Source organism: Flavobacterium sp. WG21 (genome assembly GCF_000335775.1).
Taxonomy (GTDB): Bacteria; Bacteroidota; Bacteroidia; order Flavobacteriales; family Flavobacteriaceae; genus Flavobacterium; species Flavobacterium tructae.
Genome location: NZ_AMYW01000005.1, coordinates 1 through 57,319 on the forward strand (window position 1 = coordinate 1; position 57,319 = coordinate 57,319).

Genomic DNA, 57,319 nt, shown 5'->3' on the forward strand with positions numbered 1-57,319 from the left:
TTTTTGTTTTATTCTGAAAGGCAATATTATTTGGCTAAAAGCTCTATTATTTTGGCTCTTAATTCCGGACCTCTTAAATCCTGAGCAACTACTTTTCCTGATGCATCAAGAATAAAAGTTGCTGGAATAGATTCAACACCATATTGTTTTGCAATTGGCTCGTCCCAAAATTTTAAGTTTGAAACTTGTGTCCAGGTTAGTCCGTCTTTTGCGATGGCTTCTTTCCAGGCAGCAGCTTCTTTGTCTAATGAAACTCCAATAATATTTAAACCTTTAGCGTGTAATTCTTTGTAAATAGCTACCACATTCGGGTTTTCTTTTCTGCATGGACCACACCATGATGCCCAGAAATCAACGATAGTTACTTTGCCTAAGCTTTCTTTAAGCGAAACTACTTTTCCTTGTGGATTTGGAGCCGAAAAATCTGCTCTTCATTTAGGGCTTCCAACAGGAGCTGCTGATGCACCAACTGCAGGATTTTTCAATTGTCCTAGTTTAGTTTTGATTTCTTTTCCAGGAGTAGAGTTTTTTAAAGACTCGTCTAAAGAGTTGTATAAGCCTTCCGCTTTTTTGATGTCAGTGCTTGGGTCATTAACCATGCTTTGAATGATTAAAGCAGAGATAAATGCTTTTGGGTGAGTCTCAGCGTAAGCTAAATATTTCTTTTTAGAGTTTTCCTGAACTTCTGTTTGAAGTGTCATGTATTGTTTCATCAAGCTATTGATCGTTGCAGTATCTTGAGCTTGTTGAGCTTGTTGCATTTTTTGAGTGTTTTTCTTTTGAAAATCAACTAAACCTTTTTGAGTTTTTGTCATATCCTCATTGAATTTTACATACTCGTCATTGTTGTAAGTACCTGAAATTTTAGATTTGTGGATACTGTCTTTGTCAACTGCAACAGTAATTTCTCCTGTTTCTAAGATGAATGGAATTGGACCATTAGCTCCCTGAACAATTAAAGTATGAAAAGCTGGTTCTGTTACTTTTCCTTTAATTTCGAATTTTCCGTTTTCAACTTTTACTGTGTCAAGAGATACAGCCATTTTTGTTGTTGGATCCTGGCCTTGAAGAATGATTGTTTTTCCGTTTTCGATACCGGTTGCAGTTCCTGTAATTAGGTATTCTCCGTCTTTAACTTTGCTGCAAGAAATAATCGCTGCAGAAGCAGTTAGTAAAAAAAGTATTTTTTTCATTATAAAAAATTAATTAGTTAATTGATTTGTGCAACAAAAGTATTTAAAATTATAAAACATAAAGAATTTTGGAACCTAAAATTTTGTTATTGTTTTTTTAGGTTTAATTGTCATGTAATCAGAAGGTTTGTGAGGTTTATTTGATTTAAAACTCTTAATTATATCGTTATAATGAAAATAAATAACGTTTTTTTAAATTTTTGCGCATAAAAAAAGCACTCCGTTGAGAGAGTGCTTTTGTAGATATTTTGGTATAAATCTATTCTTGATTCGTTTTCTTTCTCCATGTGAAAGAATTAAGAATATGTCTTTTTGCAAATCTTCCAGGAGAATCAGCATTTACCATTTTAACGTAAGTTGCTTTAGGAACACTAATGTATTCGTAAACACTTCCGTTAGAGAAATCGATAATTAAACGACCTTCAACAAATTTATAATCAGTAATTGAACAAGTCGAAATCGTTTCAGTGTATTCTGGTAAATTAAGTTTAATCGTTTCAGGATTAATACTTACCAAGAAGTGATAAGCCTCAATAATAGCTTTACTTTTTTCTTCTGCAGCTTTTAAACCAGCATCATCACCTTGAAATTTATCAGGATGAGATTCTTTCATCGCATTACGATAGATTGTTTTTAAATCTTTTAATTCAGCAGTTTTGTCTACATTTAGTAACTTGCGGTATTCAACTATTTTTTTCATAAATAAAAGGTAACTTCTTGTCTATTAGTTTGAAATGATTGTTTTTTACTTCAAAACGACAAATTTTTTGCAAAGGTACACTTTTTTTTAACTTTTTACTTTTGAGCGGAAAAATATTTGTTTTTGTTTGATGTTTATGATCTCAGGGTCTAAGTTTTGGGTGTACTTAACTGCAAAAACGCAAGTTTTTTTAGAATTAAGATGTACTCCAAAAGCAAAGTTCGCAAAGCTTCATAAATAAAAACTTTGCGAACTTTGCGTAAATTTTTGCGGTCTTTGCGTTAAAAGTGACTTGAAACTTGAAACCTAAAACTTGAAACCTAAAACTTGAAACCTGAAACTAATCTGTAATTACTTGTTCTCCGGTTTATTATTAGCCTTATCGAAGTTTTTAGATTTTTTTGGATACTTATCATAGCTGATATCGCTTGGGTTTTCGATAATAGATTTAATCGTGATCCAATCTCCTATATTAAAATTAGTATGTGCGATTTTATAGTCTAAAAGGTACTCACCACAAAAATAGTTGTTGTTTTCATCTTTTTCTATGATGCCCGTATAAATTCCTTTTTGCAGCATTTTCCCTTGTGGATCTTTAGACATAATTTTTTTGTTTTAAAATTGAAGCTGCAAAGTTAATCATTATTATGTTTGTTTTAGGGAGTTCTTGACAATCTCAGTATATTTGCACATGCAAAAAAACTTCAAACCACATCCTAATTCCTTTAAAAATACCTTTTGTGTTTTTCATGAAGTGCTTTCAGATAAAATTGAAGGCTTAAAGAAACAGTTTGAGAGCAAAGCCGGAAGCGCTTATTATTATACGGAAGCCGGAATGTATCGGGTGTCAAATCATTGGGGAAGACTGGCCAACAGCAAATGGCGTTTGGTAGCAATGGTACCCGAAACTGCTTCGAAAACTAAAATAGGTTTTGCGGCCTGGAACGAATTTTATCCGGATAACGCTGAAGAAAAACTGTACTATATCGAAGCTGACTTCGATCAGAATCTGGTAACCTATCAGCATAAGAAGAACCCAAATTTTGATGGAAAGCCTGTTTTAAGAACCAGTTTTGAAACCACGAAACGAATCAAACAAGTTCGCAATCTGCAACAACTCACTTCATGGGCAAAGCATTTTGATTATGAAGATATTGATGAGTTGAGAAAGCAAATTATCAATGAGTTGATTTATACCGAGAAAACTTTAGACGAAATAAAAAGAGAAATATAATGGGACGCAACAACGAAAGGAACATCAAAAAGCATAATGACAAATTGCATAAAGCCCAAAACAAAGTAAAACAGGCTGAGATTGCACGTAAAGAAAAGCTTAAAGAAATTATTAAAAAGTTCAACGAGAATAAAGGAGAATAAAATGTTTCAGGTTTTTGGTTCCAATAAAAAAACTTGAAACCTGAAACTTGAAACTTGAAACAAAAAAATAATACAATACAGATGAGTAAATACGAAGATTTAAAAGCAAGTGTACAGGAAATTATTGATTTAATTGCGGCAAAGAATAATAGAGAAGCGAATAATAAATTGCTTGAAGTAAGTGATACCTTAGACGATATGCTGGATCATGCTGAAGAAGATGAAGATTTAAGAGAAATTAGCAGGTATCAGGTTTTATTGAATCAGTTGCATGTAAAAATTAATGGAGAAGAGCAGGTTGATGGAGAGTAAGAAGTGCTTTTGTGATACTGGATTATTGTTCGAAAATTGCTGTGGTCAGTACCTTGAAAACAATCAAAAAGCACCAACGGCATTAGCTCTAATGCGTTCCAGATATTCGGCTTATGCCTGTCACAAGGCAGATTATCTATTAGAAACCACTTATATTTCGGAAAGAAAATATTATTCGAAGACCGAAATTTTAAAATGGGCAACAGCTAATAAATGGCAGAGACTCGAAATTTTGAGTTTTACTGAAAATACCGTCGAATTCAAAGCCTATTTTTTAGATTCAAACAACAAACCACAAGTGCATTATGAGTTTTCGACTTTTAAATTCGAAAATAAGGAGTGGTTTTATGTTGACGGAAAGTTTGAATAATTGTCAGGCCTAACACTGTTAGTTGTTAGTTTTGGTTGGATATTTTAACTAAAAATTAATAAACGTTTCGTTTTTCATAATTCTAAAATAGCGTAATTTTAAAATTATGAAAAACGAATTTAAAAAAGGTTTTTATTTTAAGTCGTACGAAGCTCCGTTTCAGTCTCCGTTTGAAAAGCTTTTTGGTATTTTTAAAGAGCTGATCACCCATACTTCGGGTGATTTTGACGAAGCAATCAGCTGGTTAAGGGAGTTAGACATAGAATACAAACTAACAGACGAGAACTACACTATCGATGATTTTATCGAAGATTTAAAAAAGAAAGGTTACATAAAAGACGAAGTTAAACCTGACGGAAGCGGTGGTTTTGGTATTACTGCCAAGACAGAACGCGCTATCAGACAACAGGCCCTGGATCAAATTTTTGGTAATTTAAAACGTTCCGGAAGTGGTAACCATAAAACCAAACATGCCGGAAATGGTGACGAACATACGGGGGAATTTCGTGAGTTTAATTTTGGAGATGGTTTAGAACGAATTTCATTGACAGAAAGTCTGCGAAATGCCCAGATTAATAATGGTGTTGAAAGTTTCATGCTAACCGAAAATGATTTGGTGGTAGAAGAAACTCAATACAAAGCGCAAATGAGCACCGTTTTGATGATTGACATCAGTCACAGTATGATTCTCTATGGCGAAGACCGAATCACACCTGCAAAAAAAGTAGCCATGGCTTTGGCCGAATTAATCACAACTCGTTATCCCAAAGACACACTCGATATTTTGGTTTTCGGAAATGATGCCTGGATCATCCCTATTAAAGACTTACCCTATCTGCAAGTAGGCCCTTATCATACCAATACCGTTGCAGGACTTCAATTGGCCATGGATATTTTAAGAAGAAAACGAAATACCAACAAGCAGATTTTTATGATTACCGATGGAAAACCCAGCTGCGTACGTGAGCGTGACGGTTCCTATTATATGAATAGTAACGGACTCGACGAGTACATCGTTGATAAATGTTATACACAGGCACAGCAAGCCAGAAAATTACACATTCCGATCACGACATTCATGATTGCAAACGATCCGTATTTACAGCGTTTTGTCAACCATTTTACCGAAGCGAATCAGGGAAAAGCATTTTACACCGGATTAAAAGGACTGGGAGAGATGATTTTTGAAGATTATGAAACGAATAGGAAGAAGAGGGTGAGGTAGTGTTTAAGCTTGGTTTCAGTCTCTGTCTTGGTCTAGGTCTCAGTCTCAGTGACGGTGTCCTGCTGAGCGAAGTCGAAGCATAAGTGCAGTGACAGTCTCAGTCTCAGTCTCAGTCTCAGTCTCGGTCTCGGTGGTCTCGTTGAACGAAGTCGAAGGAAGAGGTCATTAAAAGTTTAAAAAAAGCAAATTAGAAATTTTTCAATCAGTAAAAATGGAAATAAAGAATATAAAAACATTAGGACAGTTAAAAGCTGTTGGTTACAAAAGTATCAGTATTAAAGACGAATTACGCAATAATCTTCGTGAGAAAATAAAGTCAGGAAAGCCTGTTTTTGAAGGTGTTCATGGTTTCGAAAATACGGTAATTCCGGAATTGGAGCGTGCCATTCTTTCTCGTCATAATATTAACTTATTAGGACTTCGCGGTCAGGCAAAAACACGTTTGGCACGTAAGATGGTTGAATTGTTAGACGAGTACATTCCGTTTGTTGCGGGCTCGGAAATTAATGACGATCCGTTACATCCTATTTCACGTTTTGCCAAAGATTTGATTGCGGAGAAAGGTGAAGATACGCCAATTTCATGGCTGCATCGCAGTGAGCGTTTTTTTGAAAAATTAGCCACACCCGATGTTACTGTTGCCGATTTAATTGGTGATGTCGATCCTATAAAAGCAGCAAATTTAAAGCTTTCTTATGCCGATGATCGTGTCATTCATTTCGGAATGATTCCGAGAGCCAACCGCTGTATTTTTGTAATTAATGAATTGCCGGATTTACAAGCCAGAATTCAAGTCGCTTTATTCAATATTTTGCAGGAAGGGGATATTCAGATTAGAGGATTTAAATTGAGAATGCCTTTGGATATGCAATTTATTTTTACAGCCAATCCGGAAGATTATACCAATAGAGGAAGTATCGTAACGCCTTTAAAAGATAGAATCGGTTCGCAAATTCTCACACATTATCCTGAAAGTGTTGCCATTGCAAGAGCTATCACAGAGCAGGAAGCCAAACTGGATGAAACACAGCACAAATTAGTTTATGTGCCGGCTCTGGCCAGAGATATTTTAGAACAGATTAGTTTTGAAGCGCGTGAAAGCGAATATATCGATAATAAAAGTGGTGTAAGTGCGAGAATGAGTATCACCGCTTTCGAGAATTTAATGAGTACAGCAGAACGTCGTGCCTTAAAAGCCGGAGTAGATAAAACCACTTTGCGTTTGTCTGATTTTGTGGGTATTATTCCTGCTATCACCGGAAAAGTAGAACTGGTTTACGAAGGAGAGCAGGAGGGAGCTGCTGTCGTAGCACAAAACTTAATTGGTTTAGCAATCAGAACTTTATTTCCAACATTATTACCGCGAATAGAGAAACTTGAAAAACCGGGAGAAAAAACACCTTATTCAGATGTGATCGAATGGTTTTTTGCCGAAAGCGGTTTCGAATTGTTAGACGATGCTTCTGATTTAGAGTATCAGAAGATTTTAGACGAAGTAACTCCGCTAGATGTTTTGTTGAAAAAATATTTGCCTCAACTGGATAAAAAAGATCAGTATTTTATGAAAGAATTTATTCTGTGGGGATTGGTCGAATACAAAAAACTGAGCAAAGACCGTTTTGCTCAAGGACATCAGTTTAAAGATATGTACGGAAGTTATATCAGCAAATTGTAGTTTATAATCTATTTTTTTCTAACTAAACCCGACAGGTTTTTAAAACCAGTCGGGTTTATTATTTTGTAAAAAGCCCATTACCAGTTTTATTTCATCTACCTTGCTCCGTTGGCTGTATTTGCAGTTTCCCAAAATAAAGATGGAAGATAGTTTCGAAGATTTGATTGCGAGTTATATAGAAAATAAGGTTGGGATATCGGAGCATTTTTTAAGTCCTGAACTGGCCAATCATTTAAGGCAAAATCTAATAGATTTAAATCGTAAAAGTTTGTTGCTGGCTGCAGGAATCGGAAACTCAGAAAAGCTGTCTTACGATGGAGCTGTACGCAGTGACTCTATTTATTGGCTGGATAAAAAACACAACAATGTTTTTGAAAATGAGTTTTTTGATAAGATAGATGCTTTTATAGTCTATTTGAATGAAAGTTGTTATGCCGGAATTACAAGTTATGAATTTCACTATTCTTTATATGAAAGCGGCGATTTTTATCTGAAGCATTTAGATCAGTTTAAAAACAATTCCAGTCGAAAATATTCCATGATCAGTTATCTTAACAGCAATTGGAAAGAAAGCGATGGCGGAGAATTAATGATCCATCAGGAAAATAACAATCAAAAAATTGCACCTACGCAGGGAAAAACTATTTTTTTCAAAAGTAATGAATTGGTGCATGAAGTTCTGGTTACCCAAAACACCAGAATGAGTATTACAGGCTGGCTTAAAAGCGACTAAAATTGTTTATCACTATACCCGACAGGTTTTAAAAATCTGTCGGGTTTGAAATTTTTTTAAAAGATATTGATATATCAATTATATTTGTATCAAATAAAAAAAATATGCAACTCGAAAATCCAACCGGAACAGCTCTGTACTCATTAGAGAAAGCAATAAAAGAATATCGAAGACTAGCACAAAAAAACATTACCAAGGTCGTAAAAGATATTACTGTAGATCAATGTCTGGTCTTAATTATACTAAACAACAATCCGGACATTTCTCAAAATAAATTGGCTAATCTTGTATTTAAAGACAGTGCTTCCATTACGAGAATGATTGAATTAATGGTGAAAAAAGAATATATAACCCGCACAATTCACCCTGTGGATCGAAGAAAATTTAATCTGGAAATCACTAAAAAGGGAAAAAAAACACTTGACGATATACAACCCGTTATTGAGATTAACAGGCAAACGGCATTGGAGGGCTTGTCTCTGGAAGAAATAGCGTTACTGGATAAAACGCTCCATAAAATAATCATTAACTGTAAAAATAATTAGCATGAAATCAGGATTAACACTAATCGTATTGTTGGTATTTACGTTTGGATATTCACAAAAAGAACTTAGTATACAATTAGAAAAATACATGGATGCACAATTTGCAGTTAATGATTTTAGCGGCACAGTATTGGTTTCTAAAAATGATTCGATACTTCTAAAAAAAGCTTATGGCTTTGCGAATTATGAATGGAAAGTAAAAAATGTAGTCGATTCAAAATTTAGCCTGGCTTCAGTTTCAAAGCAATTTACGGCTGTTGCGATTTTGCAGTTAGCGGAGCATAAAAAGTTATCATTGGAGGATCAATTGAGTAAGTACTTTGTTGGTTTCCCTAAAGGTGATGCCATCACTTTAAAAATGATGTTAAGTCATAATTCAGGTTTTCAAATGGATTTTGACGAACTGTATTTGGTAAGAACAGATCTCAATAAAGATTCTGTTTGTGCGTATCTGGCCAAAAAGCCTTTGCTGTTTGAGCCGGGAACCAGCACAGCCTATAGTAACATTGGATATTATTTATTAGCGCGCATTGTTGAGAAAGTATCGGGACAATCTTATGAAGAGTATTTAAGGCAAAATCTATTCGATAAAGCTAAAATGTACAATTCCGGAGTTTCTGCTAGTGATGCCGTAGTGGATAAAATGACTCAGTTGTATTATTTCAATGATAATAAATTAACTAAAAATCCATACATCAATTGGAATTTTAATCGTGGTCACGATGGTATATATTCAACTGTTGAAGATTTAAATTTGTGGAATAAAGCACTTTTCGATGGTCAGACCTTACTATCAGAGGAATCTAAGAAAAAGATGTTTACATCGTATAATGAACAGAAGTTTGGTTTTGGCGTAATAATCAATCCTGTTTACAATCAGGGCCATCAATTAATTGCGCATGATGGTGGTTTCTTTGGGGCAATGACATCCTTTAACAAATTTACTGCCGATAAAGTTTTTATTACCGTCTTATCCAACAACCAGTCAAAATCGTATTATATTGCTTATGGCCTTGCAGGAATATGTTTTGGGAAAGAGGCAGAGCTTCCGTACAAACACATTCAGGTGGCTGGAGATGCAAAGGCTTACGATCAATATGTAGGGGAGTATGAAAATGTTAAAATTGTAAAGAAAGAGAACAAATTGTATTATGCGGGTTCTGCTATCGAATTGTTGCCGGAATCTCAAACAAAGTTCTTTCGCTCAGATAATAATAATACGACAGTAGAATTTATTAAAAATAGTAAAGGAAAAATTATACAGTTAGAAATTAAAAAGGCTGGAATAAAAGAAACAAAAAATAGAACAAAAGGAGTTTAAGCGTTATTTTTGCATTCAAAATATAATCCTATGTTGTTTCTTATCCTCAGTATTTTGTGCAGTGTAATTGTTGGTGTGATCTTTAAAATAACCCGAAAATACAATACACATCCCACTCAGATTATTGCGTTCAATTATATTGTTGCTTTAGCACTTTGTTATTTTACTTTTAGCCCAAATTTAAAGGAAGTTGATGCAAACGCTCCCTGGAATATTTACATTGCTATTGGGATATTATTGCCGGTAGTCTTTTTGTTTCTGGTAGCTTCCATAAAAAATGTGGGGATTGTGAAAACAGATGCAGCCCAGCGATTATCGTTATTCATCCCAATTCTGGCGGCCTGGTTCATCTTTAAAGAAGAATTTAATACCTATAAAATTATCGGGTTAATAATTGGCCTTCTGGCGCTTTTACTTATCTTAAAAAAGCAACCGGATACCACAGAGAATAAATGGATTTATCCCGCAGTGGTTCTGGTAGGTTTTGGCATTATTGATATTCTCTTCAAACAAATCGCTCTTTATACTACTTTGCCTTATCCAACCTCTTTGTTTGTGGTGTTCTGTATCGCCTTAGCAGTAGCGTTTTTAATTTCGATTTATGAAATTGGCATAAAAAAGGGGAAATTGGACTCCAAAAATATTCTTTTTGGTGCCCTGGTGGGGATCTTCAATTTCGGAAATATCCTGTTCTATTTAAAGGCACATAAAGCATTTGCTGAAAACCCATCGACAGTTTTTGCAGGAATGAACATGGGAGTTATTGTTTTAGGAAGTTTTGTTGGTTTGCTTTTTTTCAAAGAAAAATTATCTAAAATTAACTTTATTGGTATCTTTTTAGCTTTAATAGCGATCATTTTTATTGTTGTTTCTCAGTTTAAATAAAATTTTACAGAATGTATTGTGTTGATTAACAGGTGTTATTTGTTAATTTTTTCATTTTTCAAAAATAAACTCTACTAATTCTATAGAATTTATAAAATATATTTTATAGATTTGCAATAACAATGAAGAACTATAGTCAAAATATCATCTCATCTTTATGTGGCTTCACGATGTGTCGCATGCAGGACTATGTGATGAAATGGCGTTGATAGAGAAATTTACTTGTTATTTTTTTTTTTAGCCTTTCATGCACCAATGAAAGGCTTTTTTTAGAACTGGAAAAAAAGAAACAAAATGAGAACCAATAGAAATACCAGTGTTATGATGCGACGCTGTTTTAGGAAAATCCCATGTTAGAGCAAGTATCCATAAACCTTAGAAAAGACTTTTGCAAAAGATAAAAATAATAACCCCAATTAAACGATATAATATGAGTGCAGAATTAATAAAACAGAACCCCTTTCAATCCATGATTGATCGTTTTAACATTGCCGCCGACATTCTTAGATTAGACGAATCGATCAGGCAAAAACTCCAGCGTCCGGAAAAGCAAATTGTCGTTAATTTTTCGATTACCCTGGATAACGGTTCTGAAAAGAACTTTGAAGGTTACCGAATTATACACAATACTGCTTTAGGGCCGTCAAAAGGCGGAATCCGATATGATAAGGGAGTGAACCTTGACGAAGTAAAAGCGCTGGCTGCCTGGATGACCTGGAAATCAGCTGTGACCGGGATTCCGTTTGGAGGAGCAAAAGGCGGAATTATTTGTGATCCCACGACACTTTCTAAGAATGAATTAGAGAAAATTACAAGAGCTTATACCAAAGCTTTAATCGATATTTTCGGACCTGAAAAAGATGTTCCGGCTCCCGACATGGGAACGGGTCCCGATGAGATGGGATGGTTAATGGATGAATTTTCTATACTTCATGGCAAAACAATTCATGCGGTAGTAACCGGAAAACATTTGCATTCCGGCGGTTCATTAGGCAGGGTAGAAGCAACAGGAAGAGGGGTTAGTATCATCACTTTATTGGCCCTTGAAAAATTAAAACTTAGACCTGCAAAATCTACAGTAGCCATTCAGGGTTTTGGAAATGTTGGATTGCATTCGGCTTTATTTTTATTTGAAAAAGGACTTAAAGTAGTAGCGGTTAGTGATGTTTCTGAAGCGTTTTACAATCCTGAAGGACTTAATATTCCGGAATTGATTTTGTACTACAATTTGAACAATAAAAGTATTAAAGGATATCCGAATTCCGTTGCTATTAAACATGAGGATTTATTGCTGTTAGAAGTGGATGTACTGATTCCTGCTGCCACAGAAGATGTGATTACACAAAAGAACGCTAATGATATTCGTGCTAAAATTATTGTGGAAGGTGCCAACGGACCGATTTCTTCCGATGCGGATAAAATACTACACGATAACAATGTTTTAGTGGTTCCGGATATTCTGGCCAATGCGGGTGGAGTTACAGTTTCGTATTTTGAATGGCTTCAGAATTCGCTTCTGGAGTCCTGGAGAATTCATCAGATTAATACACGCTTAGAAGACATCTTAGAAAAAGGATTTGAGACGGTTTTCAGAATTGCGGCTAAATATAATGTAACACCGCGTATTGCAGCTTATATTATCGCGTTGAAAAAGGTAGCCGATACTCAATCTGTAAAAGAAGTGGCGCTGGATACTCCGAAATTTAAACAGAATTAAAAATTAGGTTTTTAAATAGTAAAGATTTTTTTCATCAATTAATAAGAAGATTTTCAGCCGAAAAGAACTTGTTGATTGATGAAAATGTCTTTGTTTTTATAAGGATATAGAAGTACTACTGCTTTGTGTTTTTTTATGAATTAAATAAGTATTTTTTAAAATGGAACATATTAATTTTCTAGCTTTCGCGATGCCTGCTTTTTTTCTCTTTCTCTTTTTAGAATACAAGCTTGCACAACGACGAAAGAGGCCGGAAATTTTTAATTATGAAAGTTCAGTTTCAAATATTAGCATTGGTATCGCAGAGCGTTTGATTAACTTGTTTGTGGCGGCCAGTTTTTACCAGTTGTATTATTTGATTTATAATAATTATCGATTTTTTGATATTTCGAATAATGTTTTTGTGTGGATTGCCTTAATTCTAGCCACCGATTTTGTCTGGTATTGGTACCACCGATTGGGGCATGAAGTCAATTTTTTCTGGGCAGCACACATCGTACATCATCATAGCGAAGAATTTAATTTTACCGCAGCCGCCAGAATTACAACTTTTCAGGCCGTTATTAGAACAGGATTTTGGTGTGTACTGCCGCTTATTGGTTTTCACCCCTCTATGGTTATTACCATGCTGATTGTGCACGGAGCTTATTCTTTTTTTACGCATACACAGCTTGTTGGCAGAATAAAATGGCTGGAGTATGTTTTTGTTACGCCTTCTGTACATGGCGTACATCACGCATCTGATGAAAAATATCTTGATAAAAATTATGGAGATATGTTTACCTTTTGGGATCGTCTTTTCGGAACTTTTCAGGAAGAAGAAGAAAAACCAAAATACGGTTTAACACATCCGCTCAAAAGTTATAGTTTCTTGTGGCAGCATTTTCATTACTATTTTGAGATTTATGAGCTGTGGAAGCGCTCGACAGGATTTAAAGCAAAATGGAAAGCGGTATTTGGCAGTCCTGCCCATATGGATCAGGATATTCGGCCAACCTTAGAGAAACGTTTTCTACAGGACAAAGCGAATCCGCATCAAAGGCTTCGATTTAAGAATTATCTCTATATCCAGCTTGGAGTTTCCACGATACTTTTAACGGTTTTTACGTATTGTTTTGAAGGACTAAATGTCTCGGACAAAATTTTTGTACTGTTACTTATTCTGGTAACATTAGTAAATTGTGGGGCATTATTAGAACAAAGAAGATGGATTTATTATCTGGAATACCTGAGAATTTTTATGGTAACCACTTATTTTTTATACGAAGAAAATTTGCTTTCCTTTTTCTTCATTCCGCTTGCTATTATGATTTTTGCCGAGCAATTATTCTCACTTAGCAAACATTATCAGGAAGTTGTACTGCAATTGGAAGTTTCTGAATAGTATAAAGAATCGCCACGAATGCACGAATTTGTATTTCAAATAATTCGAGCATTCGTGGCGAAAAAACTCAAGTATTTATCATTTTACTGATAATTTTTTAGCTTTTAAACTTAACGAAGAATAATCGCCCAATTCTTTTTTATTTAATTTGACTTTGAGTTAATGTGTTTGACTATCAGTTGTGTATGTTGTTTTTTGTATTGGATTTGTCTCAGTTTCATTTGTATTGGAATTTGAAAAAAGGACTAATTCTGATTTAGAGAATTTTCTTCAAGAGGGTTTGAAAATTTCATTTCTAAATCAGATTGGCTATATTTGAGAGTAAATTCTCAAAATAAAAAATGGAAAAAAAATTAAAGCAATTCTTTGTAAAGTCTTTTTTAGTACTGCTGTTCATTCATTTAGGGTATTTTTTATATGGTTTTTTACCTTTAAAGGTATTGCCAATATCAATTCCTATTTTGAATTTTACAGGTTTAAATTTTATGATGATGTTTCCATTTCCCATTTTTTCATCAGCGGTTTGTTTTTATTTTTCTTTCTGATATTTCTGATTAGAAATCATTCCCGATATCCTTATTCTTTGACCAATCTGCTTAAAACCGGTTTGGTATTACTGCTGATTTGTTTTCTGAGTTTTTCCTTTTTTATCAGTTATAGTTTTGGATTGAATGCCAAATTAAGGAGCGAACTTCCGGAAGTTGATTTCAATAGAGATAAAACTTTACTGAATGTTTTAAATCCGTTTTTATACAATTATACTTCTTACAGTTCTGAAAAATTGTTTAATCCGGTTAATATCTTATATCCAAAACCCTATCCTGTCACGGAGGTAGTGGATAGCGTTTTAATATCAAATGGTTATTACAACACCGAGAGTACGTATTACAGTATAGATACTTTGAAAGTGCTCACAACCGATTTAGATAAAGTCTCGACCGTAACTGGTAAGGTTTTGGACGAAATTGGTTTAGATCAAAAGGAACTTTCGAAGAGAATTATAACCAAAAAAGTGATTAAAGACAGTACAGAAATCCTATTCAGAGGTGTCGAGGTACAGCCTCAATACGACGATAGCATTTGTATTTTTCTCGAAAATAAATCATTGTTTAAGGCTGTAGAAGGAATTGCAACAGAAAAACAACAGTACGATGCCGCAGTACAGCGATATAAACTGCTGTACAAATACAGAAAAGACTCGTTGCAGTTGAATTTTCAGAAGCTGGATACTCTTTTAAAGAAATATAAAATCGAGAGTAATATTGTTCCTAAAGAACTGGCCGCAGATGCATTTTATTTTAGAGAACATCGCGATGAAGTACTCAATACAATTCGAAACAGCTTTGACCGAAAAGCACTAATGGAGAAATTTACCACTTTTGATAAGCTTTTTTACGAACCCAACTATTTACATCCGTCAATTATTGGGATGTATTTTGGCGTGATTGTAACCGTTTGGCTGATTCTTTTTTTAGTGTATGTTTGGTTTAATCGCAGAAATAGAAGTTAGGGAAAGTTTATCCTTTCCATTGTTTTTACACCCTGTTGTAATCTGCTCTCCAGTGCACGATGGCTTTTTTTATAGCATCTCCGGTGAGGTTATTTTTAAGAGCATCTTCCAAAAGCGGCAGGATTTCGTTGTCAGGAGCAAATCTCAAAGCAAAAATCTGATCGTCGGTTAGTTTGTACTCGAATTCTTCAAGCCTTTTTCCTGTAAGGCTCAAATAGCGATAACGAAGTTCCAGCCTCACGATTCGGTTCTGAAGCGTCAGGGCGTAATGTTGGCGCAGCATATAGGCAAGAAAAAACAGCAATAGAAAACAAACACTTATAAAGGACCAAATAAGTGTATTTTCGGTCGTACAGGCGAAGTAAATACTGGAGCCTAAGAATAGTGCTAAAACCGGATAATAAACAAAATGATGCGGGGTATAAAACCGAACATGATTGTAGTAAGTTTGAATTTTCATAATGATATCGTTTTGGTTTCTGATTAAGTAACAAGGCTACTCCGGAAGAGAATAGCTTATTCAAAGAAAAAATAACGCAATCAATGTTTTTTACAACTTAAATGTATTAAAAAAAATTAATCTGTGTGAGGTGTCGATGCATTATTATGATGTGGATCAACAGAAATTTTCCACTCCTGAAGTTTAGATTCATAACTTTTACCTGCATTTGCCGGACTTGTCGAGGGTAGTGTGATCAAGTGATAGTTTTTCTTCAGCTGGACATATTTTTTAAAGAATGCTGCTGCTTTTTGTCCGTTAAAAAGAATGGTTGTGATATTGGGATGTTGTTCTAAAAAGGTTTCAAAATCGTTAGGGATTTCATTTTTAATAGCACTGTCCAAACTCCCTATTCTGTCACAATGCTGTAACACATCCCACACCGCAATGTTGTTTTTTTGGAGCAAAGCTTTTCGGGTTTCATAATCAGTAGAGAGATCCTCTTTCAAAATAACAAACATAAACTTCCAGAAATTATTCTGACTGTGACCGTAATATTGATTCATTTCCAATGATTTGGCTCCGGGCATGGTGCCCAAAATCAGAATAACAGCATCTTTGTTGGATATGGGCGGGAAAGAAAAACTTTTCATGAAGTACCGTTTTTGTAAAGCAGTAAGGTAAAGATTTTAAAAGTTACTTTTAAAGAGTTTCATTAAAATTTTGAGAAGAAAATAACGTTTGCTTTATTTGCAGTTCAACTTCAATAACCAGCTTTCAGAATGCAACAAAAAACTTTGCAACTTTGCTTCTCTGCACCTCTAAAAAAGTTATCTTCCAAACTTGTAATATTCTAAATCCGGATTTTTTTTATTATTAAGAGAGTCCAAAATTGAGTTCATGCCTATGACACTAAAAGTAATTCCGTTTCCACCAAAACCCAGGACATAATGTTCGTTTTTATTGGGATTAGGTTTTCCAAAATAGGGAAGGCCATCTTTTGTTTCTCCAAAAGTTCCGGCCCAGGAATAATCAATTTTGAAATCAATATCCGGAAATTTTCGTTGGAACTTCTTCAATAAGAATTGCTCTTTTTTGGGTAATAATTTGTCGCGTTTTACAGGATCTTTAAAGGCTACATCTCCACCCCCGATAATGATGCGATTGTCTGAAGTAGCTCTAAAATAGAGATAAGGAGAGGAGGTATTCCAAAAAATTGCATTTCTGAAAGCCACAGGAAGTGTAGGGAGACTTTCAGAAGCAATGACATAGGTGCTTTTCAAATCTACAACCTTTTCTTTTAGCGTTTCGGTACTTTCGTAACCGCTGCAATGTATAATGTGATCTGCGGTAATACTACATTTATTTTCAGTAACGGCAATTAGTTTATCTTTTTGATTTTGAATAGAGGTAATGTTGGTTCGATCCAGAATTTCCATTCCTTTTTTTTGACAATAAATTAGTAAATCATTGGCTAACTTAAAAGGATCCATAACTGCTGCAGTTTTTGATTCGATTGCCGCCAGAGCATTGAGCCCCAATTTTTCAAGATCCCATTTTTCCAGCCAGTTCACGTCAAAGCCATTTTCCTTTCGGATTTTAAATTCGTCTTTCAGGAATTGGAGATCTTTTTTTAAAGAACAGAAATAAATACTTTTTTTGAATTCGAACTGACAATCGCTTTTTATAGTATCGATGATGTTGCGGAGATCAAAAATTGCTTTTTTACCGTTCCTGTAACTGTCAAGGGCACAGTTTAATCCTCTCATTTTGATCAGTTCGTGTAATGAAATGTCAATTTCATATTGTAATAAAGCGGTACTCGCAGCGGTGCTTCCGTTGCAAATATCACGACGGTCGACCAATATTATTTTTTTGCCTTCAGTAATTAACTTGTAAGCGATCAAAGCACCTGTTATTCCGCCGCCAATTATCAAAATGGTTGTGTTTTTATCGGAATCAATTGAAGGATAGCTTTTTTTCATGGCATTCCTTAGAAGCCAGAAAGTTTCGGTCGATCGTAGTTTCATTTTTTAGCACTATTTGATGTACGGGTTTTTGTTCTGGTTTTGCCTTTGCGCTGGTGTTGTTCGTGCGCTTCTGCAATGGAATGCGAGATTCTGATGCTTTCATCTTTTTTGGAGAGTTCGCTAAGATGTTGATAATATTTTTGAACAATAATCATTTCCTCTTCGGTCATACTTTCAATATCTACCAGACTGTTGCTTGAATATTCGTTGGAAGCGACTAGCTCGTTTAGTTTCAGCTGAATGGCCAGCGAATCTTTATTTTGTGCTTTCTGAATTAAAAAAACCATCAAAAAAGTAATAATGGTCGTTCCGGTATTAATGACCAATTGCCAGGTCTCGGAATAATCAAAAAAAGGTCCTGAAATTGCCCAGACTACTACAATTAAAAAAGCACCTATAAAGGCAGGAGTACTTCCTGAAGCTTTAGAAACATAGGTAGCAAATTTTTCAAAGGCACTGCTTTTATTTTGTTTTTTCGTTTTCATTGGAGTTTTATCTATGATTTTTCTTTTCCGGAAGGTGTCTTTTTAGCGTCTTCTTCTTTTTGTTTCTCCTGTTTTTGTTTCTCTTCTTTGGCTTTTTCCTCTTTTTCTTTATTGATTTTTTCCTGTTGTTCTTCTTTTTTCTCTTTAGCTTCCTCTTTCTGTTTTTCCTTTTCTTTCTCTTTTTTTCTAAAGTACCCTCTCAACAGAAAGTTATTTTTGGCAGCTTCCATATTATCACTAAAACCTTTGGTACCGCTTTCCAGATTTGAAAGGGTATTCGAAACACTATTGGCCATTTTATCATCGCGGACTAATCTTGCCAGGGCTCCGTTTCCGTTGTTCATACTATGACTAAAAGTGGCAAGTTCATCAGAAATAATGCCTACATTATCAACACTTTTTTTGACACTTTTCATGATGTCCTGCATTTCTATTCCGTCAATCGAAGCAATTGCACCGTTGTTTTCGATTATTTTTTGTGATTTTATGCCGGGAGAAATAGTGAGAACCTTGTCACCCATCAATCCGTCAGAACCAATGCTGGCACGAGCGTCTGTTTTGATGAATTTTCTAACATCGTCTTTAATCACCATTACAACCACAACAGAAGAGTCATTAATCAGCCTGATTTCTTCGACCGTACCAATGTTAATTCCCGAAAATCGTACATTGTTGCCCACTTCCAAACCGCTCACAGTTTTAAATCGGGAGCTGATGTGAAAGGTGGAACCAAAGAGGTTTTTTTGTTTCCCTATAAAATAAATGGCCATTATAAAAAGTAACAATCCAATTGCTACAAACATTCCTAATTTCCAGGTATATCCAGATTGTTTATCCATGATTTCTACTATTTATTTTGCGTTATTCAAAGAATGAGCGCACCCATTCGTCTTCGTTTTTTTCCAGTTCTTCATATGTCCCTTCGGCATGTATTACTCCATCTTTTAAAACCATAATTCGGTCGGCTGTGAGTTTTGCGCAAGCCATATCGTGAGTAATAATGATTGAAGTGGTTTTACGTTTGTGTTTGATATCAAGAATTAATTCGCTGATCTCACGCGAGGTTATGGTGTCTAACCCCGTTGTGGGTTCATCGTATAAGATAATTTCCGGTTTTAAGATTAATGTTCTGGCCAGACCAATTCTTTTTTGCATTCCGCCTGATAGTTCAGACGGCATTTTATCGATCGCATCCGCTAAACCAACATTATCTAAAGCTTCCATGACTTCAGTTTCAACTTCTTCAGGCGTTAAGTTCTGTTTGTGTTTTTGTAAAGTGAAAGCCAGATTTTCGCGTACCGACATGGAGTCATACAGTGCACCACTTTGAAATAAAAACCCAATTCGAACCCTAATCTGATTTAACTCAGGTTTCTTCAGGTTCAATACATTTTCGTTAAACACTTTTATTTCACCCTGATCGGGAGTTATTAAACCCACAATACATTTTATGGTGACCGATTTTCCCGAACCGGAACGTCCAAGAATTACTAAATCTTCCCCTTTATTCACCGTTAGATTTACACCTTGCAGAACAGTATTGTCCGCGCCAAAAGTCTTGTGCAAATCCCTGATCTCGATGATTGGAGTTTTGCTTCCTGCTTTAGTTTTAAGTGCTGTATTTTCTTTTTCCTTAATCATCTTTAAAAGAATAAATCGGTTATTTGAACGGCAATCATATCGAGAATAAAAATGGTAAGTGAAGCAGTTACAACTGCTGAATTTGCTGCTTTTCCCACACTTTCAGTTCCATTAGAGGCATTAAATCCTTTAAAACATCCAATCATTCCGATAAAGAATCCGAAGAAGAACGTTTTAATGGTTGCAGGAATCAGATCCAGATATTCCAGCGATTGTAAAATTTGAGTCAGATAGCGATAGAAATTAACATCACCGTGGATATTAATTCCAACAAAACCACCAATAATGCCCACCGCATCTGCAAAAATGACTAAAATGGGAACCATTAAGGTACAGGCTAAAATTCTGGTTACGACCAAATAGTTGTAAGGATTAATTGCCGAAACTTCCATCGCATCAATTTGTTCGGTTACTTTCATCGATCCTAATTCGGCACCAATTCCCGAGGAGATTTTTCCGGCACAAATTAAAGCCGTAATTACGGGAGCAATTTCTCTTATTAAGGAAAGAGCTACCATTCCGGGCAACCAGGATTCCGCTCCAAAATTGACCAGTGTAGGACGAGATTGAAGGGTGAGTACCAATCCCATAATAAAACCGGTTATGGCTACTAAAGGCAATGATTTATATCCAATTACATAACATTGTTTTATAAACTCTTTGGCCTCATAAGGAGGAACAAAAACTTCCTTAAAAAACTGCTTAGCAAACAAAGTTGCATTTCCTATTTCGGTGAAAGTATTTTTTAGAGAGAGAATCAAAATAATATGTTTTTAGTATTAAATCAAAAATGAAACAACGTAAATCTTAAAAGACAGTTGTGGTCTTTATTATCAAAGATTAAAGTTACTTGACAACTGCAGAAGAAATCTTACATAACTTTTTTTGAAGTTTATATAATTAGCATTGTATGAGCAAAATAAAAGCAGAAAAGTTACGTTAGGGGGTAAAACAAAAAAAAATCCCTTTGTGTGAAAAGGGATTTTTGACGTTTTGTATTTCAGGTTTACAATTAGGATTGCGTCTGAAAACTATAATATTTTCGCGTTATAAGTGCTATGGGAAGACCGATGCAGAACATCAGGATCAACATGGAAAGGAATAACGGGAAATCTAAGTGTTTTTCGGGAAGCACAGGAAAGGTAATAGGCAGTACAATTAAATTCATAATGATCCAGACGAATAGTCCATAGAGGAATCCGGAAACAACTGCGCTTTTTTTGAGAAAAGGCAGATAAGGATAAATGATAAAATAAAACGAAGCGAAACTTAGTGCAATTAAGTAATGGAATCCAATACCGAAGAGCGCCATTAGCGAGCCTCCAGTGTAGGCTTCTTTTTTAAAAACGCCGCTTGCAATGGATTGCAGCAATTTTATGGCAGTGGTTTTTTGGAGTATAAAAGCATAAACTGTTATGGCTGCCGTCAGGTCTAATGTCCCGGCAACGAGCCAGGCGGTCAAAATGGTTTTGGTTTTGGATCTCATATTTAGTTTTTTACAACAGTATAAATGTTTTTCAATTGATTTAAATGTCTTTTGGCATGCACGTTACAAAAAAATAATAATTCGTAGATTGTTAAATTTCCAATACCCGGTATTTCAAAATCCATACAGGTGCGTGTTAAATCATAATTTTCGGCAATATGCTGCATTTCTTTTTCAATTCTTTGAAGACTTGAAATCAGCTCGGTTTTATCATACTCGCGGTCTTCCGGATATATAAAATCAGGGGAGTCGTATTTGGTATTGAAATCGAGAAATATCCCTTGAAGCGCAGGTATTTTTTCATCATAGTTTGCCGCTAGTTTTTGGGTATTAGCCTCGCAAACCTGACGCAGTCCTGATGTCGCTTTTATGATATGACGGGCAACCTGTCCGGCTGTCCAGCTACCTTCAAACGGTATTTGATTGACTTCGCTTTGCGTAAAAAGAGAAACAGTGTCGGAAAATTGTCCGAAAGTAGTCCCGATATCTTGTTTTAATTCTGTTTTCATAAATGTTTTTTGTTTTTTACTCTATTATAGAAGTGATCCACCAGACATTCCCAAACGGATCGGTAACGCCGCAAGTCCTGCCATACTCTTTATCGCTGACTCCCATTATGCTCGTAGCACCATTTTCTAATGCTTTTTTATAGGTTTCATCGACATTGGGGACATAAACAAATAGGTTAGCGGTTTGTCTTGACCAGTCTTCAACTACGTCTGTAACCATGATAGTACTTCCGGTGATGATAATTTCTGCATGCATAACCGTTCCGTCTTCGCGTAGTACATGATCGGAAGAAGTTGTTGCATTAAAGACTTTTTGAGTAAATGCTATAAATTTTGACGCGCCATTTAAAATTAAATAAGGCATTATGGTTTGATGTCCGGCCGGTAAATTCATTTGGTTAGATTTGAAGGTTGATAGTATTTCAAATTTACAAATTTTATCAATAAAACTTTATAAATCAGATCTTTGTTGTTTTTTAGGACTCACAGAAGAACTTCACAATGATAGCCATAGGAATCCAGAAGTTCTATTATTCTTTGATTTGAAATTGACGGTGCATGAACGCGTAAAATTCTATCACAGTCCTCTAAATCAAAATTAATATGACTGTTTGGAAAATGTTCAAGAAGTTTCCCCACAATCAGTAGAGACTGCTCGACTTCCTGAACATTTGTTTTATAAACTTCTATCATCATTTCATGAGGTTATAAAGCGATGTTTTTATAACGCTCTATTTTATGATAATAAACGTAAGAGATCGCCAGAATTACTAAAAAGATTAAAGGAAAGAAGGCCTGGAAATTGATACCGTCTACTGCAGCGTGACTGATGGAAGCAAAAATAAAGTCGAAACCAAATCCGGCATACGCCCATTCTTTTATGTTTTTTGGAATGGAAGGAATCACCAAAGCTAAAACACCAAGAATTTTAAAAACGACTAAGGCATTTCCGAAATACTCAGGATAGCCCAAGTGTCTGATTCCTTCTTTTGCTAATTCTGTCTGAGAGGTTAAGGCCGGCATAACACCTTCGAATAAAAAGATAATAGTAGTAGTGATCCAAAAGATAATTTTTGCTTTTTTCATGGGATAGTTTTTAAAAGGTTGTTAATTAATTCATTACAAACTTACAATTCTTATCTTTTGAACGGACTACACATTTACGACTATTTTAGGGGCATTTGGGACAGAGTGGAAGATTTATGATTTTAGATTTTAGAGTCAAGAATATAGAATATAGAATATAGAATATAGAATATAGAATATAGAATATAGAATATAGAATAAAGAGAATAGATTTTGAAACTTGACTCTTGGCTCTTGGCTCTTTCTTCTTTACTCTTGAAACTTGAAACTTGAAACTTGAAACCTGGAGTTTGGAATTTAAGATTTGGAATTTGCTCCCAAAACATAGTTTTTAATGACAAATAAGTCTTCGAAACCTAATCTCGTGTAAATATCTTTTCCCATTGCGGAGGCTTGTAGTAAGGCGTAATCCCCATTTAAATCGATGGATAGATTTAAAGCATATTTCATGATTTCCTCAGCAAAACCTTTTCGGCGCATTTCCGGAATCACTCCAACGCCATGAATTCCAATTGTATTTTGAGTCTGGAACAGCATAAATGTTCCGATGGGCTGATTGTCTAAAGAAACTAAATAAAACTGAACATCGTGATGATTATGAATCAGGATTTCTTTGCTAATCACATAACCAAAAGCATGAGGATACAGATCGGCCCATATTTTAGCGTCCTGTTCAGTGGTTACTCTTTTAAAACTCAGATTATTTTGAAGCGTAAATTTCTGATCTAATTTTAAAGCCATCGCAACCTGTTCACTTTTTAATGAGAAACCATAGGCATCCAGTATTTCGTACGATTTTGTTCCGTAGATATCCCAATAAGCGAAGGCTAATTCTGAATTGGCCTGCATGGTTTTAGTAATTTCACCGATGTCATTTTTAGAGAGATCTTTTCGAAACCACAATTTATTAGGCCAGCCTGAATTTTCGACTTTGCTATATTCAAAAAGAGGAGTTGTATGGTAGGATAGGAAAGAGGAACTAACCGTTTTCCACATTCCGGTAAGATTATTTAAGTTGTCTTCGATTAAGTTTATATTTTTCATTTGAATAGTGATTATAAGAATATAAGACAAAGATACCCCGGGCTTTTAGGAGAAACCTTTACATATGTTGATTTACAAATCTTTTTCGAGATTTTTTCGGATACGGCTTAGCTGGGTAGGGGTAATTCCTAAATGGGAGGCGATGTGAAGCAGCGGAATACGGTCTGCAATATCTGGATGTTTGGATAGAAGTTGTAGGTATCTCTCGGTAGCATTTTGCATGACTAAAGCAATTTCGCGTTGTTCTTTTTCGATTACCCAGTTTTTTTCCAAATAGGCAATGTAATAATTTTTGAGGTCGTTGTTCTGATCAATGAGCGCTCTGTATTTTTTGTAGTTAAGTTGAATCAAGGTAGAATCCTCGAGAGCTTCTATGGTGAAGTGAGAAGCGGTTTGCTGCAGTAAAGAAGCCTTTGAACCGGCAAAATCGCCTTCAAGAAAAATGTTTTTATTATAGAGATTACCTGCCGCATCGGTGATATAAGCTCGTAAAGCACCTTTGATTATAAAATATATTTCCTTTGCAATTTGTCCGTTCTGAAGTAAAATATCTCCTTTTTTAATAGATTGAATTTCAGCAATACCTTCAATTAACTGCCAGGACGTTTCTGAAATAGGAGCGTAGCTTTCGAATTTTATCTTTAAATCGTTGAGGTACTTATTTTGATTGATTGACATTTTGATTGAAGTTTTACTATCAAAAATAAAGAAAAATTACGGATTATAAGGTACGCTGATGACGTGGATTCGCTACTGCGAAGACACGGATTTTCGCTGATTTTTTTATTCTCCTTTTTGTCACTTTGAGGAATGAGGAACAGCCATTATGAAAAAAAACGCTAAAAAACGTAAAAGTTAATTAGCGGTTTAATTTGGGGATTTTCTACCGTTTTGATGTAAATTTCTTTATTTCAGAGTTTAATCGGCGTAGTGATAAATACTTTTTTTAATCGTGTCCTTTATTTTTTCAAGTGTTACTTCAGTCACACCGCCTTCATAATTCATACTAATAAGGACTTTATCTTTGATGATTTCGTAATCAATTGAAATCAATCCGTTTTTATTTACGGGTACAGATTTACTTTCGTTTGGAATTGCACTTAAATAGTATTCGGATTCTTCAACCTCTTTATTTTTGATAATATTTTGATAGACCTGGGCAAGATCTGTGCCTTTTAAGATACATTCTCTTCCGGAACCCATTTCTACTTCAACATCCTTACAATCTTCTTTTTTCTCTGCCTCTTTTTTTACAGCAGGGCTTGTTTTTACTGGTTCTTTTACCGCTTTTACTTCTTTTTCTGAATTGTTTTCTTTGCAGTTTGTAAATAGTAATGCTAAAATTGCAATGCATGCGATTCTTTTCATGGGATTTAATGTATTGATTAAGAGGATTGTTTTATTTCGTACTAATATTCGATGAGATATTCATTGCTTGGAGCCATTTTTTGAAGGCTTGACAATATCAAAAGTAAGAAATATTGTGATTATAGGATACGCGGATGACGCGGATTCGCTTCGCGAAGAAACGGATTGACACTTTTTTTTATTCTCGCCATTTTTTATGCGTAATCTTGTCATCCTGACGAAGGAAGGATCATACAAGTAACTCCATACAGAATGTCGTTAATCTTTGTCGAAGCCCACGTGTGATTTGCTTCGCCTATTCGTTATCGCTCGAGTCTCTCTTCGGTTGAAATTACAAAAATGAGAATAAAAAAAACGTGTCAATCCGCGGATCCGCCTCATCCGCGTGCCATAAAAAAACGCCATGAAACTATAAGTCTCACAGCGTTCTCCTCTCAAAAAAATAAATAATTAACGGGTATTATTTCCAACCACCACCTAAAGCACGATACAACTCGGTATTGGCAGATAGCTGCTCTCTTTTTATGTTGGCGAGTTCTAGTTCACTTTGTAACAAATTAGATTGCGCAGTAAGTACTTCAAGATATTCCGCCATACCATTTTTGAATAACAAATTGGCATTTTTTATGGCTTGCTGCAGCGTTTTTACACGTTGTTGCAAAAAGGATTCCTGTTGCTGCAATTTCTCTACTTTTACCAAAGCATCTGATACTTCACTAACCGCTACTAAAACAGATTGTCTGAAATTCAGAACCGCTTTTTCCCTTTCGGCAACGGCGATATGGTATTGTGTTTTTACTTTTTTATTGTTCAGTAAAGGCTGTGTCAATCCTCCTGCAAGAGTTCCGAACAAAGAAGCCGGAATGTTGAACCAATTGCTGGCTTCGAAGGAGTTTACACCACCCTGAGCAGTTATTCTGAGTGCCGGATACAAATTGGCTTTTGTGATTCCTACGCTGGCATTTGCAGCTTTAAGAGCAAGTTCGGCGCTTTTTACATCCGGTCTGCGGCTTACTAACGAAGACGGAATCCCAATGGCGGTATTGTTTTTAACTTCTAAAGCACTCAAACGAATACTTCTTTGTTTGGAATCCGGAAAAGATCCTGTTAAAACACTCAAAGCATTTTCCTGAATCGCAATGTTTTGTTCCAATAAAGGAATCAATTGCGCGGCGTTTAATTTTTGTGCTTCCGATTGTTGAATCGCCAATGAAGTGACCTGACCGGCATCGTATTTTAATTTGATAATAGTGGTGGTACTATCATTTAATTTTAGATTTTGTCGGGCAATATCCAACTGTGCGTCCAACATTAAAAGATTGTAATATCCCTTAGAAACATTAGCAACAATGGTAGTTTGCAAAGCTTTTTTAACTTCTTCAGACTGCAGATAACCAGCAAAAGCTTCTTTTTTCTGGTTCTTTATTTTCCCCCAGATATCGGCTTCCCATGAAAGTGTCGCTCCGGCTGTGAAGTCATTAATATGATTCTGACCCAATGCCTGACCTAAATTCTTTCCGGTAAAACTATTATCTGACGGATTGCTGGTGCTTGCCGCTACCGATAAATTGACCTCAGGGACATTTCCCCATTTGGACTGTGTGAATCTGTAATGTGCAATCTCGATGTTTTTAGTAGCAATTTGCAGGTCGTTGTTTCGGGCAACCGCGCTGTCTATTAACTGAATAACATCTTTTTCGGTAAAGAAATTTTTCCACTCCGTATCGCCAATACTGGTCGTATCTTTTGAAACCGATGCACTCCTGAAATTTTCAGGAAATGCATCTTTTGGAGTTTCAATATCCTTCGAAACCTTACAGGATATTACTGTGGTGATCAAAATAGCGATCATCACAATTTTGGTTATATGATTTTTCATTTTAGGTGTTGTCATTAAATTTCTGTACAAGTATCTTTTCTGCTTTCAAGATCCCTTGAAATTTTATAAGAGATGTATCCGATGCCAATGATAATGGCTACGAGTACGGTTGTGATATAGTTTTCCATTTTTATTTTTCTTCGTTATGAATTACGGCTACCGGTTTTCCGGAAACCTTTTCTTGCAAATATTGGAAGATGATGAATAATACCGGGATGATAAACAATCCTAGAATTACCCCTGAAATCATACCTCCTGCGGCACCAATACTAATCGAATGGTTACCTTGTGCTGATGGTCCTTTGGCACTCATCATTGGAATTAATCCGACAACAAAAGCAAGTGATGTCATGATAATTGGTCGTAAACGCAGTTTTGCCGCATCGATTGAGGCCATCACCAATGCCTGACCGGATTTTCTTTTCTGAACCGCAAACTCCACAATCAGAATGGCATTTTTAGCGAGCAGTCCAATTAACATTACCAGAGCAACCTGTACATAAATGTTGTTTTGAATTCCGGTGAAACCAATAGCCACAAATACTCCAAAAATACCTGCAGGGATAGAAAAGATTACCGCCAAAGGCAAAATGTAACTTTCATACTGTGCAGCAAGTAAGAAATAGATGAATATCAAACACAGTAAGAATATCGTTGCGGATTGCCCTCCTGAAGAAATCTCTTCACGGGTTTGTCCCGAAAATTCAAAACTATAACCTGCAGGTAAATGTTGTGCAGCAACTTCTTCTATGGCTTTAATGGCATCCCCCGAACTAAATCCAGGTTTCGGAATGGCATTTATCGAAATCGAATTAAACAAATTATATCTGGAGGCCGTTTCAGAACCATAAATACGGCTTAGTTTCACCAAAGTATTTATTGGAACCATTTCTCCGGTTTTGTTTTTTACAAAAACACGGTCAATAGAAGATGGATCAGCTCTGTCGGCAATATCGGCCTGAACAACTACTCTGTAATATTTACCAAATCGGTTAAAGTCAGAAGCTTGTGCGCTACCAAAATAAGTCTGCATCGTTTGTAAAATGTCTTTTACATTTACACCCAGCTGATTGGCTTTTTCGTCATTAATATCCAGTTGCAACTGCGGATAATCGGCTTTGAAACTTGTAAATGCCATTGCAATCTCCGGACGTTTCATCAATTCTCCGATAAAGCTTTGAGAAACACCGCTAAACTTATCCAGTTTACCTCCGGTTTTATCCTGTAGCACTAAATCTAAAGCTTCAACGTTACTAAATCCGGGAACAGTTGGGAAACTAAAGACGAAGAAACTTCCGCCGCTAATAGTTCCTAATTTCCCTTGTACATCGGCCATTATTTCGTCGATTCCTTTTATTTTTCCACGCTCTTCATCCGGTTTAAGCAAGACAAAAATAACGGCTGCTGATGGACTTGTAGAATTCGTTAATAAATTGAATCCTGAGATCGCTGTTACAAATCGTGATGATTCGTCGGCTCTTAGTAAATTTTCTGCCTGAGTCATTACTTTTTGTGTTCCGTCAAGAGAGGTTCCTGAAGGAGTATTTACCGCAATCGCAATAAATCCCTGATCTTCTGTTGGAATAAATCCTGTTGGAGTCGTTTTTACTAACAGAATGGTTGCTGCTGTAATTAAGGCCAGACCTCCTAAGCTTAACCATTTGCGGCGAATTAAAAATTTAATTCCGCCCACGTAGCGATTCGTCAAAGATTCGAAGCTGCTGTTGAATGCTGTAAAGAATTTTTCTTTAAATCCTTTTTTAACATAAACGTCATTTTCGTTTCCTTGTGCACCGTGATTGTCTTTCAGGAACAATGCAGCAAGCGCCGGGCTTAAAGTCAACGCATTTACAGCCGAAATTACAATTGCAATCGCCATCGTAAAAGCAAACTGACGATAGAAAACTCCCGTAGAGCCTTCCATAAAACCAACCGGCAGGAATACAGCAGCCATTACCAGCGTAATCGAGATAATAGCACCCGTTATTTCGTGCATTGCTTCATGTGTGGCTACTTTTGGAGACAAATGTTTGTGCTCCATTTTGGCATGCACAGCTTCGACGACTACAATCGCATCATCTACCACAATACCAATCGCCAGAATTAAAGCGAAAAGTGTTAGAAGATTGATCGAAAATCCGAATAACTGCATGAAGAAGAACGTTCCTAAAATTGCTACAGGTACAGCAATAGCCGGGATTAATGTTGATCTAAAATCTTGCAGGAATATAAATACTACAATGAATACTAATATAAATGCTTCGATTAAAGTATGTTCTACCTGTTCTATCGATTGATCCAGTGATACTTTGGTACTATAGAAAATATTTTGTTTGATCCCTTTTGGAAAATCTTTCGATGCTTTTTCCATCAGTTTGTTAATCGCGATCTGAATATCATTGGAGTTAGAACCTGCCAATTGAATAATACCGATTACAACTCCTTTTTTACCATTTAAACGCGTTAAACTGTTGTACGAATAAGCACCAAGTTCAACTCGGGCAACGTCTTTTAAGCGAAGAACCGAACCATCTGCATTAGAGCGAATAGCAATATTTTCATATTCTTCCGGTTTGGTTAGTTTTCCTTTGTATTTGATTACGTATTCGAAAACTTCTGTACTTCTTTCTCCAAATTTACCCGGAGCAGCTTCCAAACTTTTGTCCTGAATAGCACTCATGATTTCGTTTGGCGTCACTTTGTAAGTTGACATTTGTGTCGGATTCAGCCAAACACGCATCGAGTAATCTTTTACACCTCCAAAAATACTGGCCGATCCTACTCCCGGAATACGTTTGATTTCAGGAATAATATTGATTTGGGCATAATTGGCCACAAACGTCTGATCGTATTTCGATTCATCCTCGGTGTACATACCGATGGCCATAATGAAACTGTTTTGTTGTTTCGCAGTGATTACCCCTTGTTGTACCACTTCGGCAGGCAATTGACTGGTCGCCTGAGCCACCCTGTTTTGTACGTTTACGGCTGCCTGATCGGCATCGGTACCTAATTTAAAGAAAACAGTAATGGCTAACGATCCGTCGTTACTGGCGGTAGAGCTCATGTAAGTCATGTTTTCCACCCCGTTGATGGATTCTTCTAAAGAGGGTGCTACCGATCGTAAAACCGTTTCGGCATTAGCTCCCGGATAAACCGCCGTTACCAAAACCGATGGTGGTGCAATATCAGGAAACTGTTGTAAAGGCAATTTCGTAAGTCCAAGTACCCCCAGAATCACCAATAAAATGGAGATTACGGTTGCCAGTACAGGTCTTTGTATAAATATTTTGAACATTTGCGTGTAAATTATTTTTTAGTGATTACTTGGGCAACTTTTGTAGCCGGTTTTTCAGGCTGAATGACCTGACCATCCTGAAGTTTATCGATACCGCTTAATACAATCTGATCACCTGATTTGATACCATCTTTAATCAAATAGTTTGTACCGCTTTTACCAATAACCGTGATCGGCATTTTGTTGACCTTATTTTCTTTATTAACGGTGAAAACAAAAACTTTGTCCTGCATTTCAACAGTAGCCGATTGTGGTACCAAAAGAGCATCGTCATGGTGAAGCCCTAAACGAATTTTTCCGGTGTTTCCTGAGCGTAAAGCTCCGCCAGCATTAGGAAAAGTAGCTCTTAACGTAATAGCTCCGGTGGTTTTATCAAACTGACCGTCTACCATATCGATTTTTCCGGTTTGAGGATACGCATTATTATCGGCTAAAATTAAAGTTACAGGAGGCAACTTTTTGATTTTATCGCCTAGGCTGCTGCCGGCATATTGTGCTTTAAAGTTGATAAAATCGGTTTCTCCCAATGAGAAATAAGCAAAAACTTCATGCACATCAGATAAGTTGGTTAAAGGTTCAACATCCGTTGCCGAAACTAAACTTCCTTGTTTTTTAGGTAATCTTCCAATGTAGCCGCTTACAGGAGCTGTAACATTAGTATATCCAAGATTAATTCTGGCCGATCCTACCATTGCTTTGGCCTGTTCGATATTGGCAGCAGCAATTTTTTGAGAAGCTTTAGCCGTTTTTAACTGATAATCTGAAACTACTTTGTTTTGAACTAATGGAGTTAATTTATCTACTTCCAATTGCGCGTTGATTAAAGCCGCTTCAGCAGCGTGCAAATTAGCTAGCGCATTGTTTAATTGTTCACGGAATGGACGTTCGTTTATTTTGAATAAAGTCTGACCTTTATTGACATAAGCTCCTTCGTCTACAAAAACTCTTTCCAGATTTCCGCTTACCTGAGGACGAATTTCAACATCAACAGTACCTTGTATAGAGGCAGGATATTCGGCATCGGTAGTAGTGTTTTCGCTTGTAATAGCAGCGACAGGTAATAATGGTGCAGCAGGAGCTGCCGGGGCTTGCGATTTATCTGCACAACTGCTTAGTACGAGTGCCAGAATAAAACTGGTTATGATAACATTTTTCATTTTATTATTGGTTTTAAATTGTTGAACATTCTTTTGGATTAATTGATGTGGTATTCTGGCATTCCGGGAATTCATATTTAATTATATTAAATTATCTAACGTTGTTAAGCTTATAAGCCTGAATTTCTATATAATGAGCCTCCAAATCCTATTCACAAACTAGTATTAAATTATTTATCACTGTTAAGTGAAATGAGAAAAAAAGGTTTCTAAATTACTCTATTAAATTATTTATCACTGTTAAGTAAAATGAGAAAAAAGGATTCTAAATTACTCTATTAAATTATTTATCACTGTTAAGTAACAAGGCAAAGGTATTTTTTAATCGGCTATTAAATCATTTATCACTGTTAAGTAAAAATGAAATTTTTTATTGTATTGATTTTATGATACCACCAATCGCATCTTTTAGGATTTGAGCGTTAATGGTTTCCAGGATGTCACTTTTGTTAATGATATTAATGGCGATCAGACCATGAATAACAGAAAAGAAAGTAAAATATTTTTGTTTGATAATATCTTCACTTGGATTACTGTCCTTCATAACTTCAGCAATTACCGAGGTAAACAATTTGTAAGGTGCTTCCTGAGCCGAACATCGTTGTGCACAGCAGGTCATTTGAACACCAAACATTAATTGGTACATTTCAGTATTACTAAAAGCGAAATCCCAGTAGGTCATCCACATGGCTTCTAACTGATCTTCGGGTTTTTCAAACTTATCTTTTGCAGTTTGCAACTCTTTGGCCAGTTTCAAAAAACCTTTACCGGTTAGTTCTTCAAGTATCGCTTCTTTATTCGAAAAGTATTCGTAGATAATTGGAGCAGTATACTCAATTCTGTCGGCAATTTTACGCATACTCAAACCATTCCAGCCTTCTTCTTTTACGATATCATAAGCAGCCCCAAGAATGTTATTTCTGGTCTCTTCTTTTTGTCTTAAAATTCGATCTTTACTAGCCATTTTATTTGAGTATTAAATTGTTTAACACCGTTAGGCAAATGTAGGACGGTTTTTCTGATTATGAAATAATTTTATCATAATATTTTCTTATCGTGTCATAGGTAATCAATAAAAACCTCGTGAAGCCTTTATTTTATTGGATATTTTGAAGTGTAGTTTTTTTTAGAAGCAGAACATTTTGGCACTTTTAAAACCATTTGTCCTGCTTTTCGCTAAATCTTTTTCTGTTCTCGTTAAAGAAACGAGACCAGAAAAAGGATATCGCTGCAATCAGGGCTAGACAGAAGGCTATTATTGTTATAAGATTAATGGAGTTTCTAATAACTTTATAAAGTAAGTTTTTTCTTGTTTTTGTTAATGATTTTTTTATCTTCGTTTTGAAATAAAATAATTATTAAGATAGTAATTATGCTATCTTTGTAAAATCGTATCAGATGAAATCGAGAGAATTTATTAGAGAAGCCATTAGGAATGGATGGAAGTTCTTGAGACAGGGTAAAGGAAGTCATGAGATTTATGAGAAAGATGGTAAGCAGGTGGTTATTCCAAATCACGGGTCAAAAGAAATTGGAAAAGGACTGGAACAGAAATTAAGAAAAGAAATGGGACTCTAACTTTCTTTAAAATTTTGAAAAACTATGAAAACAATTAGAATTATTATCGAAAGAAACGAAGATGGTTTTTGGGGATATGCAGAAAATGAAAAAGCAATTGTTGGCGGTGGTAATACAGTTCAGGAGTGTAAGCAGGATGTATTAGACTGTATATCGACTTTAAAAGATTTGGACATCAATAACCGACCATCTTTTCTTGAAAAGGAGTATGAATTAGTTTATAAATTTGACACTGCCAGTTTACTGAATTATTACAAAGGAATTTTTACAAATTCAGCTCTAGAAAGAATTACAGGTATAAATCAAAAACAGATTCAGCATTATGCGTCCGGTCATCGAAATCCAAGATTAGCGCAACGAATCAAAATAGAAACGGCACTCCATAATTTAGGAAAAGAGCTTTTGGCTGTAGAATTATAAGCCCCATATTATTTCGTTTTTGGAAAAGAAAAAGAAAGATTACTTTTTAAACCTGCATTTCGCTCGTGAGTATGATTTAAAATTTGCCATTTTTTTATTCACGAGCGGCAGCTGTAGAGATTTTTAGAAAAGAAAGACAGAGTTGTAAAACTATTAATAAGGACTCGTTGTCATTTCACATCTCACATCTCACTTTTTCACATAATCCATTTCGACATGCTCGATTCCTGCATCCAGGAAAAAATTATCGGTTTGTTTAAATCCGTTTTTGATGTAAAAACGACTTGCATTGACTTGTGCGTACAAATAGATCTTCTCTTCATCTTTTAAATCAGCTAAGATTTTTTGCAGAATCGCCTCTCCAATTCGTTTCCCGCGATAAGTATTCAAGACGGCAATTCTTTCAATTTTAAAACCCTTTTCCATTTGGCGGTAGCGAGCCGCTCCGGCCGGCAAGCCATTAACGGTGGCGAGATAATGAACAGCCTCTTCGTCGTCCATAGATTCGCGTTCCTGCGATACATTTTGTTCTTCAACAAATACTTGACGACGAATAGCAAAAGCAATTTCTATTAGTTTGCTGTCCTCAATCTTTTCAACTTTTACAGTATTTCCTGTTGATTTTTGAGCAGTGTCGCTCTTCATTTCTTTAATTGTGGTCATTCGGTCAAAAAGATTTTTAGTTTTTAAATTCTGGGTTACTTCCTGTATGGCTTTAAACAAATTATTTTCGGTATCAGTGAGTTCAATCAACGCTTCGGTCATGATTTGCCATAAAGGCTGCAATTGATCGATCATCTCGTTGGCTTTGTCAGTCAAGGTAATCAGGCGTTTCCTTTCGTCTTTGGCATCTTTCGTTGAACCAATCAGTTCCTTTTTCTCCAACTCTTTCAGTAACGAAATAGTAGTAGGATGGGAGTAGCCAATTTCCTGTGAGAGTTCGACAACACTAATGGCTTTTTTCTGCGAAAGCACATACACCACAGGAAACCATTTAGGTTCAAAATCGATGTTCTGACTTTTGTAGAATAACTGCGCTTCTTTCCTCAGGTTCTCATTCAAACGCTGCAAAAGATTCCCCAATACCAATGACTTTGATTGCTCTAATACCATAAAAAAATAATTTTAGTTCAAATTTACGTAGTTAACTACATATATTCAAAAAGCTAAAGTAAATTTTAAGATTTATTTATCTTTTTTGACTTTTGTTATTGGCTAAAAGAAATTTGCAGGACCGAATTAAAATCTGATCCTGCAAGTAGTTTTTTTTAGGTAAGATGTGAAAATGTGAAATGTGAAATGTGAAATGTGAGATGTGAGATGTGTTTATTTAAGTATTACAACTTCCTCAGGCACCTTAAATAGTAACACACAACCGGTTTTAGAAAATACAGAGTGACTGCTTCCCGGTGGCATGTACATATAATCGCCAGTTTTTAGTTCGTCTTTCCCGGAGCGGACTTCGCCTTCAAGAACATAAATTTCTTCTCCGGCAGGATGAACATGATTAGGATACGAAGCACCCGCTTCAAATTTTAGTAAAAAAACAGTGGGTCTGTTTGTAGCGGGATCAAAGTATAAGGATTTGGCGGAAATGCCATCCGTTTTTACACCTTCTTCAATTAGAACTTTCCAGTCTTTTTCGCTGCTTCTTGTGATTTGTTTTTCCATTATAGTAATTTTTAGTTTATTTTATTTTTCGAAAGGATTTCATCTAAACTCCAGTGGTATTTTTCTACAGTTGACAAAAGAAAAGCTGCCATAGAAAAGGTAAATACAGAATAATCTAAAGGCTCTTTTGCTCCAAAAGAATAAGTCATGGCAAGTGCGAAGCCAAAAGTTAAAATGGCAGCGCCAGCAGCCGCAAATTTCGTTTGGTAGCCAATGAGCAGGAGTAGAGCAAATAATGTTTCCAAAATAGTCGATGCAATAGCAATAGTTGGAATCCAGTTTTTAGGAAGAAAAGAATTTACTTGTTCCGTATAAGCCAGAAAGTTTTCCCAACCCGAAGATTGCGTTCCCCACAATCCTAACCGACTTGAAACGGCGGATAAAAAACCTGCTGCTAAGGCAACCCGCAAAAGTAAAACGGCATATTTCTGATTTTTTTTCATCTTTTTGATTGCTTAATTATTACAATACAAAGATGCGGAAGGCAGTGTTGCTAAAGAATAGAGAATCCTCGAAAAAGCATGTAATCAATTGATAAAGCAAACGTTAAAAACGATGAATTGGGTGAAATTATGAATGTGCAGTATTTTCTTTATAGGCTTTTGGGGAAGTGTTGGTGTGTTTTTTGAAGAAATTAGAAAAATAAAAAGGATCATTAAACCCTAAAGCATAAGCGACTTCTTTTACCGATAGTTTCTCATAGGTAAAAAGACGTTTGGCTTCAGAGATGATTAAACCGAAAATAACATTTTGAGCCGTTTTATTGGTATGCAGTTTCGAAAGTTCGTTTAGTTTCGATTCTGTAGTACCGATCAGTGCTGCTATTTCGTTTACAGAAAGGTTTTTGTCGAAGTTTTGTAAAATCGTTTCCAGAAAGTGAAGAAACAGCGCATCGGGTTTGTAGATTTCATCCCCGCGATTAATTTTAGTTCGGTTGATTTCGATCAATATCAATTCAATTCGGCTGTGAATAGAGGTGAGGTATTGATAGGGCATTTGTAGTAATTCTTTGCCTATCGTTTCTAATTCCTGAATAACAAACGGGCTATTGTCTACCACAATCATTTCATTCATGGCAAAGTGACAAAACAGTCCGTTATGGAAAATCAATTCCATATCCGTGTCATCTTTACAGAAAAAATTATAGGTAAATTCTAAAACAAATCCCGTCGCATTCCCGATGTTTTTAAAATAATGAATCTGACCGGAAGTAATGGTAATAACAGCATTTTGGGTTAAGGTAAATTCATTTTCATCTACAGAGATAACAGTTGAACCCGAAGTGCAATACACAAGTACATATTTTAAAACGCGTCTGGGCTGTTCTAAATCTGTCGCCTGATCAAATGTTTTTATCGAAACCATATTGAGGATAGTGTTGAATCAAAAGTAAGATTTATTTCATAAAGTTGATCAAAGAGGGTATACAGATTTGTTCTGTTATTACATTTTGGGGTACTGTGTGTGAATTTCTGTTCTGTGTAGTTGGAACGCACAAAGCACACGGATGATACTGATTCGCTTTGCGAAAACGCGGATCAACACAGATTTTTTTATATTATTAGGTAGAAGTTAATTGATGTCTTCAAAATATTGCTACCATAAAAATCCGCGTAGATCCGCGTTTTCGTGAAACGAATCCGCGCAATCAGCGTTTCTTTATTATTATTCTGATAAAGTTTTTAGTAATTGTTCCAGGTTGTCGATACTCATTTTAAAGCCTTGTTCGAAGCCCATTTCAATCATTTTTTCCAGACGTTCCAGCGATTCATTGAAAATGGTGATACTCACTTTGGTAATGCCGTTTTGCTCACTAAAGCTATGATCCCAATTGGAGCCCGGCAGTTCGCGGTTTTCATTTTGGTCGGCAAAAGTATTGAACATCTTAAAATTCGTCTTTGGCGTAATCGAAGTGTATTCCTGAACCGCCCAGCGTTCGAATCCTTCGGGACTTACCATGGCATAGAATCTGCGTCCGCCAACTTCAAACGTCATGTGTTTGGTTTTAGACGACCACGGTTTTGGAGCTACCCATTGATCCAGAAGTTCCGGTTTAGTAAAAGCATCCCAAACCAGCGGAAGTTCTGCATTAAATTCTCTGTTTATGATTACCGTTTTGGTGGCTTTATCTACGGTAAAATCAAATTGCAAATCGTTTTTCATTTGTTCTGTTTTTTAAGCGTTAATAATAGTTCGTCAAGCTGATTGAATTTGGTTTCCCAGATTTCCCTGAATTGGACTAACCATTGATCAATCTCTTTCATTTTTTCAATTTCAAGCGAATAGTAAATTTCCCGGCCTTGCTGTTCCTGTTTAAGTAAATCGCATTCTACCAGTATGCGAAGGTGTTTTGAAACCGATTGTCGGGAGGCGTTGAAGTTCTCTGCGATGGCATTTGGTGTCATTGCCTGTACAGCGATCAGCGTTAGAATTGACCTTCTTGTTGGGTCGGCTATGGCTTGGAAAATGTCGCGTCTCATACTATTCTGATTTTAATTAAGAAACCAATTGGTTGCAAATATACGCGCAACTATTCGGTTTCGCAATTTTCGAGTGAATTATTTTTGAGAAATTTTAAAGAAATGGTTTTTTAAGTGGCAGAATGGTAGTGTTTTAGGTGGTTGTTTTAATGTTTCAAGTTTCAGGTTTCCGAAATGACAACATTGCGAAAAAATTCCGTAGGAATGAAATATTTATAGATTCCAGTGGAGCGACATGTGCTAAATAAAATTTCGCCCCGCTGGGGCTCTTTTGAAATGGGGTGATTTTTTTTATAAATATTTCGTCCCGTTGGGACTTCATAAGAAATTGATGCAATTTTTTTTCAGGACGTGGCAAATGACAAAAATGCGATAAATGCTCGCTGAAATATAGATTTCTTATATTTGATAAATGAATGTAATTTATTGAAAGAAAAATCTTTCTTTATGAAAAGTTTTCTCTACATTTACGCTTCCTAAAATCTACGACATTAAATAAGCTGTTTTGTACTTAATCAAGTAAGTATTTAACAGTCTTAATTATTAAATACTTAAAATGTCGAATTATAGAATTTTTGGATTATGAAAACAAACACCCTTTCTAAAGAAGCCGAAACAAGGCTTAATGATTTTTTTAATCACACCATCGATCCTACCGAAATGGCAAAGGCCATAAGACAAGCCAATCACATACTTGCTTTAGGAGTGATCAGAGAACATGAAATTCTTGAAAAAGAAAGAACCAGTCTGGAAAACAGCTTTTACTGGCTCAATGAACTGGCTGAGATATTGAATCCTTATTTGTGTGAGGAGTAAGGTTTATAAAATGGAAAAACCTCGATTTTTTTAGGATCGAGGTTTGTTCCTAGAGATATATTGTATCCATTAGTTTGCGCAAACGAATTACAAATCCGCGCTATCGGTTCATTCTGTAGCCATTGAGTCTACACTGACAGCTATCGTATCAACTGTTTCTGTGGTATTTCCATAGTTGTTTATTTCATTGTTATCAAACGCTTTATTTACTTTTTCAGAGAGAAAAACATTTCCGAATAGACCATATCCAATGCTTTTGCTTTTGCCTTGCCATGTAATTGTAGTAATTGAAAATAGTATATAATTGTCTCGAGTTACAGAATTCTCAATTAACTTTTCTGCCAACGAACTTCCAAGTAAAATTCCTAATTTTTCCATATTGGACCCATTTCCTGAGATAGAATTCTGAACAACTTGATTTATTACTGATTTTACAGCTTGTTTATGTTCTTCACTACTTGGGTTAGTTAAAACTGCTACCAAAATGATAGTAGCAAAAGCTATAAGTATTATATTCAATTTTTTCATAATATTATTATTCAATTTTCATTTTTCAATTAATAAGACTTCCATTTCTGGAAGTCTTAAAAACAAACAATAAGCTGTTAAGCATATCGGATTAACTTCCATGTTACAGCTTTGTTGTTGTAAGGAGGAAATTGATTACCTTTAGCTAAAGGTATAGTTGTTGATGGAGATGATTGTGCCTCCCACACTCCTGATTCGGGACATGTTTCACCGGTTTTGCCAGTTGTTCCTAATGGTAATGCCATAATTTAAATAATTAAGGTTAATAATTAGTAAACTTAAAACCAATCATTATCTAATTATTACGGAAAACCTTTTTTTAGTTATTTTATAAGATAATTTAATTTTTAGTTAGATTAGTTGCCGGTTTTGCGTTCAACTGAGGTGCTCGTGTTAGCCATAAGCAAGCAGGGGTTAAAGTTTATAAATGTAAAGGCCTCGATTTTTTTATGACCGAGGTTTTATATTTGTAATTCTATTATATGTTTCAAAGTGCTAATGTGAGAGGAGAATTGCTGAAAAAGAATCAATTTATTTACTCATTTTAGTACGGTTTTAAAGATCCTTAATTTCTCTATATTTCTCAAATTTTCCATCATCATATTCAATATTAAATTCCAATTCATTGTTTATTTTCATATAACTTTTTTCAAAAGTATCTGGATCTAAAATAGGATTTCTAAATGTTTCATATTTTAAAATAGGTCTTCCCATTATTGTTATTTGATGGGATTGCTTGTTTGGCCAATAAATTCCGTATGGCATTGAATTTAGATGTTTATAAACTTTTATTAATTGTGGAGTTCCACCAATTGCCCAATCATCATCATTTCTTATCATGTCTATTAGAACTTCGAGTGGTTCCATGTCAAAAAAATCTCCTGCAATTTTTCCTTTTTGTTGCATCTTTAAAAAAATATAATGACGGATCAAATTATCACTTAATTTTTGACCATTAAATTCCTTGTTTTTTGCAGTATCAGAAAGTACTACGAGTTGATTTCGCATTAATGTTGGACATACTATAGCTACGTATTCATTTGTATTAGCTTTATATTCAAGTCTCCACATCTTAAAACAACTGTATTTCCATGAATAGCCAGCAAAGAGATATCTGGTTTCGGGTAATTCCGGAACAAACTTTTTATTTGGTTGAATACTATCATGTAAATACTCTCTCATATTTGAAATTATTCTAGCAATATGACCTTTTAAATCAGTTATGTCTATTGCACGTGTATTTAATTTTGGATGGAAATTAATTGCATTTGAAACTTGTTCCATCATCGGATACGCATAAGCTGTATCACCAGCAAAAGCTAATACGGAATCTTTTCTTTCTAATGTTTTAATTTTTGGACAGCAATCCCATGCTTTTCCAGAAGTGACCCTGCTATCTGAAGCAATACAAAGTTCTTCGGTTGTTCCAACCTTTCTTATCCAAGCAATTACTAATGTCATTAATTATAATTCAGATTTAATTTAAAATTAGAAAGGAAAATGAGATTTAGTTGAAATTTAGCTGTATCTATTATTTTTTTTCTCATTATTGTTTCTCAAAAATATCAATTTACGAATCTAAACAACCACGTATTTTTACCTGATTTATAAAAAAAACAGCTCCCAAATTCATGAGAGCTGTTCTAAAGCAAATTTTTAATTTTACATTCCTACAGCATGCGTACAGTTTTTAATAAACTGCTATAGAACGCGAAACTCGGTCTATTCATTAATAACATCCCCATCCTTAGTTTCTTCACTGGCGATTTTTACCAGTTTATCTTTTAGGTTTAAATCTCCGAAAACTTCCACTTTGTCGTCGATTTCTCTTCCTTTTTTAACGTCAACGCGGGTGGCTTTGTGGTTCAGGACTTTGATGACAAACAAACCTTCGGCTGAATTTACCAATGCCGATTTCGGAATGACGAAGGTACTGTCTTTGGCGTTAAGCGGTAATAATACTTCGGCTACCATTCCGGGTAATAGATTGGTTTGGGTGTTGTGAACGTCCATTTCGACTCTTTCAGAACGCAGTTTTAAATCTAAAGCACCGGACATTCTGGTAATTTTAGCGGTAAAAGTATTCGGAAGCGATTTTACATTAAAACTCATTTCGTCGCCATTGTGTAAATATCCGGTGTACAATTCCGGTACCGAAACGGCCAAACGCAATTTGTCCTGTTGCTGAATGGTCAACAAAGGCAAATCGGAACCTTTTCCTGCAGGACCAACGAAGGTTCCTAAATTGACATTTCTGGCGGCTACCACTCCGTCAAACGGAGCACGGATTTCTAAGTACCCTCTCATAATCGAGATTTCTTTGTGTGCCGCGATGGCTGCCTGATATTGTGCGTAGTCTGAGTTTTTCTTTCCGCTGGCCATTTCTAAGTCGTTTTTAGAAATGGTTCCTTCAACTTTGCTCGTTTCGTACAAACGGTTGTACGTGCTTTTGCTGGTGGCGTATATGGCTTCCATCGATTTTAATCTCGATTCGGCAGCAGCCAATTGTGAACTGATCTCCGGTGCTTCAAGTACAATCAAAAGCTGTCCTTTTTTTACTTTCGAACCAATATCTACTTTCAGCAATTTTACAAAACTGCTTACTTTGGCATACAAATCTACTTGTTGAAAACCGGTTAATTCTGCCGGTAAGCGCAATTCTGTAGTCAGTTTTTCTTTGGCCAAAAGGAAAGTTTCAACTTTAGGTTCGATTTCCGCTTTAGGCGCTTCTTCTTTTTTCTTTTCACAGCTTAGTACAACTAAAGCTGTAAATAGTATCGCTGTAGATTTTATAATGTTATTTTTCATTTTTTGGTTTTATATATGTTTTTATAAGTATTCAGAAAGTATAAAAGTTTATCGAAGTGTTTTCGCGACGATTGTAACTTTCGACTTTATGACTTTCGGCTTTATGACTTTCCAACTTTGGACTTACTTAAGGATGAGATATAATGGATACTTTCTTCATCTTCAGGATCTAAAGAAACTGATTGTGTCGATGTTTTTTCCTGTGCCCATGCAAATATCTGCGGAAGGATCAACAATACGGCAAAAGTAGAAAATAACAATCCGCCGATAACCGCTCTTCCTAACGGAGAAACCTGATCGCCTCCTTCGCCGTGACCAATCGCCATAGGTAACATTCCCGCAATCATCGCAACAGAAGTCATGATAATCGGTCGAAGACGTAATGCAGCGGCTTCCCTCGCAGATTCTAAGGCATTACCGTTTATTTTTCGAAGCTGTTCGGCATTGGTCACCAATAAAACAGCATTGGCAATAGAAACTCCGACAGACATGATGATTCCCATATAAGATTGTAAATTAAGCGTTGAACCTGTAAAGGTCAGCATTAATAAAGCGCCTAAAACAACCGCCGGAACTGTGGTTAAGATCACCAGCGAAACTTTGAACGACTGAAAATTAGCGGCCAACATTAAGAAGATTACAAAAACGGCAACCAATAATCCGGTCTGTAAACTGCTTAATGTCTCGCTCAATACCGTGCTTAGTCCAATTGGAGTAATAAATAAACCACGAGGCAATTCGCCTAATGAACTAATGGTCGATGCAACATCTTTTGTGGCCGTCCCCAAATCGGTCTGGTTGATGTTGGCCGTAACGGTAATGTATGGCATGGCCCCTAAATTGTCATTTTCACCACTTACAAAGCCGGGTGTAATTTTGGCAACGTCACTTAAAACCGGACGAAGCGAGTTTTTCAATACCGGAATTTCTCCAATATCAGTTTTGCTTTTCATTTTATTCAACGGAACCTGAACCTGTACAGAATAGGATAATCCTGCTTTTTCGTCGACCCAGTTGTTTTTTTCGGTATAACGTGACGATGAAGTCGATGCGATAAGAGAACGTGAAATATCATTCATATCAACACCCAATTCGGCTGCACGTGTTCTGTCAATATTAATGTTCATAGCCGGATAGTGTATTGGCTGACCAATTTGTACGTCTCTGAAATAAGAGATCGCGTTTAATTTGTTTACAATCTGAGTGGCATATAATTCATTTCGTTTTTTGTCTTTTCCGGCAATTCGAATTTCAATTGGAGTAGGAGACCCCTGACTCAATACTTTATCGGTCAATTCGATAGGTTCAAAAGAAAGTTTAGTGTCCGGTAAAACTTTTTTCAGTCTTGCTCGTAACTCATCTTTAAACTCATCCATATCGACATGATACTCTTTTAAACTTACCTGAAACACAGCTTCATGAGAACCCGCCATAAAAAGATAAATGGGATTGATCGAGAACAGGGAAGGGTGTTGCCCCACATAAACAGAAGAAATTCCGATATGCTCTTTGCCCACCATTTTTTCCAATTCTTTCAGCACAATTCGGGCTTGTTCTTCGGTTCTTTCCAATCGCGTTCCGTCAACAGCACGCATTCTTAATTGAAACTGACTTGAGTTTGTTTTTGGAAAAACATCTTTTCCGATAAAACCAATTAAAACAATAGCCAAAACAGTCGCTGAAACTAAATAAACAACGGTCGTTATTTTTTTGTGCACAAACAATCGGTCTAAAGTTCGCATGAAACGAATTCTGAAACGCTCAAAAGGACTTATTTTTCCGTTATTATTAGTGTCTTCTCTTTCTACATAATTTTTTTTCTGAGTGATCAGATTTTGTTCAGACTCGGGAGTTAAACCGCAGTCATTAAATTCGGCTTCGTCGTCGGTAATTTCAGGACCATGTGGATGTTTTTCGTGTCCTTTCATCATCCAGTTCGCCATTACCGGCACAAAGGTTTGAGACAATAAAAACGAAATGACCATAGAGAAACCAATTGCTAAAGCCAAAGGAAGAAACAAGGCTCCGGGAATACCCACCATGGTAAATGCCGGCGCAAATACAGCTAGTATACACAGTAAGATCAATAATTTAGGCAAAGCAATTTCCTGACAGGCATCCCAAATGGCGAGTGCCTTGGGTTTTCCCATGTCGAGATGCTGGTGAATGTTTTCGATGGTTACCGTACTTTCGTCTACCAGAATTCCAATAGCAAGCGCTAATCCGCTCAAAGACATTAAGTTGATTGTTTGTCCGAATAATTTCAAGAATAAAACTCCGGAGATAATCGAAATTGGAATGGTCATAATTACGATTAGAGCAGCACGACGGTCGCCCAGGAAGAGCATTACCATTAATCCCGTTAAAACTGCACCGATAATTCCTTCGGTAATCAAACTTTTAACGGAGTTGATTACATAAACCGACTGGTCAAATTCGTAGGATAAATTAACATCTTCGGGAAGTGTACTCTGAATTTTAGGAAGTTCTTTTTTTAATTTCTGAACCACATCCCAGGTCGAAGCATCTCCCGCTTTAGCAATACTGATATATACCGAACGTTTTCCGTTTACCAAAGCGTAACCCGCTGTAATATCGGCACCGTCTTTTACGCTCGCTACATCGCCTAATTTTAAGTTTTGAACACCGCCTTTGAATAACGGAATCTGCTCAAAATCTTTAACTTCTTTAATAGTATTATTGGTAGGCGTAATATAATTTTTGTCGCCCATTCTCACATTTCCGGAGGGAGCTGTCTGATTGTTTAAACGAATGGCCTCGACAATTTGATCGGGTGTCATATTGTGCGAACGCAATAAATCCGGATCTACGTTAACCTCAATAGTTCTTGGGCTTCCGCCAAAAGGAGCCGGAGACAATAAACCGGGAATCGAAGTAAAAGAAGCACGAACATAAACGTTGGCTAAATCCTGTAATTCGTTGTTGGATCTGATTTTTGAACTCAAAACCAACTGTCCGATTGGCAATGATGAAGCATCAAAACGTATGATAAAAGGAGGTTGTGTTCCCGGAGGAAAAACCGCCTGGATTCTGTTGGACAGTGCACTCAATTCGGCAGCTGCCTGTGCCATATTGGTTCCTTCATAATAGGTTAATTTCATAATCATTAACCCCTGAATATTTTTGGTTTCTACCGATTTGATACCATTCGAAAAAGGTAAAACGTTTACGTAGTTTTTGGCAAAATAAGCCTCCATCTGGTCGGGTGTGTAACCTCCAAACGGATGCGCAATATAGATAACCGGCAAATTCATTTTCGGTAAAATATCAACCTTAATGTCTCTGATGGCACCAATTCCGAAGAAAAAGAGACCCGCAACCAATACAAGAATGGAGATGGGCTTGCGGAGTGCAAAACGTATTAAATTCATTGGGCTTTATAATTAAAATTCATTTATAAATAGGTCAAAATTTCCTGTTGCAGCGACTTTCAGTAAGTACGACTGCCATACATTATTATTGACAATATCACGATCGATTTCGGCACGATTTAAAACGTACATCGTCTGTGTTAAATCAGTCAGATCAGTTAAGCCGTTTTTGTATAAAGTCGATTTCTGAAGATAGGCTCTTTTGGCAGCATCTACCTGAATCGGTGCTTCGGCATAATTCTCTAAAGTGATTTTGATTTTATCTTCAGCAAAATTCAACTGCGATTTCAGCTCACGATCGGCTTGGTTGTATTCTTCCTGTAGTCCCTGAGAAATAAATTTCTGAGCAGTGACTTGCTTGTTGGAACGAAAAGGAGTCGTTAAATTCCATGTAATTCCAATTCCAACTAAATAATTAGTACGATCCGGATTGACACTATCCCAGTAATTTCGGGTAAAGGCATGCTGATTTGTGGCATAACTACTGTCAAATCCTGAAGCTCTGGTTTGCAAAACACCAAAAGCAGTCATGGTTGGATAATAGAATCTTTTGTACAATTTGACTTGCTGATTGCTGTAATCGATTTTTGTTTTATACAATTGCAATAAAGGATGAAGACTGTCTGTGGCAGTATTTTCCTTAAGCAGTTCTTTTGGAATTTGAGTGACAAAAAGTGAATCGGTTACAAAATCCTGAGGAGCAACGCCCATGAGATCGACCAATTTGTTGTTTTGTTCTTTGACAAAGTTTTTGGCCAGATTCAGTGCGATTTTAGCTTTTGATACTTCGGCAGTGGCTAAAGTAGAATCGACTCCGGCTAGTAATCCGTTCTTCACTCTTGCTACGGCTGTTTTTTTGAAAACCTGAGCGCGATCCAGATTTTTTTGCTGTGAAATCAACAATCTCTGACTTGCGAGTAAATTCAGATAAGCGGCAGAAATTTTGATTTCCTGTTGGAATTTTTCCTGTTTCAGATCCTTTTCTTTAGCCTGAACATCAATTTTAGATAAATTGATTTTTTCCTGTGTTTTTCCAAAAGTGAAAAAATCCCAGTTCATGTTGACCAGATAAAGTGCGCCAAATGCCGAATTCCAGTTTTGTTCCGGTAATGGAAGCCCGGACGAAGCTACTCCAAGACCCCCAAAACCATAAAGAGGTCCGTTTTGACCGTTTACAGTTCCGTAATCCTGTTGTGCCGATAAGTTTAGGTTGGGCAGGTAATCACGTTTAGACTGCTTAAGACTTTCGCGTGACGCATTGGTGTAATTGTTTTTTGCCTTGATGGAACCGTAGTTTTCCAAACCTGTTTTTATGGCTTCTTTTAAAGACAGGGTTTGAGCAGAACTACCACAGGCAAAAATCAAGAAAACTAATAAAGTAATTTTTTTGAAGTACATATAAATTAGTGGTGTGAATTTGATCTCTCAAAATTATTTCACTTGGCTGGATAAAAGCTATCTAAAATGATGTAATGCGATTATAAATGACCAATTCAATTGGTCATTTATTGGAAATAAAAACTAAAAAAATGTGGTTAATTTGTAAACTATTTAAGTTTTAAGAATGAATAAAGAACTGGAAAACATATTGGATCACAAATGGTGGCAGGAAATTGCCGTTGTTGCCTTTTCATTTACTATTTATACCTTAAAAAACGATTGGATGTTGTTTAGCTCGTTTACATCCATATTGATGGGCATTTTTTTCTATTTAATTTTATACTTGCACGCCCAATTCAACCGTTTCTTTTTACTTCCCATACTTTTTAAAAAACAACGCCCTGTAACTTATATTTTTCTGACACTGGCGGGAGTATTGCTCTTTTCGGTTGTTTTATATGAGGTTACCAGTCTGGAAATGTTTAGTAACTGCCGTTTGTACCAAAACTCTCATCAGCGTAGTTATGTGTATCAACTGGCCAGTGTTTTAGGGACTTTGGTTTGTATATTGAGCCCGATAATTGTTTTTAAGTTTTACAGAATTCACAAGAGACAGACGGATGAGACTCTTTTGTTCAATCAGATGCAATTGAATTCATTAAAAGGACAATTGAATCCGCACTTTTTATTTAATACCTTTAATACGCTTTACGGAATTAGTCTCGAGTTTCCGGACCGGACATCTGATTTAATCATGAAAGTATCACAGCTGATGCGGTATCAGCTCGAAAGCAATAACAAACAATGTGTTTCTCTGGAAGACGAACTCGAGTTTATAAACAGTTATGTTCAGTTGGAAAAAGAAAGGGTAGGGTATCGCTGTGAGATTACGTACGACTGTAAAATCGACAATGAAAATGCCTATAAAGTATCGCCAATGCTATTGATTGCATTTATCGAAAATGCGTTTAAACACGGAACCTGTGCGATAGAAAAATGTTTTGTGAGAATCATTATTACGGTCGAGAACGGCTTGCTTCATTTGCATGTGGTAAACTCCATTCCAAAGAAAAAAACGGATGTTATTTCCACTAAGATTGGTTTGAAAAATACCATAGAACGATTGAATCTGATTTATGGCAAAGCTTATAAATTAGACATTCAGGACGATAAGAATACTTACATTGTAGATTTGAAAGTGCAATTGAAAAAGTTTGTCGAATGAGAGAACCTAAAAAATGTATAATTGTCGATGATGAACCGGCAGCGCATTATGTACTGGCAAATTACATCAAGCAAAATCCGCAATTAGAATTGGTTTTTCAGGGTTTTAACGGTATTGAGGCAATGGATTATTTAAGAGACCATCCTGTTGATTTGATGTTTTTGGATATCAATATGCCGGAGATCTCAGGGATGGAATTACTGAAGATTATTCCAACGCATCCCAGTACAATATTAACCACCGCTTATTCTGAATATGCCCTTGAAAGTTACGATTACGGTGTTATAGATTATCTTCTCAAGCCTATTTATTTTCCAAGATTCCTCAAAGCCATCGATCGTTTTTTTGCCACGGAAAATGGTAAAGCGAAAACTGAAGAAGCAGTAATTAATTCCGTTACAGTGAAGGTTGACGGTTACTTTATTGAGATAGAATTGGATCAGCTTTTGTTTGCACAGAGTTTTGGGAATTATGTAAAGTTACATACCATAAAAAGAACGTATCTGGCCTCTATCACGACCAGTGAATTGGAGAAATGTTTGCCCGAGAAGAATTTCATGCGCATTCACAAGTCCTACATCGTGGCTCTTGATAAAATTGAAGCCACCGATAAAGATTTTGTGGTCATTAAAAACGAAAAATTACCGATTGGTATTACCTATAAAAGAGAATTATCAGATCGACTGAAGAAATAAAACGGATGTAATATTAGACTGAAATAGAAATAAAATTGATAAGAAAATAGAAATGAAGGGAGCTTACTAATTCAATTATTTCAAAGAAGAAGCCTGCTCAGGAGTAATTTCCGGCAGGCTTTTTTGATTGTATTTCAGTTCTGGTAATTACACAGGTTGAATGATTTTCAAAGTAATAGCTTCTACTAAAAAGGATTAAAAAAAATCTGCAAAATCTGCCAGATCTGCGTGTGAAAAAAAACAAATTCCCGCAGATCTGGCAGATTTTTTAATCGATTTAATCCTTTAAATCTGTGGCTATTATTTTTTAACACTTAGAATCTTTGTGTTTAAATTAATTGCATTATTAAGGTTGATTATACCAACTGCTGTTTCCAGACAGGTAATTTTACCCCTTTAAAAACAAGCCATAAACTAAGAGACAATTCGGCAATCAAACAAGGCATCAATAAAATTATACTTGAAAGTTTCGGGATCAAAATTAAGAAGAAACTATTGGTAAGATAACAGATTCCCGCCAGACTCATTAAAACTCCAATTGCCTTTGGTAAATAACCCGATTTAAAGACCAGATAGCCTTCCAGTAAACATACAAATCCAAAAAAGATCAATCCGATTCCGAAACCATAATCGTGTAACTTAATCGAGAGATAAGATAAGGTGTGTAACTGATCTGGACTGAAAGATTTTAAATATTCGGCATCTCCCAGAAAGAACAATGCTGCTAAAAGATTCAGTTTATTGGCGACTAAAACGGCAGTCTGGATTAAATTGAACGATAAATTTAAAAGAGCAAGCTTTCGGTTTACCGGCTTTAAAAGATAATAGAGAATAATCATGACCGGCAGATCGCAAATTTGCATAATAAGATCCGCTGTAATGCCAATTTTCCATAAAAACTGCGAATGCATAATATTTTGAGCGGTGGCGGTGGCATCTCCCGACACAAACAATTTGTTTCTGACAAATGTTTCTGCGAAGAATCCCATGACGATAATGACCAAATATAATATCCCGGCTATGCGTGCATAAAGTTGGGGTGAAGCCTCAAAATTTTTCAGGTTAGATTTCATTTTTTAGGTTTTGGTTTTTCGTAAGACGTCTGACACAGAACATTGTTACCGTTTATTTTAACATTTTTTTACAATATCACTTTTTCTTCGGAATAAAGTAGTAATTTTAATACGTTATTTAAGAGATGTTAATTTAAAATTTGGCACATGAAAAAAATATTCCTGATGATAACCTTTTTGTATAGCAGCTTTTTAATAGGGCAGAGTGGAGTTTCTCCCGATAAAGTTGTCACACCTCCTGAAAAAGTAGTTTTTACTTTTCAGAAAGAATATCCTGGTAAAGTTCCGGTCTGGACCTTGAAGTATGTGGGAGACGATGATGATGAAATTCGGTATGAAGCCAAGTTCAAAACAGATAAAAACACCAATGCATTGGCGGTTTATGATAGTTTGGGAGCTCTGAAAGCTTTTGAGTTGCAAATTCCATTCAATCAGCTGCCACAAAAAGCACAAACCTATCTGAAGAAAAATTATCCTGCCAGTGCCATTAAAGAATCGGCAGTAGTGGTAGACGATAAAAACAAAACCACTTACGAGGTCGGAATACAAAAAAACTCCAAATTCTATGATGTGGTTTTTGATAAAAACGGAGGTTTTGATGTAATCATTGAGAAAGATTAAAAACAGAATTCTTACTAATTCAATATACTCAGAATGACAAACCCGACAGGTTTTTAAAGCCTGTCGGGTTTAAATTATAAACTCTCGTGATAAAATTACAAATTCATTCCGCCTGAAACCTCAATGCGTTGTGCATTTACCCAGCGTGCCTCTTCGGTACATAAAAAGGCAACCACTCCGCCAATATCGTCCGGTAATCCAACTCTTCCTAAAGCGGTAACTGCAGCTATATTTTTGTTCAATTGTTCGTTGTCGCGAACCACACCACCTCCAAAATCGGTTTCGATTGCCCCCGGAGCAACTACATTGGCTCTGATTTTTCGTTCACCCAATTCTTTTGCCTGGTATTTGGTTAACGTTTCGATAGCACCTTTCATAGAGGCATAGGCGGAAGCGCCCGAAAAAGAAAATCTTGCCAGACCAGTTGAGATATTTACGATTCCGCCACCATCATTCATAAGGTTTAATGCTTTCTGAGTTAAGAAGAAGGGGCCTTTAAAATGTATATTGCTCAATTGATCAAATTCGGCTTCTGTTGTTTCCATAAATGAATTGTGGAGTCCCGTTCCGGCATTGTTTACTAAAAAGTCAAATTTATCCGTTTTAAAAGTACTTTTTAGAGTTTCTGCAACAGAGCTGAAAAAGGGATCAAAAGTGCCGGAATCGGCAACATTTAATTGAATAGCGCCTGCTTTTCGACCTAAGCTTTCAATTTCTTTCACTACTGAATCAGCTTCTTCTTTTTTACTGTTGTAGGTAATAATTACATCGATTCCTTTTTTAGCAATTGCAATCGCCATATTTTTTCCTAAACCTCTGCTGCCACCTGTTACCAGAGCAATTTTTGTATGTACTGCCATTTTATTTTATGTTTTAAATTGATAAGACAAAGGTAGGGGCGAAGTAGTGTGGGGAAATTGTAAATATCAAACCGATGTTTGCGAAATTCAAATCATGAATTTAAGATCGGAAAGCTAAAGGAGTAAACGAAGTTTGTTTTTTAAAGAAGTTAGAGAAATGTGCCAATTCTTCAAATCCTAAGGAGAAGGCAATTTCAGAAATATTCCAGTCCGTTTGTTTTAAAAGAATTTTGGCTTCGCTGGTTAAACGGCTGCTGATTAATTCGGTTGTAGTTTTTCCGGTATTTTCCTTTAAAACTTTATTCAGATGATTGACATGGACCGATAATCTTTCGGCAAAATCTTTGGCGGTTCTGAGCTGTAAGCGTTGATTTGGCGATTCAATAGGGAATTGTCTTTCCAGCAATTCAGCAAATAAAGAAGAAACTCTGGCAGCCGAATTGTGTCTGGAATACAATGCCGTTATTGGCTGTAGTTTTTGTCCGAAGTGAATGAGTTCGGCGACGTAATTCCGAATTAGATCATATTTGTAAACGTAATCGGAATTGATTTCTTTTTGTATTTTGTTGAAAATCAATTCTACTTCTGCTACTTCTTCATCGGTTAATTGAAAAATAGGATACCCGTCAGAAGCAAAAATAGGAAGCTCGTCCAGATCAATCCCGCTTTTGTTTTTTGATAAAAATTCACCCGTAAACACACAAAACTGCCCGGATTGATTCATATCCTGCGGTAAATAATTGTACGGAATCTTTGGGGTGGCAAATAATAGTCCCTGCTTTTCAATTTCAATTATCTTATCGGCGTATTCAGCCCTGTTTTTTCCTTTAATCAAACTGATTTTGTAGTAAGCACGGCGATCATAAGGCATGATTGCTTTACCCTGAAGACGATCTAAAACCTCTTTGATATTAAATACATTAAAATGACCAATCTCTTTTTTGATGTCATTGGGCAATAAAGAACCCGGTTCAACGGAGGAACCTTCAGTTATATCTTTGTAAAAAGAATCCAGTGATTTCATGACGACGATTTGTAAAAATCAAATATACGAAAAAATGAAGTTTCAAGTTTCAAGTTTGAAGTTTCAGGTTTGAAGTTTCAGGTTTCAGGTTTTCTACTCTTCACATCTCACATCTCACATCTCACATCTCACATCTTGCATCTCACATCTTGCATCTTGCGTCTCACATCTCACAATAAACATTTAAAACAAAGTCCCCTGTATAAGTTCCGGCTGTGGATTACTGCCAAAAGGAAAAGTATCGATGACAAAAAACTGTTTTTTCACCGGATCTAATTCACGGAGAATAATTTCTTCACAGGAAAAATCCATGGCAATTGTGGTAAAGAGCTGCGATGCGATTTTAAGATTTTCGGGAGTTAGTTTTCTGCCGATAGAAATATGCGGATCACTGCTTTTTTTTAGGTTGGAAAGAAGTAACGCTTTCTGTGTCTTTTTCATGACTGGTTGTAAGCTTTTTTTTGATTCTTCATTTGGGGCAATGAAAAAAGCACCACTTTCGTACGAACCAAAATCATCCAAATGTACCTGAAACGGAGTAAAGGTATCGCAAATATTAAAAAGCTTTTGCTTGAATTTATCCAGTTGAGAATCGTCAGTTGTAAACTCACAAATCGTAATATGTGCCACCGAATTTTTACTGTTGAACCAGCCAATTTTAGTTGCCAGATGCTCTTTCATGGTTTTGATGTCCTTAATTATTTCTGGTGAGGGATGAATGACAACTGAATATTTCTTTTCCATTTTAGCGTTCGGTTTTTGGCAAATTTAAAGAATTTGTTGGCATCTAAATTTTTCCTTTCAGATGCAATCGATATTCAATTTCTGATTTTAATAGGCCGCTTCCTCCTCCAAAATGTTCAATTACTTCAACATCAGGTTGCTGTTTTAAACAGAAAGAAGTAAATTCTTTTTCGATATGATCTTCGATGCCTGAACTCAAAAGTACAATATCAATTTTGTGGTTCAGAAAATAATCCTGAGCCAGTTTTTCGTCATTAAAACCAACTGCATTCCAGTTTTCGTAAGCATTCACCAATCTGAGCAAAATCTCAAGAATGGCTTGGTTTTTTCCAAGCAGTAAGAATTCGTATGTTTTCATAGATAGTAGTTTTTTGAGTTCTTTCTAAGATGCTAAGGTGTTGAGATACTAAGGTTCTAAGATTGCATAAGTTTAGGAACTTTACGCCTTAATAGCTTAGAAAAAAAAATCTGTATTTTGCAAATGTACTAGTAAAGAGTTTGTTATAACTTAATCTAGAATAAGAAAACTTCGAAAATTTTTAAAACCTTATCATCTTCGAGTCTTAGTATCTCAGAGTCTTAGTTTCTTAGTCCCTAAAAAAAACAAAAGATTTTAGAACTGTAGTGTTTCAGATAGTCAGTGACTTAGCATTTTTAGGAGGAAAAAGTTTTTCATAATGCGGAAAGCCGTAATGATTTCTCTAAAGTTGCTTGTAATTTCGCGCCATAATAACGGGTAATTATGCTGTGTTTACCTTTTTAGACCGCATAATAGGTTGTTATAATTAACTGTTTTTGGAGAAACATTTTTTTAATTACAATGAAAATTGGACTTATTCATTTGATCGTGGGTATAAGCTTTGTATGAATTTGCAGGATTACAAAAGAGTCTGATTTTTATAGGGTTTTTAGATTTGGTTATTGGGTTATCCGGATCTAAAGACCCTTTTTTTTTATTCTTTCTCTACTATTATAAGTAGGCATTAATTTTAAGCCATTCTTCGCAATCTCGAGTCCAAAATTTACTAGTACTATTTACGCCCAACCCAAAACCATGACCTCCTTTTTCATAAAGATGTAATTCAGCTGAAACCCCGTTTCGTTTAAGCGCCAGATAGTAATTGATACTGTTCTCCGGTAAAACGGTTTTGTCGTCTGTGGCATGAATCAGGAAAGCCGGAGGAGTTTTTGAAGTAACTTTCTTTTCGTTAGAATAAAAATCACGTACTTCCTGTGAGGGATTATTCCCCAGTAAACTACTTTGCGAGCCTTTGTGTGTAATCTCATTTTGCATGGAGATTACCGGATAAATTAAAAGTGAAAAATCCGGACGTGCACTTGTTTTAGATTTCGAATCATAAGTTGCTTCATCGTAATGTGTTGCCAGCGTAGAAGCTAAATGCCCTCCGGCCGAGAAGCCAATAATCCCTATTTTGTTAGCATCTATGCTGTACTTTGTTGCATTTTGCCTTACGTGACGTATGGCTTCCTGTGCGTCTTGTAATGGTCCGTTCTTTTTGTCTTTCATGATTTGATCACTGGGTAATCTGTATTTGACAACAAAAGCTGCAATTCCCAAGCTATTAAGCCAGTTGGCGACTTTGGTGCCTTCTTTATCAATAGCTAAATGTTGATATCCTCCTCCCGGAAAAATAAGAACAGCAGTTTGATTGGGTTTGCTTTGTTTAGGTAAAAAAACACTCAAAGTTGGAACGGTAACTAAACTTGTACTCTGCACTTTTCCGTCTATAAAAGATTCATTTTCCTTGTATTCCGTAGCTTTTATTTCATCGGGGATAGTATTCCAGAGCGGTACAATTTCATTTTGTGCATGTATAGTAGTGTGCATGAAGGTGAATAAAAATAAGGTTAGAAGTAATTCTTTTACATTTTTCATGAATTATGGAAATATTTAAATGGGTTGGAAAAGTGTTTTAAAACAAAGCTTTTTTGGATCAGTTTTACGCTTTTGTAAAAATGTAACAAATGACTTTTACTTCACAAACCTGAAGATTACAGTGAATTGATCAAAAGTGAAAGTTTTTTGGACAATTTTGATAGATAAAACGGTTAAGTTTGCAAAAATAGCTTTTAACAAATATATTACTTAAAATGTAATTTAAAGTATTTTTTTTGAGCGATCTGTTTAATTATGTGTTGAAATTAAATTTTTATATAATTTATTTGGAATATAAAGATTTAAAACTATATTTGTGCAATCGATTACATTTATTTAATTTTGTTGCATTTAATTCATAGGTATTGTAATTTTTATATCGTGTTTGAATAGCAGATTAAATGAGCCGGAAAACTATCAACTTTTATAATAAACCATTACCATGAACCAAACAGATGCAGTTATTATGACCCAATCCAAAAAATCTACAGGAAGTTATCGTTGGAGTATATGTGCCTTGCTTTTTTTTGCAACCACTATCAACTATTTAGACAGACAGGTACTTTCTTTAACGTGGAGCGATTTTATCGCGCCTGAGTTTCATTGGACTAATAATGATTACGGAAATATAACCGCCTTGTTTTCTATTTTTTACGCAGTTTCATTACTGTTTGCCGGTAGATTTGTGGATTGGATGGATACTAAACGAGGATTTCTGTGGGCCATTGGGATCTGGTCTTTTGGGGCTTGTCTTCATGCTTTTTGTGGTATTGCTACAGCCGGAATTATTAGTGGGAACTGGTTTGTAGGTTTCGAGGGCGCCAAGCAGGCAATTCACCTTGTAAAAGATACCGGACTGGTCATTAATGTAAGTGTTACGCTGTTCATCTTTGCCCGTTTTGTTTTAGCAGTGGGTGAAGCAGGAAATTTTCCGGCAGCAATTAAAACGACGGCCGAGTATTTTCCTAAAAAAGACAGAGCATTTTCTACCAGTATTTTCAATGCAGGTGCTACTGTTGGTGCTTTGGCAGCTCCTATATCTATTCCGTTTATCGCAGAATCTTTCGGATGGGAAATGGCCTTTATCATCATTGGTGCCTTAGGTTTTGTTTGGATGGGATTTTGGATTTTCATGTATGATAAGCCTGAAAACCACCCAAAAGTAAGTGCTGCAGAATTAGAGTATATACAACAAGATGATATTACAGACAGCAAATTAAAGGGGTATGTACCGGAAACCAAAGACAAAGTTTCTTTTGTCGATTGTTTTAAATACAAACAAACCTGGGCATTTGCTTTTGGTAAGTTTATGACCGATGGAGTATGGTGGTTTTTCTTATTCTGGACCCCGGCTTACTTAAGTTCGGTTTACGGTATGGATTCTACTGAGGCGGCACTTCCTTTATTCGTTTTATATATGATAACCCTGTTGTCAATTATAGGCGGCTGGCTGCCAACCTATTTTGTCGAGAAGAAAGGAATGAACCCCTATGAAGGCAGAATGAGAGCAATGCTAATTTTTGCATTCTTTCCCTTGTTGGCTCTGATTGCACAACCTTTAGGGTATATCAGTTATTGGATTCCCGTTGTTATTATTGGTATTGCAGGTGCAGCTCATCAATCATGGTCGGCTAATATTTTTACCACTGTTGGAGATATGTTTCCTAAAAAAGCAATTGCAACGATCACTGGTATTGGAGGTTTGGCCGGAGGTATTGGTTCTACTTTTATCAATAAAGGTTCGGGAATGCTGTTTGATTATGCCAAAGAAAGCAATATGTCATTTATGGGTTTTCAAGGAATTGAAGCCGGATATTTTATCATTTTTTCTATTTGTGCCATTTGTTACCTGACAGGATGGTCTGTGATGAAAATGTTAGTACCTAAATACAGTCCGATTATCAATCTTTAAGGATTACAGATAACAAAAACAATTATAAAAAAAGAATAAATTTTACAATCAATTATGGTTTTTAAGGATAAAAATCTAATTTTGTGCAATCGATTACATTAATTTAAAATTATGACAAAATATAGTTCAAGATACGCGTCGAGCCCGGAAGCTGTAAAAAAATATGACACTCAGGAATTGAGAAACGAATTCTTAATTGACGATTTAATGCAGGAAGATGAGATTGTGTTAACCTATTCTCATTATGACAGGTACATCGCAGGATCGGCAGTTCCGTTGAAGGATCTGACTTTGGAAAGTATTGACCCGTTGAAAGCAGGTTACTTTCTGGAAAGAAGAGAAATGGGAATTATCAATGTAGGTGGCAAAGGGACTGTGGTCGTTGAAGGAGTTTCTTTCGAATTAGCGTTTAAAGATGCTTTGTACATCGGAAGCGGTAATAAGGAAGTGATTTTTAAAAGTGATGATCCTAAGAATCCTGCAAAATATTATATCAATTCTGCTCCGGCACACAGAACATATCCAACCGTAAAAGTGAGTCTGGCAGAAGCAAACAAGCTGGAATTGGGAACTATGGAGACAGCCAATCACCGCACCGTAAATCAAATGATTATTGGAGGTGTTGTAACCACTTGTCAATTACAGATGGGAATGACGGAATTAAGACCCGGAAGTGTCTGGAATACCATGCCGGCACACGTACACGATCGCAGAATGGAAGTTTATTTTTATTTGGATATTCCCGAAAATCAGGCCGTTTGTCATTTTATGGGACAGCCTCAGGAAACCAGACACATTTGGATGAACAATCATCAGGCGGTTATTT

At 35.9% G+C, this 57,319-nt stretch carries 61 protein-coding genes and 1 pseudogene (1 of these 62 cut by a window edge); 21 read left to right on the top strand and 41 right to left on the bottom strand.

All coding sequences use genetic code 11. From position 1 onward, the window contains the following. Positions 1-26: 26 nt before the first annotated feature. From C245_RS0105340 to C245_RS0105355, 4 genes and pseudogenes are all read right to left on the bottom strand, one after another. Positions 27-413: pseudogene (locus C245_RS0105340) on the bottom strand (peroxiredoxin family protein); the annotation flags it as partial. Between the two features lie 18 nt (positions 414-431). After that, a complete protein-coding gene (locus C245_RS0105345) occupies positions 432-1,193 on the bottom strand; it encodes a DUF4369 domain-containing protein (protein ID WP_017495547.1) in 762 nt (253 codons plus the stop codon). 259 nt (positions 1,194-1,452) lie between these two features. Then, positions 1,453-1,893, bottom strand: coding sequence for a KTSC domain-containing protein (locus C245_RS0105350; protein WP_017495548.1), 441 nt, complete (start codon positions 1,891-1,893; stop codon positions 1,453-1,455). A gap of 351 nt (positions 1,894-2,244) precedes the next feature. Next, entirely contained in the window at positions 2,245-2,496 is a 252-nt protein-coding gene (locus C245_RS0105355) for a hypothetical protein (RefSeq protein ID WP_017495549.1), read from the bottom strand. 88 nt (positions 2,497-2,584) lie between these two features. On the opposite strand from C245_RS0105355, the gene C245_RS0105360 reads away from it, so the two are divergent. The 13 genes from C245_RS0105360 to C245_RS22730 all read left to right on the top strand — a co-directional run bounded on the left by C245_RS0105360 (position 2,585) and on the right by C245_RS22730 (position 14,947). Next, complete coding sequence (locus tag C245_RS0105360) at positions 2,585-3,127, top strand: hypothetical protein (RefSeq protein WP_017495550.1); 543 nt, start codon at positions 2,585-2,587, stop codon at positions 3,125-3,127. After that, complete coding sequence (locus C245_RS24350) at positions 3,127-3,270, top strand: hypothetical protein (RefSeq protein WP_017495551.1); 144 nt, start codon at positions 3,127-3,129, stop codon at positions 3,268-3,270. Before C245_RS0105360 ends, C245_RS24350 begins: the two co-directional genes overlap by 1 nt. A gap of 81 nt (positions 3,271-3,351) precedes the next feature. Continuing rightward, positions 3,352-3,582 carry a hypothetical protein gene (locus tag C245_RS0105370; protein WP_017495552.1) on the top strand — a complete coding sequence of 77 codons (231 nt, stop codon included), beginning with the start codon at positions 3,352-3,354 and terminating at the stop codon, positions 3,580-3,582. After that, positions 3,554-3,952 (top strand): YchJ family protein, encoded by a 399-nt coding sequence (locus tag C245_RS0105375; RefSeq protein WP_232424329.1) that lies wholly within the window; start codon positions 3,554-3,556, stop codon positions 3,950-3,952. Before C245_RS0105370 ends, C245_RS0105375 begins: the two co-directional genes overlap by 29 nt. 106 nt (positions 3,953-4,058) lie before the next feature. Beyond that, on the top strand, positions 4,059-5,177 hold the full coding sequence (locus tag C245_RS0105380) for a VWA domain-containing protein (RefSeq protein ID WP_017495554.1): 1,119 nt from the start codon (positions 4,059-4,061) through the stop codon (positions 5,175-5,177). 211 nt (positions 5,178-5,388) lie between these two features. Then, positions 5,389-6,852: an AAA family ATPase gene (locus C245_RS0105385; protein ID WP_017495555.1), complete on the top strand. Its 1,464-nt coding sequence runs from the start codon at positions 5,389-5,391 to the stop codon at positions 6,850-6,852. 139 nt (positions 6,853-6,991) lie between these two features. After that, complete coding sequence (locus C245_RS0105390; RefSeq protein WP_017495556.1) at positions 6,992-7,585, top strand: 2OG-Fe(II) oxygenase family protein; 594 nt, start codon at positions 6,992-6,994, stop codon at positions 7,583-7,585. Between the two features lie 104 nt (positions 7,586-7,689). After that, on the top strand, positions 7,690-8,130 hold the full coding sequence (locus C245_RS0105395; protein ID WP_017495557.1) for a MarR family winged helix-turn-helix transcriptional regulator: 441 nt from the start codon (positions 7,690-7,692) through the stop codon (positions 8,128-8,130). A 1-nt stretch (position 8,131) separates the two neighbouring features. Then, the gene (locus C245_RS0105400; RefSeq protein ID WP_017495558.1) at positions 8,132-9,451 is read left to right on the top strand and encodes a serine hydrolase; all 1,320 of its coding nucleotides are present in this window, start codon (positions 8,132-8,134) and stop codon (positions 9,449-9,451) included. A gap of 30 nt (positions 9,452-9,481) precedes the next feature. Continuing rightward, positions 9,482-10,336, top strand: coding sequence for an EamA family transporter (locus C245_RS0105405; protein ID WP_017495559.1), 855 nt, complete (start codon positions 9,482-9,484; stop codon positions 10,334-10,336). A gap of 430 nt (positions 10,337-10,766) precedes the next feature. Then, positions 10,767-12,053 (top strand): Glu/Leu/Phe/Val dehydrogenase, encoded by a 1,287-nt coding sequence (locus C245_RS0105410; RefSeq protein ID WP_026109889.1) that lies wholly within the window; start codon positions 10,767-10,769, stop codon positions 12,051-12,053. A gap of 160 nt (positions 12,054-12,213) precedes the next feature. Then, positions 12,214-13,437 (top strand): sterol desaturase family protein, encoded by a 1,224-nt coding sequence (locus tag C245_RS0105415; RefSeq protein WP_017495561.1) that lies wholly within the window; start codon positions 12,214-12,216, stop codon positions 13,435-13,437. Between the two features lie 667 nt (positions 13,438-14,104). Continuing rightward, the gene (locus C245_RS22730; protein ID WP_232424330.1) at positions 14,105-14,947 is read left to right on the top strand and encodes a hypothetical protein; all 843 of its coding nucleotides are present in this window, start codon (positions 14,105-14,107) and stop codon (positions 14,945-14,947) included. A gap of 25 nt (positions 14,948-14,972) precedes the next feature. On the opposite strand, the gene C245_RS0105425 is transcribed toward C245_RS22730, so the two are convergent. From C245_RS0105425 to C245_RS0105515, 19 genes are all read right to left on the bottom strand, one after another. Continuing rightward, positions 14,973-15,407 (bottom strand): DUF6526 family protein, encoded by a 435-nt coding sequence (locus C245_RS0105425; protein ID WP_017495564.1) that lies wholly within the window; start codon positions 15,405-15,407, stop codon positions 14,973-14,975. Positions 15,408-15,523: 116 nt separating this feature from the next. Then, complete coding sequence (locus C245_RS0105430) at positions 15,524-16,039, bottom strand: DNA-deoxyinosine glycosylase (protein ID WP_017495565.1); 516 nt, start codon at positions 16,037-16,039, stop codon at positions 15,524-15,526. A 177-nt stretch (positions 16,040-16,216) separates the two neighbouring features. After that, entirely contained in the window at positions 16,217-17,416 is a 1,200-nt protein-coding gene (locus tag C245_RS0105435) for an FAD-binding oxidoreductase (protein ID WP_026109890.1), read from the bottom strand. Further along, entirely contained in the window at positions 17,413-17,901 is a 489-nt protein-coding gene (locus tag C245_RS0105440) for a low affinity iron permease family protein (protein ID WP_017495567.1), read from the bottom strand. Before C245_RS0105440 ends, C245_RS0105435 begins: the two co-directional genes overlap by 4 nt. An 11-nt stretch (positions 17,902-17,912) precedes the next feature. Beyond that, on the bottom strand, positions 17,913-18,740 hold the full coding sequence (locus C245_RS0105445) for an MlaD family protein (RefSeq protein ID WP_017495568.1): 828 nt from the start codon (positions 18,738-18,740) through the stop codon (positions 17,913-17,915). 22 nt (positions 18,741-18,762) lie between these two features. Continuing rightward, complete coding sequence (locus tag C245_RS0105450; RefSeq protein ID WP_017495569.1) at positions 18,763-19,542, bottom strand: ABC transporter ATP-binding protein; 780 nt, start codon at positions 19,540-19,542, stop codon at positions 18,763-18,765. A gap of 2 nt (positions 19,543-19,544) precedes the next feature. Next, the gene (locus tag C245_RS0105455; protein WP_017495570.1) at positions 19,545-20,303 is read right to left on the bottom strand and encodes an ABC transporter permease; all 759 of its coding nucleotides are present in this window, start codon (positions 20,301-20,303) and stop codon (positions 19,545-19,547) included. A 251-nt stretch (positions 20,304-20,554) separates the two neighbouring features. Further along, positions 20,555-21,028, bottom strand: a complete 474-nt coding sequence (locus tag C245_RS0105460) for a hypothetical protein (RefSeq protein ID WP_017495571.1) — start codon at positions 21,026-21,028, stop codon at positions 20,555-20,557. A gap of 2 nt (positions 21,029-21,030) precedes the next feature. Continuing rightward, positions 21,031-21,537, bottom strand: coding sequence for a DinB family protein (locus C245_RS0105465; protein ID WP_017495572.1), 507 nt, complete (start codon positions 21,535-21,537; stop codon positions 21,031-21,033). 16 nt (positions 21,538-21,553) lie between these two features. Then, positions 21,554-21,931, bottom strand: coding sequence for a VOC family protein (locus tag C245_RS0105470; RefSeq protein ID WP_017495573.1), 378 nt, complete (start codon positions 21,929-21,931; stop codon positions 21,554-21,556). 89 nt (positions 21,932-22,020) lie between these two features. Further along, entirely contained in the window at positions 22,021-22,233 is a 213-nt protein-coding gene (locus tag C245_RS0105475) for a hypothetical protein (protein WP_017495574.1), read from the bottom strand. A gap of 9 nt (positions 22,234-22,242) precedes the next feature. Next, positions 22,243-22,623: a DoxX family protein gene (locus C245_RS0105480; protein ID WP_017495575.1), complete on the bottom strand. Its 381-nt coding sequence runs from the start codon at positions 22,621-22,623 to the stop codon at positions 22,243-22,245. Positions 22,624-22,920: 297 nt separating this feature from the next. Continuing rightward, on the bottom strand, positions 22,921-23,667 hold the full coding sequence (locus C245_RS0105485) for a GNAT family N-acetyltransferase (protein WP_017495576.1): 747 nt from the start codon (positions 23,665-23,667) through the stop codon (positions 22,921-22,923). Positions 23,668-23,739: 72 nt separating this feature from the next. Beyond that, a complete protein-coding gene (locus C245_RS0105490) occupies positions 23,740-24,345 on the bottom strand; it encodes a Crp/Fnr family transcriptional regulator (RefSeq protein WP_017495577.1) in 606 nt (201 codons plus the stop codon). Between the two features lie 240 nt (positions 24,346-24,585). Then, positions 24,586-25,035, bottom strand: coding sequence for a hypothetical protein (locus C245_RS0105495; RefSeq protein ID WP_017495578.1), 450 nt, complete (start codon positions 25,033-25,035; stop codon positions 24,586-24,588). A gap of 460 nt (positions 25,036-25,495) precedes the next feature. Next, positions 25,496-26,914 carry a TolC family protein gene (locus C245_RS0105500; RefSeq protein WP_026109892.1) on the bottom strand — a complete coding sequence of 473 codons (1,419 nt, stop codon included), beginning with the start codon at positions 26,912-26,914 and terminating at the stop codon, positions 25,496-25,498. A 130-nt stretch (positions 26,915-27,044) separates the two neighbouring features. After that, positions 27,045-30,212 carry an efflux RND transporter permease subunit gene (locus C245_RS0105505; protein ID WP_017495580.1) on the bottom strand — a complete coding sequence of 1,056 codons (3,168 nt, stop codon included), beginning with the start codon at positions 30,210-30,212 and terminating at the stop codon, positions 27,045-27,047. An 11-nt stretch (positions 30,213-30,223) separates the two neighbouring features. Next, a complete protein-coding gene (locus C245_RS0105510; protein WP_017495581.1) occupies positions 30,224-31,444 on the bottom strand; it encodes an efflux RND transporter periplasmic adaptor subunit in 1,221 nt (406 codons plus the stop codon). A 295-nt stretch (positions 31,445-31,739) separates the two neighbouring features. Further along, positions 31,740-32,333: a TetR/AcrR family transcriptional regulator gene (locus C245_RS0105515; protein ID WP_017495582.1), complete on the bottom strand. Its 594-nt coding sequence runs from the start codon at positions 32,331-32,333 to the stop codon at positions 31,740-31,742. A 434-nt stretch (positions 32,334-32,767) separates the two neighbouring features. On the opposite strand from C245_RS0105515, the gene C245_RS0105520 reads away from it, so the two are divergent. Next, entirely contained in the window at positions 32,768-32,947 is a 180-nt protein-coding gene (locus C245_RS0105520; protein WP_017495583.1) for a type II toxin-antitoxin system HicA family toxin, read from the top strand. Between the two features lie 24 nt (positions 32,948-32,971). Next, a complete protein-coding gene (locus C245_RS0105525; protein WP_017495584.1) occupies positions 32,972-33,367 on the top strand; it encodes a hypothetical protein in 396 nt (131 codons plus the stop codon). A gap of 189 nt (positions 33,368-33,556) precedes the next feature. Here the strand turns inward: C245_RS0105525 and C245_RS23925 are convergent, their stop codons facing one another. The 6 genes from C245_RS23925 to C245_RS0105555 all read right to left on the bottom strand — a co-directional run bounded on the left by C245_RS23925 (position 33,557) and on the right by C245_RS0105555 (position 37,518). Then, positions 33,557-34,480: a bifunctional helix-turn-helix transcriptional regulator/GNAT family N-acetyltransferase gene (locus C245_RS23925; RefSeq protein WP_017495585.1), complete on the bottom strand. Its 924-nt coding sequence runs from the start codon at positions 34,478-34,480 to the stop codon at positions 33,557-33,559. A gap of 213 nt (positions 34,481-34,693) precedes the next feature. Beyond that, positions 34,694-35,038, bottom strand: coding sequence for a cupin domain-containing protein (locus C245_RS0105535; protein WP_017495586.1), 345 nt, complete (start codon positions 35,036-35,038; stop codon positions 34,694-34,696). 11 nt (positions 35,039-35,049) lie between these two features. Next, entirely contained in the window at positions 35,050-35,481 is a 432-nt protein-coding gene (locus tag C245_RS0105540) for a MauE/DoxX family redox-associated membrane protein (RefSeq protein ID WP_017495587.1), read from the bottom strand. A gap of 127 nt (positions 35,482-35,608) precedes the next feature. Beyond that, complete coding sequence (locus C245_RS0105545; protein WP_017495588.1) at positions 35,609-36,403, bottom strand: AraC family transcriptional regulator; 795 nt, start codon at positions 36,401-36,403, stop codon at positions 35,609-35,611. Between the two features lie 300 nt (positions 36,404-36,703). Beyond that, a complete protein-coding gene (locus C245_RS0105550; protein WP_017495589.1) occupies positions 36,704-37,201 on the bottom strand; it encodes an SRPBCC domain-containing protein in 498 nt (165 codons plus the stop codon). Beyond that, positions 37,198-37,518 carry a helix-turn-helix transcriptional regulator gene (locus tag C245_RS0105555; protein WP_017495590.1) on the bottom strand — a complete coding sequence of 107 codons (321 nt, stop codon included), beginning with the start codon at positions 37,516-37,518 and terminating at the stop codon, positions 37,198-37,200. Before C245_RS0105555 ends, C245_RS0105550 begins: the two co-directional genes overlap by 4 nt. Before the next feature lie 582 nt (positions 37,519-38,100). Here C245_RS0105555 and C245_RS0105560 point away from each other — a divergent pair. Continuing rightward, positions 38,101-38,334 carry a hypothetical protein gene (locus C245_RS0105560; RefSeq protein WP_017495591.1) on the top strand — a complete coding sequence of 78 codons (234 nt, stop codon included), beginning with the start codon at positions 38,101-38,103 and terminating at the stop codon, positions 38,332-38,334. A 108-nt stretch (positions 38,335-38,442) separates the two neighbouring features. On the opposite strand, the gene C245_RS0105565 is transcribed toward C245_RS0105560, so the two are convergent. From C245_RS0105565 to C245_RS0105590, 6 genes are all read right to left on the bottom strand, one after another. Then, positions 38,443-38,862, bottom strand: a complete 420-nt coding sequence (locus C245_RS0105565; protein WP_017495592.1) for a DUF4359 domain-containing protein — start codon at positions 38,860-38,862, stop codon at positions 38,443-38,445. A gap of 77 nt (positions 38,863-38,939) precedes the next feature. Continuing rightward, on the bottom strand, positions 38,940-39,107 hold the full coding sequence (locus C245_RS24210) for a hypothetical protein (RefSeq protein WP_017495593.1): 168 nt from the start codon (positions 39,105-39,107) through the stop codon (positions 38,940-38,942). Between the two features lie 310 nt (positions 39,108-39,417). Continuing rightward, complete coding sequence (locus tag C245_RS23600; RefSeq protein ID WP_017495594.1) at positions 39,418-40,323, bottom strand: hypothetical protein; 906 nt, start codon at positions 40,321-40,323, stop codon at positions 39,418-39,420. A 261-nt stretch (positions 40,324-40,584) separates the two neighbouring features. Then, positions 40,585-41,670, bottom strand: a complete 1,086-nt coding sequence (locus tag C245_RS0105580) for an efflux RND transporter periplasmic adaptor subunit (protein ID WP_017495595.1) — start codon at positions 41,668-41,670, stop codon at positions 40,585-40,587. 101 nt (positions 41,671-41,771) lie between these two features. Beyond that, the gene (locus tag C245_RS0105585) at positions 41,772-45,062 is read right to left on the bottom strand and encodes an efflux RND transporter permease subunit (protein WP_017495596.1); all 3,291 of its coding nucleotides are present in this window, start codon (positions 45,060-45,062) and stop codon (positions 41,772-41,774) included. Between the two features lie 12 nt (positions 45,063-45,074). Continuing rightward, the gene (locus C245_RS0105590) at positions 45,075-46,460 is read right to left on the bottom strand and encodes a TolC family protein (RefSeq protein ID WP_017495597.1); all 1,386 of its coding nucleotides are present in this window, start codon (positions 46,458-46,460) and stop codon (positions 45,075-45,077) included. Positions 46,461-46,626: 166 nt separating this feature from the next. On the opposite strand from C245_RS0105590, the gene C245_RS0105595 reads away from it, so the two are divergent. Both C245_RS0105595 and C245_RS0105600 read left to right on the top strand, forming a co-directional pair. After that, positions 46,627-47,667, top strand: coding sequence for a sensor histidine kinase (locus tag C245_RS0105595; RefSeq protein WP_017495598.1), 1,041 nt, complete (start codon positions 46,627-46,629; stop codon positions 47,665-47,667). Then, positions 47,664-48,362 carry a LytTR family DNA-binding domain-containing protein gene (locus C245_RS0105600; RefSeq protein WP_017495599.1) on the top strand — a complete coding sequence of 233 codons (699 nt, stop codon included), beginning with the start codon at positions 47,664-47,666 and terminating at the stop codon, positions 48,360-48,362. Before C245_RS0105595 ends, C245_RS0105600 begins: the two co-directional genes overlap by 4 nt. A 356-nt stretch (positions 48,363-48,718) precedes the next feature. Here C245_RS0105600 and C245_RS0105605 read toward each other — a convergent pair whose 3' ends face one another. Then, positions 48,719-49,435, bottom strand: coding sequence for a DUF4386 domain-containing protein (locus C245_RS0105605; protein ID WP_017495600.1), 717 nt, complete (start codon positions 49,433-49,435; stop codon positions 48,719-48,721). Positions 49,436-49,582: 147 nt separating this feature from the next. On the opposite strand from C245_RS0105605, the gene C245_RS0105610 reads away from it, so the two are divergent. Further along, entirely contained in the window at positions 49,583-50,056 is a 474-nt protein-coding gene (locus C245_RS0105610) for a PepSY-like domain-containing protein (protein WP_017495601.1), read from the top strand. A 95-nt stretch (positions 50,057-50,151) separates the two neighbouring features. Here the strand turns inward: C245_RS0105610 and C245_RS0105615 are convergent, their stop codons facing one another. The 5 genes from C245_RS0105615 to C245_RS0105635 all read right to left on the bottom strand — a co-directional run bounded on the left by C245_RS0105615 (position 50,152) and on the right by C245_RS0105635 (position 54,581). Then, positions 50,152-50,916, bottom strand: coding sequence for an SDR family NAD(P)-dependent oxidoreductase (locus C245_RS0105615; protein WP_017495602.1), 765 nt, complete (start codon positions 50,914-50,916; stop codon positions 50,152-50,154). A 100-nt stretch (positions 50,917-51,016) separates the two neighbouring features. After that, on the bottom strand, positions 51,017-51,940 hold the full coding sequence (locus C245_RS0105620) for an AraC family transcriptional regulator (RefSeq protein ID WP_017495603.1): 924 nt from the start codon (positions 51,938-51,940) through the stop codon (positions 51,017-51,019). Between the two features lie 183 nt (positions 51,941-52,123). Next, on the bottom strand, positions 52,124-52,684 hold the full coding sequence (locus tag C245_RS0105625) for a 2'-5' RNA ligase family protein (RefSeq protein WP_017495604.1): 561 nt from the start codon (positions 52,682-52,684) through the stop codon (positions 52,124-52,126). Between the two features lie 43 nt (positions 52,685-52,727). Next, the gene (locus tag C245_RS0105630) at positions 52,728-53,042 is read right to left on the bottom strand and encodes a hypothetical protein (protein WP_017495605.1); all 315 of its coding nucleotides are present in this window, start codon (positions 53,040-53,042) and stop codon (positions 52,728-52,730) included. A gap of 612 nt (positions 53,043-53,654) precedes the next feature. Beyond that, on the bottom strand, positions 53,655-54,581 hold the full coding sequence (locus C245_RS0105635; RefSeq protein ID WP_017495606.1) for an alpha/beta hydrolase: 927 nt from the start codon (positions 54,579-54,581) through the stop codon (positions 53,655-53,657). 442 nt (positions 54,582-55,023) lie between these two features. Between C245_RS0105635 and C245_RS0105640 the strand changes: the two genes are divergently transcribed. Together C245_RS0105640 and kduI are read left to right on the top strand one after the other, a co-directional pair. Beyond that, positions 55,024-56,493 carry an MFS transporter gene (locus tag C245_RS0105640; RefSeq protein ID WP_017495607.1) on the top strand — a complete coding sequence of 490 codons (1,470 nt, stop codon included), beginning with the start codon at positions 55,024-55,026 and terminating at the stop codon, positions 56,491-56,493. A 111-nt stretch (positions 56,494-56,604) separates the two neighbouring features. Beyond that, a protein-coding gene (kduI, locus tag C245_RS0105645; protein ID WP_017495608.1) for a 5-dehydro-4-deoxy-D-glucuronate isomerase crosses the window boundary here: on the top strand, positions 56,605-57,319 show its 5' portion. 122 nt of this gene lie beyond the right edge of the window; only the first 715 of its 837 coding nucleotides appear in the window; its start codon is at positions 56,605-56,607; the stop codon falls past the right edge of the window.

What these genes read in the sequence shown, in the direction of transcription:
- C245_RS0105345 (WP_017495547.1), bottom strand. Translation starts at nt 1,193, where the DNA reads ATGAAAAAAATACTTTTTTTACTAACTGCTTCTGCAGCGATTATTTCT.
- C245_RS0105350 (WP_017495548.1), bottom strand. Translation starts at nt 1,893, where the DNA reads ATGAAAAAAATAGTTGAATACCGCAAGTTACTAAATGTAGACAAAACT.
- C245_RS0105355 (WP_017495549.1), bottom strand. Translation starts at nt 2,496, where the DNA reads ATGTCTAAAGATCCACAAGGGAAAATGCTGCAAAAAGGAATTTATACG.
- C245_RS0105360 (WP_017495550.1), top strand. Translation starts at nt 2,585, where the DNA reads ATGCAAAAAAACTTCAAACCACATCCTAATTCCTTTAAAAATACCTTT.
- C245_RS24350 (WP_017495551.1), top strand. Translation starts at nt 3,127, where the DNA reads ATGGGACGCAACAACGAAAGGAACATCAAAAAGCATAATGACAAATTG.
- C245_RS0105370 (WP_017495552.1), top strand. Translation starts at nt 3,352, where the DNA reads ATGAGTAAATACGAAGATTTAAAAGCAAGTGTACAGGAAATTATTGAT.
- C245_RS0105375 (WP_232424329.1), top strand. Translation starts at nt 3,554, where the DNA reads ATGGAGAAGAGCAGGTTGATGGAGAGTAAGAAGTGCTTTTGTGATACT.
- C245_RS0105380 (WP_017495554.1), top strand. Translation starts at nt 4,059, where the DNA reads ATGAAAAACGAATTTAAAAAAGGTTTTTATTTTAAGTCGTACGAAGCT.
- C245_RS0105385 (WP_017495555.1), top strand. Translation starts at nt 5,389, where the DNA reads ATGGAAATAAAGAATATAAAAACATTAGGACAGTTAAAAGCTGTTGGT.
- C245_RS0105390 (WP_017495556.1), top strand. Translation starts at nt 6,992, where the DNA reads ATGGAAGATAGTTTCGAAGATTTGATTGCGAGTTATATAGAAAATAAG.
- C245_RS0105395 (WP_017495557.1), top strand. Translation starts at nt 7,690, where the DNA reads ATGCAACTCGAAAATCCAACCGGAACAGCTCTGTACTCATTAGAGAAA.
- C245_RS0105400 (WP_017495558.1), top strand. Translation starts at nt 8,132, where the DNA reads ATGAAATCAGGATTAACACTAATCGTATTGTTGGTATTTACGTTTGGA.
- C245_RS0105405 (WP_017495559.1), top strand. Translation starts at nt 9,482, where the DNA reads ATGTTGTTTCTTATCCTCAGTATTTTGTGCAGTGTAATTGTTGGTGTG.
- C245_RS0105410 (WP_026109889.1), top strand. Translation starts at nt 10,767, where the DNA reads ATGAGTGCAGAATTAATAAAACAGAACCCCTTTCAATCCATGATTGAT.
- C245_RS0105415 (WP_017495561.1), top strand. Translation starts at nt 12,214, where the DNA reads ATGGAACATATTAATTTTCTAGCTTTCGCGATGCCTGCTTTTTTTCTC.
- C245_RS0105425 (WP_017495564.1), bottom strand. Translation starts at nt 15,407, where the DNA reads ATGAAAATTCAAACTTACTACAATCATGTTCGGTTTTATACCCCGCAT.
- C245_RS0105430 (WP_017495565.1), bottom strand. Translation starts at nt 16,039, where the DNA reads ATGAAAAGTTTTTCTTTCCCGCCCATATCCAACAAAGATGCTGTTATT.
- C245_RS0105435 (WP_026109890.1), bottom strand. Translation starts at nt 17,416, where the DNA reads ATGAAACTACGATCGACCGAAACTTTCTGGCTTCTAAGGAATGCCATG.
- C245_RS0105440 (WP_017495567.1), bottom strand. Translation starts at nt 17,901, where the DNA reads ATGAAAACGAAAAAACAAAATAAAAGCAGTGCCTTTGAAAAATTTGCT.
- C245_RS0105445 (WP_017495568.1), bottom strand. Translation starts at nt 18,740, where the DNA reads ATGGATAAACAATCTGGATATACCTGGAAATTAGGAATGTTTGTAGCA.
- C245_RS0105450 (WP_017495569.1), bottom strand. Translation starts at nt 19,542, where the DNA reads ATGATTAAGGAAAAAGAAAATACAGCACTTAAAACTAAAGCAGGAAGC.
- C245_RS0105460 (WP_017495571.1), bottom strand. Translation starts at nt 21,028, where the DNA reads ATGAGATCCAAAACCAAAACCATTTTGACCGCCTGGCTCGTTGCCGGG.
- C245_RS0105465 (WP_017495572.1), bottom strand. Translation starts at nt 21,537, where the DNA reads ATGAAAACAGAATTAAAACAAGATATCGGGACTACTTTCGGACAATTT.
- C245_RS0105470 (WP_017495573.1), bottom strand. Translation starts at nt 21,931, where the DNA reads ATGAATTTACCGGCCGGACATCAAACCATAATGCCTTATTTAATTTTA.
- C245_RS0105475 (WP_017495574.1), bottom strand. Translation starts at nt 22,233, where the DNA reads ATGATGATAGAAGTTTATAAAACAAATGTTCAGGAAGTCGAGCAGTCT.
- C245_RS0105480 (WP_017495575.1), bottom strand. Translation starts at nt 22,623, where the DNA reads ATGAAAAAAGCAAAAATTATCTTTTGGATCACTACTACTATTATCTTT.
- C245_RS0105485 (WP_017495576.1), bottom strand. Translation starts at nt 23,667, where the DNA reads ATGAAAAATATAAACTTAATCGAAGACAACTTAAATAATCTTACCGGA.
- C245_RS0105490 (WP_017495577.1), bottom strand. Translation starts at nt 24,345, where the DNA reads ATGTCAATCAATCAAAATAAGTACCTCAACGATTTAAAGATAAAATTC.
- C245_RS0105495 (WP_017495578.1), bottom strand. Translation starts at nt 25,035, where the DNA reads ATGAAAAGAATCGCATGCATTGCAATTTTAGCATTACTATTTACAAAC.
- C245_RS0105500 (WP_026109892.1), bottom strand. Translation starts at nt 26,914, where the DNA reads ATGAAAAATCATATAACCAAAATTGTGATGATCGCTATTTTGATCACC.
- C245_RS0105505 (WP_017495580.1), bottom strand. Translation starts at nt 30,212, where the DNA reads ATGTTCAAAATATTTATACAAAGACCTGTACTGGCAACCGTAATCTCC.
- C245_RS0105510 (WP_017495581.1), bottom strand. Translation starts at nt 31,444, where the DNA reads ATGAATTCCCGGAATGCCAGAATACCACATCAATTAATCCAAAAGAAT.
- C245_RS0105515 (WP_017495582.1), bottom strand. Translation starts at nt 32,333, where the DNA reads ATGGCTAGTAAAGATCGAATTTTAAGACAAAAAGAAGAGACCAGAAAT.
- C245_RS0105520 (WP_017495583.1), top strand. Translation starts at nt 32,768, where the DNA reads ATGAAATCGAGAGAATTTATTAGAGAAGCCATTAGGAATGGATGGAAG.
- C245_RS0105525 (WP_017495584.1), top strand. Translation starts at nt 32,972, where the DNA reads ATGAAAACAATTAGAATTATTATCGAAAGAAACGAAGATGGTTTTTGG.
- C245_RS23925 (WP_017495585.1), bottom strand. Translation starts at nt 34,480, where the DNA reads ATGGTATTAGAGCAATCAAAGTCATTGGTATTGGGGAATCTTTTGCAG.
- C245_RS0105535 (WP_017495586.1), bottom strand. Translation starts at nt 35,038, where the DNA reads ATGGAAAAACAAATCACAAGAAGCAGCGAAAAAGACTGGAAAGTTCTA.
- C245_RS0105540 (WP_017495587.1), bottom strand. Translation starts at nt 35,481, where the DNA reads ATGAAAAAAAATCAGAAATATGCCGTTTTACTTTTGCGGGTTGCCTTA.
- C245_RS0105545 (WP_017495588.1), bottom strand. Translation starts at nt 36,403, where the DNA reads ATGGTTTCGATAAAAACATTTGATCAGGCGACAGATTTAGAACAGCCC.
- C245_RS0105550 (WP_017495589.1), bottom strand. Translation starts at nt 37,201, where the DNA reads ATGAAAAACGATTTGCAATTTGATTTTACCGTAGATAAAGCCACCAAA.
- C245_RS0105555 (WP_017495590.1), bottom strand. Translation starts at nt 37,518, where the DNA reads ATGAGACGCGACATTTTCCAAGCCATAGCCGACCCAACAAGAAGGTCA.
- C245_RS0105560 (WP_017495591.1), top strand. Translation starts at nt 38,101, where the DNA reads ATGAAAACAAACACCCTTTCTAAAGAAGCCGAAACAAGGCTTAATGAT.
- C245_RS0105565 (WP_017495592.1), bottom strand. Translation starts at nt 38,862, where the DNA reads ATGAAAAAATTGAATATAATACTTATAGCTTTTGCTACTATCATTTTG.
- C245_RS24210 (WP_017495593.1), bottom strand. Translation starts at nt 39,107, where the DNA reads ATGGCATTACCATTAGGAACAACTGGCAAAACCGGTGAAACATGTCCC.
- C245_RS23600 (WP_017495594.1), bottom strand. Translation starts at nt 40,323, where the DNA reads ATGACATTAGTAATTGCTTGGATAAGAAAGGTTGGAACAACCGAAGAA.
- C245_RS0105580 (WP_017495595.1), bottom strand. Translation starts at nt 41,670, where the DNA reads ATGAAAAATAACATTATAAAATCTACAGCGATACTATTTACAGCTTTA.
- C245_RS0105585 (WP_017495596.1), bottom strand. Translation starts at nt 45,062, where the DNA reads ATGAATTTAATACGTTTTGCACTCCGCAAGCCCATCTCCATTCTTGTA.
- C245_RS0105590 (WP_017495597.1), bottom strand. Translation starts at nt 46,460, where the DNA reads ATGTACTTCAAAAAAATTACTTTATTAGTTTTCTTGATTTTTGCCTGT.
- C245_RS0105595 (WP_017495598.1), top strand. Translation starts at nt 46,627, where the DNA reads ATGAATAAAGAACTGGAAAACATATTGGATCACAAATGGTGGCAGGAA.
- C245_RS0105600 (WP_017495599.1), top strand. Translation starts at nt 47,664, where the DNA reads ATGAGAGAACCTAAAAAATGTATAATTGTCGATGATGAACCGGCAGCG.
- C245_RS0105605 (WP_017495600.1), bottom strand. Translation starts at nt 49,435, where the DNA reads ATGAAATCTAACCTGAAAAATTTTGAGGCTTCACCCCAACTTTATGCA.
- C245_RS0105610 (WP_017495601.1), top strand. Translation starts at nt 49,583, where the DNA reads ATGAAAAAAATATTCCTGATGATAACCTTTTTGTATAGCAGCTTTTTA.
- C245_RS0105615 (WP_017495602.1), bottom strand. Translation starts at nt 50,916, where the DNA reads ATGGCAGTACATACAAAAATTGCTCTGGTAACAGGTGGCAGCAGAGGT.
- C245_RS0105620 (WP_017495603.1), bottom strand. Translation starts at nt 51,940, where the DNA reads ATGAAATCACTGGATTCTTTTTACAAAGATATAACTGAAGGTTCCTCC.
- C245_RS0105625 (WP_017495604.1), bottom strand. Translation starts at nt 52,684, where the DNA reads ATGGAAAAGAAATATTCAGTTGTCATTCATCCCTCACCAGAAATAATT.
- C245_RS0105630 (WP_017495605.1), bottom strand. Translation starts at nt 53,042, where the DNA reads ATGAAAACATACGAATTCTTACTGCTTGGAAAAAACCAAGCCATTCTT.
- C245_RS0105635 (WP_017495606.1), bottom strand. Translation starts at nt 54,581, where the DNA reads ATGAAAAATGTAAAAGAATTACTTCTAACCTTATTTTTATTCACCTTC.
- C245_RS0105640 (WP_017495607.1), top strand. Translation starts at nt 55,024, where the DNA reads ATGAACCAAACAGATGCAGTTATTATGACCCAATCCAAAAAATCTACA.